This is a genomic window from Glycomyces albidus (assembly GCF_009451885.1).
Lineage (GTDB): Bacteria > Actinomycetota > Actinomycetes > Mycobacteriales > Micromonosporaceae > Glycomyces > Glycomyces albidus.
Genome location: NZ_WIAO01000032.1, coordinates 1 through 53,708, shown reverse-complemented (window position 1 = coordinate 53,708; position 53,708 = coordinate 1). Strand labels below are relative to the sequence as shown.

The window sequence follows — 53,708 nt, the reverse complement described above, 5'->3', positions numbered from 1 at the left end:
CCCCGCCGGGCCGCGGCCTCGCATTCGCAAGGGGGTGCCGCCCCGGCCCGAGGCCGGGGCGGCACCCCTTGCGTCGTCTCGGGCTACTTGAAGCCGCGGTGCATGGCGACGGCGCCGCCGGTGAGGTTCCTCCAGGCGACCTTGCGGAAGCCGGCCTTGACGATGCGGTCGGCGAAGGCGGCCTGGTCGGGCCATTCGAGGGTGGACTCGGAGAGGTAGCGGTAGGCGTCGGGGTCGGAGCCGACGCGGCCGGCGACCTTCGGGAGGACGTGCTTGACGAAGACGCCGTGGGCCTTGCGGTAGGGCTTCCAGACGGGCGTGGAGACCTCGCAGAGGACCATGCGGCCGCCGGGGGCGAGGACGCGGCGGATCTCGGTCAGGCAGGCGTCGAGGTCGGCGACGTTCCGGATGAAGAAGGACCCGGTGACGGCGTTGAACGCGTTGTCGGCGAACGGCAGGTGCAGCGCGTCGGCGTTCACGAGCGGGACCTGGCGGTCCTTGTGCGCCTTGAGCATCCCGAGGGAGAAGTCCACGCCGATGACGTCGGCGCCGGACTTGGCGAGCTCGACGGTGGAGACGCCGGTGCCCGCGCCGAGGTCCAGGCAGCGCTCGCCCGGCTGCAGGCTCAGGGCCTCGCGCACCGCGCGGCGCCAGCGCTTGTCCTGGCCGGCGACCATGACGGTGTTGGCCCGGTCGTAGCCCGGCGCGACGCGGTCGAACATCGCCGCGATCCGGCCGGGTTCTTTACGCGGGGTATTCGCTTCGTTCGCCTCGATCACCTCGACAGCCTCGCACACCGCGCAGAGAAAATCCGCCGGAGCCCTGTCGGTGTGGGCCCCGGCGGATCAAGGGGTTATATCGGGCGCGCGCGGGGTTCACACGTCGCGGGCGGCCATGAGGGAGCAGGGAGTGGCCGCTCGCTCGCCCGGAGAGGGAGCTTCGCTGGGGTCCGTCGGAACCGCTTGCGGCGCAAGGAGGGGCGGAGCGGTCGGTGATCCGTTCACTGCGCCTCCCTCGTGCCGTCGGACCCTGCGCAGGGGTTCGCGGCTCATTCTGGGATGACGCTGAGAGATCCCCCGAGTGCGGTCTGCGCTACAGCATTACCTTGACGCATGGAAGCTGTGATGTCGATCTATGAAACCGAACCGTTATCGCGCGTAACCCATCCGATAACTAGGAGGTGTGCGCCGTCACAGAAGGCGGCCGAGTCGTCACGATGGGACCGAATCCCGAGGTTGGAGCCGGTTTAGGCTTACAAGTCCGGCATCGTCAGGCCGGGAGGAAGCGGCGGCGGGGCGCGCGGTGCGCGCCCCGCCTTCTCCAGGGGATACACAGAGAGGCGGGCCTCTCCGATGAATCAGGACTGACGGCCGGGTGAACACCGCGGGCCGCATCCAGCATTGCGGACGCACTGGCCGCTCGGCAAGTGTCGAGATCGAAGCGTTATGGACCGCCGCCCGGCGAAGCGGTGCTACCGCTCGGTGAGGCGGCCCTTCAGCACGGTGGCGGTGCAGTTGCCGGCGGCGCCGGTGACGAGGGCGGCGTAGGGGTCGCCGTCGGTGTCGACGTCGAAGACCGCGAGGTCGGCGCGGGCGCCTTCCTTGAGGACGCCGATGTCGTCGCGCCCGAGGGCCTTGGCCCCGCCTTCGGTGGCGGCGCGGACGAGCCATTCGTTGAGGCCCTCGCCGCCGTCGCCCTGGGCGAGGGCGAGCCTGCGGAGGACGGGCCATTCGGCGGCGACGTCGAGGTCGGGGGCCGAAGCGCGGGAGTCGGTGCCGACGGCGACGGTGTTGCCTTCGGCGCGCAGGGCCGCGACCGGGGGCTCGCCGGCTTCGAGGCGGGCGTTCGAGCGGGCGCAGACGGCCACGGCGGTGCCCTTGGCGCGCAGGAGTTCCCGGTCGGTCTTGTCGAGGTGGACGCCGTGGGCGACGTGGGAGTCGGGGCCGAGCCAGCCGACCTTGTCCATCTGGGCGGCCGGGGAGTGCCCGGCGCCGCCGTCGGCGAGTTCGAGGTCGAGGCCGGCGCGGCGGTTCATGAACGCGAACGGGCCGGAGCCGCGGCGCACGAACATGTCCTCGTGCATGGTCTCGGCGAGGTGGGGGTGGAGGCGGATGTCGAGGGTCCGGGCGAGTTCGGCGAGGCCCTTGGCGACGTTGGTGCCGAGCGTGTAGAGCGTGTGGGGGCTGATGCCGACGGCGACGTCGGAGTTGTTGACCGCGCGGGTGTCGGTGACGACTTCGCGCCAGGCGCTGCGGCGGACCTCCCAGGCGGCGTCGTCGATGAAGCACGCCTCCCAGTAGGCGACGCCGGCGAGGTCGGAGGCGAGGAGCGGCGCGAAGCCGGCCGCGGGGGTGACGATGTCGGCGACGGCGGTGACGCCGTTGCGGAGGGACTCGTCGATGCCTTCCTGGACGGAGGCCTTCCAGGCTTCGTCGGCGGTCTCGGGGTTGCGCCGGGCGAACTCCTGGATCCACTCGAAGAACTCTTTTTCGTTGCCGTACATGTCGGCGAACGCGGTGTAGCAGAGGTGGGTGTGGGCGTTGACCAGGCCCGGGGTCATGACGCCGGTGAAGGCGGTGGTCTCGTCGGCTTCCGGGGCGCCGTCGGCGGGGCCGACGTAGGCGATCCGCCCGCCGTCGACCCCGACCGCGCCCTCCCGGATCGGATCGCCCGCGAGCGGGACGACGACAGGGGCGGTGTAAACGTGCATGGTCCCGAGCTTACTCAGGTCCTATGCGGATGCCTCTAGCGCCGCGTACGCCGGTCGGACGACCTCTTCGAGGATCCGGCGGCGCTCGGGGTGGTGGAGGAAGGACGCCTTGACCGCGTTCTCGGTGCAGCGCTTGACCTCCGCCCAGCCCCAGCCGAAGGTCTCGGAGAGGAGCTGGAACTCGCGGGAGGTGTGGGTGCGGCTCATGAGGCGGTTGTCGTTGTTGACGGTGACGCGGAAGCCGAGGTCGTACAGCTCCTTGATCGGGTGGGTCTCGATGGACTCGGCGCCCTCGGTCTGGAGGTTCGAGGACGGGCAGACCTCGAGGGCGATGCGGCGGTCGCGGATGTAGTGCGCGAGGTTCGAGAGCTTCGCGCCGTCGCCGGTGAGGTCGATGTCCTTGATGAGCTGGACGCCGTGGCCGATGCGGTTCGCGCCGCAGACCGCGACCGCGCCCCAGATCGACTCGGGGCCGGACGACTCGCCCGCGTGGATGGTGAACGGCATGTTCTCGCGGCGCAGGTGCTCGAAGGCCGCGACGTGGGCCTCGGCCGGGTTGCCGATCTCGCCGCCGGCGATGTCGAAGCCGACGACGCCCTTGTCGCGGTAGGCGACCGCGAGCTTCGCGATCTCGAGGGTGCGGTCGGCGTGGCGCATCCCGCAGAGGATGGTGCGGGCCTGGATCGGGTTCCCGGCCTGCGCGGCCAGGCGCTCGCCCTCCTCGAAGCCGGCGAGGGTGGCCTCGACGACCTCCTCGAGGCTGAGGCCGCCGCGGAGCTGCTGCTCGGGGGCGTACCGGAGCTCGGCGTAGACGACGCCGTCGGCGGCGAGGTCCTGCGCGGCCTCGGAGGCGACGCGGAAGCAGTCCTCGGCGCGCTGGAGCACCGCGATGGTGTGGTCGAAGGTCTCGAGGTAGCGGGCGAGGGTGCCCGAGTCGGCGGACTCGAAGAACCAGTCGGCGAGCGCGCCGGGCTCGGTGGCGGGCAGCTCGTGGCCGATCTCGTCGGCGATCTCGATGAGCGTCTGCGGGCGCAGGCCGCCGTCGAGGTGCTCGTGGAGCACCACTTTGGGGGCCGCGCGCAGTTGATCGTGGGTGAGAGCCTTGGGATTCATCCCATGAATATAGTCAGGAGGTTTCGCGGGCGGCCCTCACAGGCGGACTTCGTCCCAGTGGACGGGTCGCTCGTTGTCGAAGACCACGGCCCACTCGAGGGCCCAGCGGCGGTGCCACACCAGGTTGTCGTCCAGGCCGCGCGGCAGGGGCTGCCCGGTGCGGCGCGACTGGTCGCAGACCCAGTCGAGGCAGTAGTAGAGGTCGAGCATCTCGGCCACGACCGCGGGATCCCTTGTCGGCGTGAGCTGGCGGTCGCGCCAGGCGCCGAAGGACTCCGGGCGGCGCAGGTCCGGGAGGAGCTCGGGGAGCTCTTCGGAGCACGGCACGGCCGGGTCGAGGTGGTCGACCAGGCCGAGCAGCCACGCGACCGTGTAGAGGCTCTCGAGCTGGTCGGCGTACCGGGCGCGGTCGCCGCGCCCGCACGCGATGAACCCCCACTCGTCGGGGGCGAGGTGGTCGAGGACGTGCGCGTCGAGGAGCCAGCGCATCGCGAGCTCTTCGGGCATGTCGAACACGCGGGCCTGGACGACGTTGAGGATCGCGGCGCGGGCCTCCACGTGGCCGCGGGGGCGGAGCCGGGGCAGCCGGCCCTCCGGGAACGGGAGGGGGAACTGCGCGGGGGGCGCCGGTATGCCGAGCGCGCTGAGGCCGTCCACAGTGCGCATACGAAGGGTTCGGGGATCTGAGGTCACCGTCGGCATGGGGCTCCCTACCACTTTTGGGGTTCACCGGTGGGGGTGAGTGCGCGTGCTCGGAGGGGGTGGTTGTGAAGAACTGTAGCGTCCGACACACGGCCGAGTCAACGCGGGCGACAGAAATAGTACGGGTTCCATACCTGGGTTACGCAGGTGTTTCATCGACCGGGTCGCGAGTCGCAAGTGTCCGGAGGGGCGCTTTGACCGCGTTGTGACAGCAGCCATTCGACACCTGTTCGAACGCGGAGCACCGAAACCTACTCGCGGGTACGCAACGAGTGACGGGGATCACTGAGTCGATCGGTCAGAGCCGGCGGGCCCTCCCCGTCATATCGATGCGGCACGGTCCATGTCACACCGACCGGGCCGCGCAGGTGCCGAAACCACGATCCAGGGGGACCGCTCGGCGCCACCGCACCGCCGCCGCCCCCAGGCATCCTTGACACGTGAGCAGTCTCCAAGTCGTCGCGGGCCGGTACCAGCTCGTCCGCCCGATCGGCGCGGGCGGCATGGGCCGCGTCTGGCAGGCCGTCGACCAGCAACTCGACCGCGAGATCGCCGTCAAGCTCGTCAAACCCGACCTCCTCGACGGCCCCCAGCGGTACGAGGCCGCCGCCCGGTTCCGCCGCGAAGCCCGCGTCACCGCCCAGATCGGACACCCCGGCGTCCCCGCCATCTTCGACGCCGGACTCGACGAGGACTCCGGCGAGCTGTTCCTCGCCATGGCCTACCTGCCCGGACTCAACCTCCGCGACCTCCTCGACGAAGCCGGACCGCTCCCCGCCGACTGGACCCTCGCCATCGGCGCCCAGCTCGCCTCCGTCCTCGAAGCCGCCCACGCCAGGCAGGTCATCCACCGCGACCTCAAGCCCGCCAACATCATCGTCGGCCCCGCCGGCCTCGTCCACGTCGTCGACTTCGGCATCGCCGCCGTCCTCGACCTCGACGCCGCCCGCCTCACCGCCACCGGAGACAAACCCGGCACCCTCAACTACATGGCGCCCGAGCAGATCCGCGCCCAGCCCGCCGGACCCGCCGCCGACCTCTACGCCCTCGGCGCGCTCCTCTACGAGATGGCCGCCGGCGAACGCCTCTTCGCCGACCGCGGCTCCGCCTACGAGGTCCAGACCGCGCACCTGAAGGAACTCCCCGAACCCGTGCGCCGCAAACGACCCGACCTCCCCGCCGACCTCGACGGGCTCGTCTCCCGGCTCCTGTCGAAGGAGCCCGCCGACCGCGGATCGGACGCCGCCGCCGTCTACCTGCGCCTCATCGAACTCCTCGCCGCCGCACCCCCCGGAAAGGCCCCCGTGCGCGACTGCGGCGACCCCACCTGGCCCTTCCGCGCCCCGCTCGCACCCGCCAGGGTCGCCGCCGAAGCCGCCGAACTCCGCGCGGTGCCCGCCACCGACCGCGCCGCCGAGCGCATCGCCGAAGCCGACCGCGCCTACGCCGCCGGCGACTACGGCACCGCCCTCTCCGCGTTCCGTTCGCTCGCAAAGGACTTCGAGACCCCCGACCCCGCCCTCGCCCTCCACTGCCAGGTCAGGGCCGCGCAATGCCTGGCCGCCATGGGGAACGCCGCGAGCGCGCTGGCCGGGCTCTCCAGCGTCATCGAACGCCAGCGGCGCCTCATGGGCGAACGCGCCCGCCCGGTCCTGCGGTCCCGCCGGATCGAGGTCGACATGCTCGTGGCCGTCGGCAGCGGCCCCGAGGCGCACCGGCGCCTCGCCGGCCTCGTCCCCGAGATGGCCGCCGCGCTCGGCCCGGCCGATGCCGATACCATCGAAGCCGAACGGCTGCTGCGGGCCTGGTCCGCGCCGCCCCAGGCGAATCCCGGGTGGCCGACGCCGCCCTCCGCCTCGCCTGGGAGTCCTCCTCGATGACCGCCCCCGGTCCCTATGCTCCGCCCGTCGACCACAGGAAACAGCAGAACCGGTACCGCCTCGGGCGGGTCGGCACCTACGCGTGGGCGTTCGCCCCGCTGCTCACCTGCGGATTCGCGGCACCCGTGTCGTTCGGCATCGCGATGGGCCGCCGCCGCGACAACCTGACCGTGGCCGCCCTGGTCCTCCACTCCGCGCTGATCATCGCCGGGTGCGGATCGATCGGCGCGTACGAGTACCCGCCGCCGGAGTGGGCGAACATCCTGTTCACCGTGTCGGTCTGCATCACCTCGGTCGGCGGCACCGCCCACCTGCTGGTGATCCGGTCGAAGGTGTGGGCCGCGCCCGCCCGGCTGCAGGTCCCGGTCGCGCACCTGTCGAACGCCGAAGTGCTCGACCGGGCCCGGAAACTCCGCGACCAGGCCCGCCGCACCGCCCAGGCCGACCCGATGCTCGCCAAGCGCCTCGCGATCGGCCGCCCCGACCTGCCGCGCCAGTTCGACGACGGCGGCCTCGTCGACGTCAACCACGCGCCCCTGCACGTCCTCACCTCGCTGCCGGGGGTGACCGAGCGCAGCGCCCGCCAGATCCAGGAGTGGGTGGAGCGGTCCGGCCCGTTCGCGAGCCTCGGCGAGGTCATGCTCGTGATCGAGATCAGCCCGACCTTCGAGCACCACCTGCGCGAGTACTGCGTCTTCATCCCCTGAGTTCGGCGAGCACGGCGACCGCGGCCCGGGACGCGTCGTCGCCGTAGGTCGAGGGAAACGCGTCGACCAGCCGCCACCCGGCCCGGCGCAGCGCCCGCTGGCGTTCGATGTGGGCGCGGACGCCGTCGGGGTGGACGCCGCAGACGACTCCGAACGCGGCGTCGCCTTCGCCGACGACGAGGTCGATCTTCCAGTGCCCCACCGGGTATCCGTGCCTGACGGCGGCGTCGGCGCCGGAGAGGGCGCCGGCGAGCTTCACGGCCCAGTCGCCTTCGGCGCCGTCGCCGGGGATCGGGCCCGGCGCACGGTCGGCGTAGTCGAGGAACTCCCCCACGAGCCCGCCGGGCGCGTCCAGCGCCGTGACGACGTGGAGGTGCTCGCGGGCGCGGGTGACCATGACGTTGAACAGGTTCGCGCCGGAGAGGAACCGCTTGCGCCCGGCCGGGTCGCCGGGGGCGACGCCGAGTGAGGCGATGACGGTCTCGGATTCGCTGCCCTGGAAGGCGTGCACGGTCCCGGTGCGGATGCGGTGGGCGCGGATGGCCTCGAGGTCGAAGCGCTTCATGACGGCCGCTTCGACGGCCTCGGCCTGGGCGCGGAAGGGCGAGAGGACGGCGAGGCCGCGGTCGCCGCGGGCGGCGAGTTCGGCGAGGAGTTCCACGGCGCGTTCGGCTTCGGCGGCGACGACGCCCTGGGCGTCGGCGGCCGGCGCGGTGACGCGGTGGAGGGTGATCGCGTCGGTCTGCTGGACCCGAGGGTGCGCGGTGATGGGCCGGACCCGGCCGCCGTAGAACTTCGCGGCGGAGAACCCGATGAGGTGCGGGACGCTGCGGTGGTGCTCGGTGAGCTCGACGACCGGCCCGGCGCCGCAGGCGAGGTCGTAGAGGCTGACGCGGCCGGTGTCGAGGCGCGCGCCGAGGCCGCGCAGGCCGTGCCGGTCGAGGACCTCGGTGAGCCGCGCGTCCGACGCGAAGGACACGAACTTGAGCTGGCGCGGGTCCCCGGCGACGACGGCGCGGCGGGCGCGGGCGAGGACGGGCGCGGCGCGGAGCTGGTTGACGTGGCTGGCCTCGTCGACGATGACGAGGTCGAACATGCCGGCCTTCGGCGGGAGCACGGACTCGGCGTCGGCGACGGTGCCGATCCACAGCGGGACGGCGCGCAGGAGCGCTGCGATGTCGACGTGCTCGAGGACGGCGCGCCGCTGCGCCTGGTCGCCGCGGAACTGGGCGGCGAGGAACTCGCCGAGGGCCCGGACGGCCTTCGAGGAGCGGCGCTCGGCGGACGCGGCCTCGGCGCGCAGAGAGGCGCCGAGCGCCTGGGCGGCGTCGCGGTCCGCCTGCTCGGCACTGCGCCACAGGGGTTCGAGGCGGGGGCCGCCTTCGGCGGCGAGGCGGGTCATGGCCTGGACGTCGCGGGCGATCCCGATGCAGCGCTGGAGGGCCGCGGAGTCGGCGGCGGTGCCGGCGAGGCGCTGGAGCTCCCGGCGGGCCCTGCGGCGGCGCCATCGGGTCCAGGGCCAGCCGCCTTCGCCGCGGGTCCGTGCCGCGGCGGCTTCGACGGCGTCGAGGTCGGCGTCGCGCAGGCCCGGGAAGTCGTCGAGGAGGAACACGGGCGCGTCGAGGGCGCGCAGGCGCCGGCGCTCCATGTCGAGCCGGGTCCCGATGGCGTGCTCGACGCGGTGGAGGAGGTCGAGGGCGTCGGCGGCGCCGCGGCGGGCGAGTTCGACGTCCTTCTTGGGGACTTCGTTGCGGGCGAGGGCATTGCGCCGTTCGGTGTCGCCGAACATCATCGGCTCGGGCCCGGGTTGGCGGTCGAGGAGCCCGGCGAGGACGTCGGCGGCGTACACGGACTGGGTGGCGATGAGCACCGACCGCCCGGAGGCGACGGCGTCGAGGGCGATCGCGGCGAGCGTGTGGCTCTTGCCGCATCCGGGCGCGCCCGCGACGACGGTGACCGGGGCGGTGCGGGCGCTGCGGACCGCGGCGGCCTGCTCGCGGTTGAGCGGCAGCGGGGAGCGGATCCCGGGGTCGGAGGGAGCACTGTCGGCGGAAGCGCTGTCGGTGGCGGTGCCGCCGTCGGAGGCGAGGTCGCCGGGGGCGGGTGCGTCGGCGGTGCCGTAGGCGGCGGCGAGGGCGGTGCGCTCGAGGCCGGGGCGGCCGGACCATTCGAGGAGGCTCTGGCCGATGGGGCCGGATTCGATGCGGGGCCCGGCGATGTAGACGACGGATCGGGCCAGGACGACCGGGGCCGCGGCGTCCGGGTCGTGGCGGTGGGCGACGGCGGTGACGGGGAACCCGGCGGCGACGGCGGCGTCCTTGAGCCAGGCGGGGTCGCGGAACTCGTCGCCGGTCCGGTCGGGCGAGAGGACCCGGGCGAGGCGCTCCGCGTAGGCGGTGCCGGCGAGCTTCGGGTGGAAGACGAGGTCGCCGGCGGGGATGATCTTGTGGTCGTGGGGCGCTGCCAGCGCGACTTCGAGGCGCACGGGCCGGGTGACGAGCGGGACCGCGACCCGGCGGCGCCTGCCGCCGGAATCGAGGACCCCGGTGACGACGCCCCAGCCCTGCCGCAGGAGCCGCTCGTCGCGGTGGAGCTCGTCGTGCGCGGCGAGCTCGGCGGCGCCGGGGACCGTGGTGAGGCTGCCGTCCCAGACGGCCTTCTGGCCGACCTCTTCGGACTCGGCGGCCGGGGCCTTGTTCACGGGCGCGAGGTCGGCGAGGGCGGCCAGGATGCGGGCAGGGCTCATGGCGGCAGTGTACGGCCGGGAGTCCGGCCGGGCGCATGCGAAATCGGCGCGGCCCGGCGGATCGCGCCCCGGGCGCGGTCCCCGGACATGCGGAAGGCCCCGGGGCGGGAGGTGCCCCGGGGCCTGTCCGGTTCGCGCAGGGGACGGGTTCCCCTGCGGGAGCGGCGGTCCCGACCCGGGTCACGCGGCGGGCGATCGCCTCGCGGGGGTCCGGGTGCTGCTACTCGACGGTGTCGCTATACGACTGTGTCGCTATACGACGGTGTCGTTGAACGGCAGTGCTGCTATCCGACAGTCCTGCGATCCGACAGTGCCGCTACTCGGCAGCGCTGCTGATCGGCAGTGCTGTTACTCGACGCAGAGGACGCCGCTGGTGCGGCCGAACTGGTCGGTCAGCTCGTAGTAGGAGCCGGCGCAGGCGGCGGTGGCGCCTTCGATGTCGGGGGCGGCCCACTCGGCGACGTCGAAGGTGATCGCCTCGGTGACGGTGGTGTCGGCGGCGGCGTCGGCGCAGTCGACCTGGTACCACTCGGTGTCGCTGCTGGACATGCAGTCGCCGGTGTCGGGGGTGACGGGGGTCTTGCCTTCGGCGTTCGGCTGGTCGAGCGCCTCGATGCAGAACAGGTAGTCGACGTTGCCGGTGGTCACGTCGTAGATCATGTTCCAGTCGGTCCACGCCTTGCCGGGCAGGTAGGCGCCGACCTCTTCACCGCAGGTGTCGTAGACGGCCTGGGGGTCGGCGATGTCGCCGCCTTCGGCGGTGATGCCCGGGTCCGCGACGATGTTCGTGATGGACCAGAACGCGTCGGCGCCGGAGCAGTCGACCTCGAAGACCGCCGGGTCGTCGCTGAGGACCTCGTAGGGCAGGCAGTCGCCGGCGGCGGCTTCGGCGACGGCGTCGACCTGCTCGCCGCTGACCTCGGTGCTGCCGTCGTCGGCCGAGTCTTCGAGGAGGCCGCAGCCGGTCAGGGCGACGGTGCCGGCGAGGGCGATGCCGCCGACGGCGAGAACGCGGCGGATGGGTCCGAATGTCGTGTTCATTGGCTGCTTTCTGTGCGGCACCGCTTCTCGGGTCGGACGGTGCTCTTGAGTTCGACGTGAAGATATGCGGGGCCGTCGACTACCGACGCGGCAGACGTCGTCACCCTCGGGTCCGGCGCACTCCGTGAGCTGCGGTTCTGTGAACCGTCGGCGAGCGCGAGCCGGTGCTCATGATCAGGATCACGATGGTTGCAATTCGGTCAAGGCGGAAGGATCTCCGGTGGGGCGTCCTGCGGGATCGGTTGCGCCCGTTCGGTTCGCGACCGGCCGCCGCGGCGGTGCCGAAGGAGGGCGCGGGTTCCGCCCAATGGTCTCCGCGCCCTCCGTCTCGGGCCCCGGCCCGGCGGGCCGGGGGATTCGGCACTAGCCGATCTCGATGAAGTACTTGGTGCCGTCCAGGGACCAGATGTCCTCGACGTAGACGAGGGTGCTCTCGGCGTCGGCCGGGATCTCGGCGCAGGTGGCGCCGGACGAGGTCGCGCCGGCGGTGACCTCGGCGGTGTTGATGATGTCGTTGGGCACGACGTTGGTGCAGCTCTCGGAGAAGGTGCCGTCGGCCCAGATGCCGACGGTCGCGTCGAGCCACAGCGTCCCGGTCTCGGCGCCGTTGTAGGTGCCGTCGACGGTGAACATCGCGAACGTGTTGCCTTCGGCCGGAGGCGTGTTGAACTCGTTCTCGGCCATGACCGCGTCGGTGGCGTCGAGCTGGACGTCGCTGACGGAGATGGTCCAGTCGCCGATCTGCACTTCCGAGCCGGCGGGGAGCGGGGACTCGGGGCTGGTGCCGTCGCCGGTGGCCGCTTCCTCTTCCGCGCCCGCTTCGGCCGCCTCTTCGACGGTGGACTCGTCCGAGCCGGTGTCCCCGCCGTCGGCGGTGTCTTCCCCGGCGCTGCAGGCCGACAGGGCCGCGAGCGCGATGAGGGCGGCACCGCCGGCGGCGAGGAGGCGCTTCGAGATCTCGGGGAATTCGATGTTCATGGGAAACCTTTCGTGGGGTATCGTTCAGTCACGATGTCTTGTGAAGTTACTTCACGAGAATAGTAGACTGTGTCGAGCCTCCGCAACGCGGGGTGGGTTACGATTCGATAAATCCAGACAGGAGCCCGCATGACCACCCGTGACGCCGGCCCAGGCGAGACCATCACGCTGACCGACCTCGCCCGCCTCGCCGCGGTCGGACGCAACGCCGTCAGCAACTGGCGCCGCCGAGAGCCCGACTTCCCCGCCCCCGTCGACGATTCCGCCCGCCGCCCGCGCTTCTCCTTGGCCGAGTTGGAGACCTGGGCCGAGACCCACGGCCGCTCGCTGCACGTCACCGCCGCCGACCGGCTCTGGTTCCGCCTCTCCGGCGCCCACCCGACCGCCGAGGCCGCCCTCGAAGCCGTCGCCGCCGCCTTCGACGGCCGCGGCGATGCCGACCTGGCCGCCGCGGTCGAGGACCTCGCGTCCGAGACCCCGGCTTCGGACCTGTTCGAGTTCTTCATCGAACGCGCACGTGAAGCGGCGGGAACCGGCGTGCCGCCGGGGATCGCGCCGCTCGCCGACATCGCCGCCGCGGTCAGCGGCGAGCACGCCGAGGACCGCACCGGGAAGACCGTGCACGATCCCGCCTGCGACGAAGGCGACCTCCTCGCCGCGGTCGCCGCCAGGCTCGGCCCGTGCAAGGCCCTCAGCGGGCAGGACCTCTCCGCGACCCGCGCCGCGATCGCGGAGCGGCGCCTGCGGCTCCTCGACGGCAAGCTCCGCGGCGAGCGGCCCGCCGCGCCGGCCGCACCGGGCGAACGCGCCGACGTCGCGACCCGCGTCGGCGACTCCCTCCTGGCCTCGCTCCCGGCCGAACGCTACGACCTCGTCGTCTGCGACCCGCCGTTCAACGTCAAGGACTGGGGCTACGACCGCCTCCCCGACGGCGACGACCCCCGCCTCGCCTACGGCACCCCGCCCCGGACCGAACCCGAACTCGCGTGGGCCCTCCACTGCGTCGCACTCCTCGCCCCCGGCGGGCACGCGGTCGTGCGGATGCCCGCGCAGGTCGCGCACCGCCGCTCCGGCAGGCGCATCCGGTCCGAACTCCTGCGCTGGGGCGCGCTCCGCGCCGTCGTCGACCACCCGGAGGCCAAGGCGCACATCTGGATCCTCGCGCCTCGGGGCGAGACCAGCCAGCTCCTCGTCTCCAACGGCCGCGACTTCGACCAGTCCTGGCAGAACTTCACCGCCGTCCCCGACGCGCCGATCGCGACCCCCGACTCGGTCACCGTGCCGCTCATGCGCCTGTGGGACGAGGACGTCGACATCTCCCCCGCCGTCTACCTGGCGAGCGCCGCCGGAGGCGCCGAAGACCTCGCCGAAGCGGTCGCCCACCTGAGCGTCCGCATCGAGGAGATCGCCGGACGGGCCCTGCCCCGCTTCGGCGGCGGCGCCGAGCAGTCGGCCCCCGAGACGAGCCTCGGCGACCTCGAACGCGACGGCCACCTCGTGGTCGCGCCCGGCGGCGGGGCCGGGGACGCCAGGTGCGTCATCGTCGACCCCGTCGGCGAACCGCCCGTGCGCATCGGCACCAGGGGCGAGGCCGCCGAGACCCAGTGGACGGTGACGTGCGAGCCGGCCGTGGACCTCGGCTGGATCGCCGCGGCCCTCGCCGCCCGGCTCCCGGCCGCGTCCAAGCGCACCGCCACGGGCGCGAAGCGCCGCATCCTGGCGGTGAAGATCCCGCGCCTCCCCCTCGCCGAGCAGCAGCGCCGCGGCGAGGCGTTCGCACGGCTCGAAGCGCTCCGGTCCGACCTCGCCCTCGCCGGCCGCCAGGCCGAGGCGCTCGCAGCGGAGGCGGCCGCCGGACTGGTCTCGGGCGCGGTGACGGTGGAGGACTGACCGCCGAGGCGGCGAGCGAACGGCCGGGCGCGAGCCCGGTCGTTCGCATGGCGACGCCGGTGGCCGCCGGAGACGGCGAAGCGGTACCGGCATGTGCCTGACAAGGCGCTGGTGGCTGCGGCGGACCGGCTCGGGATGCCGCGTTCGGGTCGTTTGCTCCGGGCCGTGCCACCGGCGGTTGACCGAAGCCTTCGGGGAAGCAGGTGGGGGGCGGCATTCAACCGCCCCCGCCTGGTGTCTTGGAGCCGCTGACAGGATTCGAACCCGCAACCTACTGTTTACAAGACAGTTGCTCTACCGTTAAAGCTACAGCGGCCGGTCAGCGCCGTTCTCGCAGCGAGACGGATCGATTCTAGCCGACCCCCGAAGCGGTCGCCGACGCCCGATCCGGGCCGCCGGAGACGCTGATGGGCGGCCGGCCCCCGAGGGACCGGCCGCCCACACCACCGTCACCAGATGCGCGAGGAACCTGGCTGCGGTGTTAGCCCAGCAGACCGTTCGAGTCGTCGATCTGGGTCACGTCGTCCAGGTTGCACTTCGCCGAGTTGCCGAAGAGGCCGTTGGCGTAGCCGGCGATGATGCCGCCCGCGGCATCGACGCAACGGGCGTCGATGTGGACGAGCGGGGCGCCGTAGGAGGCGATGAGCGCGGACTGCTTGTCGTAGAAGACCGCGTCGCCGTAGGCGCTGCCGAAGTCGTCGGCGTCGTTGCCGCCGTCGCCGTCCTCCATGTCCTTGTTGCCTTCGGTGCCCACGCCCCACTTGAGGCCGGCCTCCGAGGTCACCGCGTTCAGGACCGAACCGGCGTCCTGCGTGACGGGGCCGAGCGCGTCCTGCGCGTCGGTGATGTCCGCGGCGAGCGACGGCGTGGCGATGGCGGCAGACGCCGCGGCACCGGCCAGGACGGCTGCGACAGTGCGCGAAACCTTCATGCTTTGTCCCTTTCAAGTAGGTAAGGACCTTTCGCCCCTTTAACGACGGTCAGTCTGCCATGGATACGGAGTTCGTCCACATTATTTCGGAAACCTTTTCCCGGCTCACGCTCGAAAACCCTCAGGACCGCCGCGCGGGGTCCTCGACGCCCCGGACGCCGCCGCGGCGCGGGCGCTTGCCCCGGTCCGTCCGCCCGCGTTCTCGCGGCGTTCGCCCGGATCCCATAGGCTCGAAGGGGAATCGACCCGCACGGAGGCCGCGACATGGACAGCTCCGCGACGCCCGCAGCGCCGCCCGTGAAGCCGCGCGCGCCCGTGCCGGTCGTCGGCGCGGTCGTCCTGCTCTGGCTGACGGCCGCGGCCCTGGGCTGGCTGGCCGCGGTGTCGACGCTCCTCACCGCGTTCCGCGTCTCGACGCTCCCACCCGATCCGGTGAACGCGTTGGCGTTCCTCGAACCGCTGCTGTTCGCCGCCGTCGCGGCCGCCGTCGGCCTGCTCGCGGTGAAGGTCTGGACCGGCCGCGACTGGGCCCGCCGGGTCGTGCTCCTGCTGTGCGCCGTCGTCCTCGTGACCGCGCTGCTGACCCGGGCCGCGTTGGACTTCGGGAGCGGGCTCGCCGGCGCGCTCGCGTTCGCGCTCCTGCTCGTCCTCGTCGCCGTGCCCTCGACCCAGCACTGGTGCGACCGCGACTCGCCGCGGCACAGCCCGCGGATCGGCGAGCGGGAGGAGCCGCCGTTCCTCGTGGTGGCCGAACTGGTGCTGCTGTGGGCGGCCGTGGCGGCCGCCGCGTACTTCAGCGCGCAGGCGCTGCGGCTGAACGAGGCCGGCGAGACCTCGACGCGGGCCGCGCTCGCACTCGCGGCTGCGGTGGTCGTCCACGGCGCGTTGAACCTCGCCCTGACCCGGCGGCGCGAGTGGGCGCGGATCGCGACCGCCGGGCTCTCGGTGGCCTACGCGCTCGCGCTCGTCGTCGCGGCCGTCACGGCCCTGGCGGGCGGGGAGGCGTGGGCGGCGCCGGCGGCACTCGCGGTGGTGCCGGCGGCGTTCGCGTGGGCGCTGCTGAACGCCGAGTCGAAGTCGTGGTGCCGCCGCGGGGGCGGTTCGGCCGGCACCGACACCGACACCGGTTGAACGTGGACGGGCGGCCCGCCGGCCGATCGGCGGGCCGCCCTCCGCTCCCGCAGGCCGCCGCTTCGTCTGCGGCCCTTCAGGAGGCCTACTTCAGGCCGAAGGCCCGGATGGTGGTGTGGGCGACCTCGGTGCCGCGGTCGTCGAGGGCGGTCATGCGGACCGAGACCCATCTGGCGCCGCGGGGGTGGTTGAGTTCGGCGGTCGCGGTGTCGCCGTCGCGGTCGAGTTCCATGGCCTTCCAGGTCCGGCCGTCGTCGTAGGAGACCTCGAAGGTCATGTCGACGGCGTGGACGACCGGCCCGTACTCGTATGAGCGCAGGTCGAGGGTGATCTCCTGGCAGCCGCGGCGCGGCGCGTAGCCGCCCTCCACGGCGTCCGAGGTCAACTGCACGACCGGGAGCGCGATGTCGGTGAACTCGCCGTCGGCGGCCGGCGCGGAGTCGAAGGACCAGGACGCGGTGGCGCCGGTGCCGAACCGGTTCGTCGCCGACGGCTCGGTGACCTCGGCGGTGAGGGTGTAGCGGCCGGTGTCGCCCGCGGGCAGCTCGGTGAACAGGGAGTCCCAGTAGAAGTCCATGCCCTCGGCGGCCGCGATGGTCTCGCCGTCGCGGCTCAGCGTCGCCGTGCCGGTGGCGCCCACGAGGATCAGCGACTCGCCGTTGCCGCCGCCGACCAGGTCGAGGCCCGCGCCGAAGTACTCGGTGCCGCCGTCGTTCACGCGGTAGGCGTCGCCGACGCCGGTGGAGAGGCCGCCGCGGGGCATGACACGCTCGGTCGGGCCGGGTTCGAAGACGGCGTCGTACGAGGCGACGAAGCCGTCGGCGAGGTCGCCGGCCTCGTCGACCTCACCGGCGACGAGGCCGTTCTCCCAGCGGATCTCGGGGTCGGCCGTGTAGTACATGGTCCGCTGCGAGGGCACCGCGGTGGCGACCAGGCGGCAGAGGCCCATGCCGATCTGGCGGCCGGTGTAGTCGCCGTAGTCGCAGGTGTCCGACGTGTCGGCGCCGAAGGGGGTGCCGAGGTCGCGGTAGTCGGTCTCGACCGCGGCGAGGTCGCCGTCGCCGACGGCGAACGCGGTGTCGTCGGGGTAGCCGGCGCCGTCGTGGAAGGCGAGGTTGTAGACGTACGGGTCGTCCGAGCCGTCGGGGCTCGCGAGCACCGGCTGGAAGAGGAACCCGAGCTCGTACTCGGCGAGGTCGGGTTCGGGGAGCAGGAACGCGTCGTCCTCGGGTCCGAGGTAGGTGCCGTAGCCGAGGTTGTTCTCGCCGGCGCGGGCGTCGATGGTGATGGCGGCGTTGAGGAACTGCGCGTCCTCCTGCTCGACGTCGACGCTGACCGGATCGGCTGCGGCGCCGTCGATGACGAGTCCGGTCGGCCCCTCGCCGACGGTCACCGGGGTCATGCCGAGGATCTGCTGGCCGCGCGCCGAGTCGGTGGCGTCGGACCAGAAGCCGGAGACGACGACGTACTCGCCCGGCGGGAGCGCGGCGGCGCCGGTGCCGTACGCGTCGATCTCGATGGAGCCGAAGTCGGAGCCGTCGCGCGCGGCCCAGAGGATCCAGGCGCCGTCGGGCGCCTTGCCGTGGCGGTTGAGGAGCGTGACGTCGAGCGTCTGGAGGTCCGCCTCGGCGGCGGTCGCGTCCGCCGACGTGTCGGGGACGAGCCCCGCATACGGGCGGTCGTCCAGATCGGACTCGGCTGCGGCGGCGGCGTCGGCCTCGCCGGCGCGGAGGAGTTCGGAGACGTTGTAGCGGCGCGGGTCCTCGTCGCCGGCGGTGACGGCCCCGACCCGGTCGGTCGGGACGACCACGAGGTCGCCGCTCGGCGAGGGCGGGGTGATGAAGGAGGCGCCCTCGCGGCCCGCGGCCGGTTCGATCGCGGCGGAGCCGTTGGGAAGGACGGTGACGCGGTCGCCGGTCGGGAGGGTCACCGTGCTCGGGCCGGCGGTGCCGTCGGCGGCGGGGGCGGGAAGCTCGGCGTACGCGGTGGTGCCGCCCGCGAACACGGAGCCGGCCAGGACCGCCGCGGCCGCGGAAGCGGCCGCCGATCCGATCAACTTGGGTCGTCGCATAAGGAGGTCCCTCTGGAAGACTCGGGCGGGCCGGTCGACCCGTCCGAACCGAAGGCGCACCGGGCGTCCGAAATGGTTGCATACGCGGGATGGCTTGGCCGCTTGGCGGAAAGCGAGAAAAAATACCTGCCGAATCGGGCGTTCGCGGCCACCGGATTGTGGGAACGCCACAAAGACGGGGCCGAACCGGTGCCCGGGCGGTTGCGAAGCGTCGCGACACTGCGGACATGGACACTGCAACGCCATCGCCTCCGCGCCGCATCGGCGGCCGCATCGCGTACGCCACCGGACCGCTCGCGGTCCTCGCGATCCCGACCGGGATCGTCCTCGACGACCGCTACTACACCGAGCCCGTCGTCGGGCTCACCGCCTGGGCCGCGGGCCTGATCCTCATGCAGGCCACCGGGTTCCTCGCCCGGCAGGCATGGATCCGGTGGACCGCCTGGCTCCTCGTGCCCGCCTGCTGGCTCGGCACCGCCTCCGCCGCGATCGGCTACATGTGGGCCGGCACATGGTGGCCGCGGGCCGAACCCGTGGGCGAGGCCGCGCCCTGGCTGCTCCTCGTCGCCGCCATGACCTGGTTCGCGTGGTCGGTCGCCCTGCTCAAACCGGCCGTGCTCCGGATCTACTCGTCGCGGAAGGAGTAGACCTGCGAGCCGGCCGGGGTGAGGCACACCAGGCGCGTGTCCGTCGCGTCGCACGCCAGCACTTCGAGCTCGGTGCGCAGCTCCGCGCGCGTGCCGTCGCGGCCGAGCCCGATCACGTTGCCGACCGCGGTCCCGAACGTCGACCGGCCCGGCCAGGCGAGGGCGCTGCCGCCGTCGATCGGGTCGAACGTCTCCTCGAGGCTGTTGTTGACCGACTTGAAGCTCTTGGAGTAGATCTGCGTGCGCACGTCGTCGCCGGCGTAGTACTCGGCCATGATGCGGTCGCCGAGCGGCTCGATCCAGCCGTACTCGCGGTCGTCGAACTCGTGGACGATCTCCTCGGCGTCGGCGTCGTACACCCGCCAGTGGTAGACGCCCGTCTGGTCCTCGACGAGCTCGCCGACGCACACCAGGGTCTCGCCGCAGACGGTGATCGCCGCGGGCGCCACCTCGCCCGACTCGATCCCGCGGACGCTGTCGACCTCCGACAGGTCCTCGACGCTGTAGACGTTCAGGTCGTAGCCGGTCTCCTTGTCGACCGCGACGTAGAGCAGGCCGTTCCACGCGTAGTACATGTCGTCGACCGTCTCGATCTCCTCCGAGGCCACCGTCTCGCCCGACTCGACGTCGAAGACGTAGGCGACGCCGATGCTCGACACCGCCAGGAGCCGGCCGTCGCCGTTGGCCGGCGCCGACGGGTTCGCGATGTCGTCCGGAGTGCCCACGAGGTTCCACTGGGCGACGGTCTCCTCGCCCTCGAGCTCCCACGACGACACCTGCTCGCCGTCGGCGTCGTAGACCTCGAACGCGTTGCCGCCCACCGGGCCGACCACCAGCAGCTCACCGGAGCGGGCCGCGTCCCGGGCCCAGCTCGGGATCGTGTTGCGCACCTCGCCGGTCTCCCAGTCCAGGAAGATGAAGCTGTACTCCTCCCCGGACTGGACCTCCTGGGAGAACGCGATGAGCTCCTCCGACACGAAGTACGTGCCGTTCCAGCCGTCGCCCGGGAGGACCTGCTCGGCGTCCCACAGCAGCTCCCCCGAGCGGTTGTCGACCGCGCGGACGTGCAGCTCCTGGCCCGACTCGTCCGTCGAGGACGTCGTGTAGAACAGCACGGAGCGGTCGCCGACCGAGCGGACCTCGTAGATCCCGTCGTCGACCTCCCCCGAGAGCGGCTCGGCGGCGCCCACCTCGCGGAGCTCCTCCGCGAACGGCCGCTGCTTGTACGGGTTCAGCGCCCACCAGATGCCCACGGTGGCCGCGGCGACCAGCACGACCGCCGCCACCCCGATCGCGATCCACTTCGGAGGGATCCGGCGGGCCTTGTACTCGGTGCCGCGGCGCGGCGGCACCGGCGGCGACTGGTCGTCCCCGCCGCGGCGCAGCGGAATCGTCTGATCCGAGCCCGGCGTCACCGGCGGCAGGCCCCGCGACTGGCCCGTCAGCTGCGGCGCCGTCAGATGGGCCGGCGGCGACGGCACCGGCGCCGGCGGCGTCACCGGCGCGGCCGACGTCAGCGCGAGCGCGGCGCCCTCGGAGACCGGCAGCTCGGGCTGCTCGAGCACCGTCGGCGCGATCCCCAGCCCCTCGTGGAGCATCTTGGCCACCATCGGCATCCGGCTCGACCCGCCGACCAGGAACAGCCCCGCGAGCTGCTCGGGGCGCCGCCCCGTCAGACCGAGCACCCGCTGCGTCTCGCCGACCGCGCGCGCCAGCAGCGGCCGCGAGATCTGGTCGAGCTCCCCGCGCGTCAGATGCAGCGACTGCGCCATGTCCGGGACGGTGACCGGCGCGACCGAGGAGCGCGACAGCATCTCCTTCGCCGCCCGCACCTCCTCCCACAGCTCCCGGCGGTTGCGCAGTTCGCTTGCGCCGGTCGGGTTCTCGAGCCGCTTCCAGATCTCCGGCTCGCGCTGCCGCACCGTCTCGCCGATGTGCGCCACCAGCGCCGCGTCGAAGTCGAGGCCGCCCAGATCGGGCAGGCCGCCGTCCGCGAGGACCCCGAACGAGCCGTCCGGGCGCCGCTCCAGCACCGCGATGTCGAGCGTCCCGCCGCCGAAGTCGAACACCGCGAGCGGCTGCCCCGGCCCGACCTGGTGCGACAGGCGCGACGTGTAGTAGTGGGCGGCCGCCACCGGCTCCGTGATGATCTTGACCGGCCGGTAGCCCGCCTGAGCGGCCGCGTCGTGCAGCGCCGCGCGACGCTGCTCCGACCACGCCGCCGGGCACGTCAGGACCGCGTTCGGCAGGTGCCCCACCGACTCGATCGCCGCGCGCGCCACCCGCGACAGGATCGCCGCGAACGCCGCCGTCACCGGGACCTCCCGGTCCCCCAAGAGGATCGTCCGGTCCGAGATGCGCTGCTTCGGGTTCGGCTCGAACCGCTCGGGCGCGGTGAGCGCCAGCCGCTCGGCGTCCTTCCCGGTGTGGAGCGTCCCGGCCGGGTCCAGGAACACCGCCGACGGCATCACCGGCGACCCGTCGAACAGGAGCGGGCGCGTGCGGCCGTCCGGCCACACCACCACGGCCACGGTGTGGGAGGTACCGAGGTCGACGCTGAGCAGGTAATCGGCCGGCATGCGGGTGCAGCTCCTGGGGCTAGGGCGTGCGGGATCGTTTCAGATTAGTGCGACCGGGCGAGTCCGGTCGGCACGGGATCACCCATTGTGGGCCCGGCGGCGCGGCCGCCGGGTACCGCTCCCGGCCTCGGCCCGGCGCTAGCGGCGCTGGCGCTGGACCTCGGCGAGCGCGATGGAGGCCGCGACGGAGGCGTTCAGCGACTCGACCTCGCCGGAGATCGGGATGCCGGCGCGGATGTCGCAGGTCTCGGCGACGAGCCGGGAGACGCCCTTGCCCTCGTCGCCGACGACGATGAGGAGCGGGTCGGTCGCGACCGGGAGGTCGAACACGTCGGCGTCGCCGCCGCCGTCGAGGGCGACGGTCATGAACCCGGCCTGCTGGCACGCCTGGATGGTCCGGGTGAGATTGACGACCTTCGCGACCGGGAGGCGCGCGGCGGCGCCCGCGGAGGTGCGCCAGGCGACGGCCGTCACGGACGCGGCGCGCTTGGACGGGATGATGAGGCCGTGGCCGCCGAACGCGGCGGCGGAGCGGATGATCGCGCCGAGGTTGCGCGGGTCGGTGACGCCGTCGAGGGCGACCAGGAGCGGCGCGGTCCCCGACGTCTGCGCGATCTCGAGGAGCTCCTCGAACTCGTGGTACTCGTACGGCTCGATCTGGAGGCCGATGCCCTGGTGGAGGGCGTTGTTGGTGCGGCGGTCGAGGTCGCGGCGGGCGAGTTCCTTGACGGGGAGGTCGCGGTTGCCGGCGAGGCGCACGGACTCGGCGACGCGGTCGTCGAGGTCGGTGCCGAACGCCACGTACAGGGCGGTCGCGGGGACCTTCGCGCGCAGCGCCTCGAGGACCGGGTTACGGCCGAGGATGAGCTCGGGCTCGTCGGCGTGGCGGCGCGCCGAGCCGCGCTGCGGCCGGGCCTTGCCGATGTTGGTGGTGCGGCCCTCGGCGGCGGCCTTGGCACGCTCGGCGGCCTGCTTGCGCTGGGTCTTCTGGGGCTTGTCGTCGCCGGTGTACTGCTTGTGCCAAGGGCGGTCGGCGGCCTTGAGGGTGCGGCCCTTGCCGGCGAGGCCCTTCTTCTGGCCGCCGGAGCCCTTGGCCGGGCCGGCCTTGCTGGTCTTGCGGCGGTTCGGGTGTCCGCCCTTGGTGCTCATCGGTTCAAGTTCCCCAGTGGTGTCGGTCGTCGTCTGCGGACAGGCGATCGCCTAGTCCACGGTCCACACGGGACCGCGAGGGGTGTCCTTGACGGTGATGCCGGCGTGCGCGAGGTCGTCGCGGATGCGGTCGGCAGCCGCGTAGTCCTTGCGGGCCCTGGCTTCGGCGCGCTGTTCGAGTGCGAGCTTCACGAGCGCGTCGACCGCGCCGGTGAGCTTCGCGTCCCCCGGGTCGTCCCAGTGCGGGTCGAGCGGGTCGAGGCCGAGCTGATCGAGCATAGCTCGGACTCCGGCCCCGGCGCGGGCCGCCGCGGCGTCGTCGCCCGCGTCGAGCGCGGCGTTCCCCTCGCGGGCGGTCTCGTGGAGGACCGCGACGGCGGCGGGCGTGTTCAGGTCGTCGTCCATCGCGGCGGTGAATTCGGGCGCGAGGGCGCCGCCGATGGTCGCCTCCGTCCCCAGCGCTTCGGCCGTACGGTGTACGAAGTTGGAGAGGCGCTCCCAGGCGGACTGGGCCTCGGCGAGCGCCTCCTCGGAGAAGTCGACGGCGGACCGGTACTGGACGCTGGTCAGGTAGTAGCGGACCGCGGCGGCGCTGAAGCCCTTCTCGCCGAGGGCCGCAACGGAGAGCGTGTTGCCGAGGGACTTGCTCATCTTGGTGCCCGAGAGGTTGAGCATCCCGTTGTGGACCCAGTACTTCGCGAAGTCGAGGCCGGCCGCGCGCGACTGCGCGAGCTCGTTCTCGTGGTGCGGGAACATGATGTCGGTGCCGCCGCCGTGGATGTCGAACGCGTCGCCGAGGTAGCGGCGGGCCATCGCGGAGCACTCGATGTGCCAGCCGGGGCGGCCCGGGCCCCACGGGGAGGTCCAGGCGGCGTCCTCGGGCTCGCCGGGCTTGTGGGCCTTCCACAGCCCGAAGTCGCGCGAGTCGCGCTTGGCGCCGGTCTCGGCGCTGGAGAGCATGTCCTCGGGGCGGCGGTGCGAGAGCTCCCCGTAGTCGGCCCAGGACGACACGGAGAACCAGACGTCGCCGGACTCGGTGGCGTAGGCGTGGCCGCGCTCGACCAGCGACGCGATGAGGTCGGTCATCTGGGTGATGTGCCCGGTCGCGCGGGGCTCGTACGTGGGGGGCGCGACGTTCAGGGCCGCGTAGTCGCGGGCGAGCTTGCGCTCGTTCTCGTACGCGATGGCCCACCAGGGGCGGCCCTGCTCCTCGCCCCGGACGAGGATCTTGTCGTCGATGTCGGTGACGTTGCGCACGTATGTGACGTCGTAGCCGGAGCGGCGCAGCCAGCGGATGAGGACGTCGTAGGAGACGCCCGAGCGGAGGTGGCCGATGTGCGGTGGGCCTTGGACGGTGAGGCCGCACAAGTAGACGCCCGCGTGGCCGGGCTTCCGGGGCTGGAAGTCGCGGATCGAACGGGTGCCGGTGTCGTACAGTCGCAGGCTCACCCGTCAAGTCTAGACAACCCGGGCCCGCCCCTAGCGCCCCGAGGGCCGCGTGTCAAGGCGGCCGGGACCACGCCGCTCGGCGCTCCCTTCTCCGCGGACGCGGACGGCCCCCGGCGCTGCCGGGGGCCGTCGCGCGGAGGGCGCTAAGCGGCGCGTCGGCGCATCGCGGCGAGGACACCGCCGCCGACCGCCAGGAGCGCGGCGAGCCCCACCAGAAGGCCCGTGGCGCCCGTGCCGGTCTTCGGGAGGACCCCGGAGCCGCTCGGGGTCGCGCTCGGGTCGCCGCCGGGCTCACCGCCGGGGACGCCGTCGCCGGTGACGCCCCACAGGGTCGTGGTGCCGGAGACCTCGTTGCCGACCGCGAGCATCGGGCTCCCGGTCGGGGAGTCGGCGGCCGCGATGAACGCGATCGACTCGGGGCCTAGGTCGCCGCCGGCGCCCGCGGCCGGTTCGGCCGCGAAGTCGCGGTTGCTCACGTAGTCGACGAACACGGCGTCCGCCGGGTCGGTGACGTCGTACACCATGATCCCGCCCTGGCGCTCCAGGCCGATGAACGCGTACATGCGGTCGCCGACCTGCCCGACCGCGACGGCCTCGGGCTCGGGGCCCTTGTCGTCGGAGCGGTCGTCGGCGTCGTTCGCCTCGTTGTCGGCGTTGAAGTGCTCGCCCTCGACCGCGGCGAGGGTCGCCTCGAACGCGTCGCCGGAGTCGAACACGAGCTCGCCGTCGGCCGACCAGATCGAGAACGACCGGCCGCCGAACGAGTACAGGGCGTCGTGGCAGCCGGCCTCGGTCGCACCGAGCGTCGTGGTGACCTTCAAGCGGCCCAACGCTTCCGGGGCCTGGAGCGCGGCCAGGTCGGCGCCGCCGAAGGCGCCCTCGCACAGCTCGAGGTCCTCGACCCGGGCCTCCTCGGAGTAGTCGCCCCACTCGCGGACATCACCCTCGTTCGCGGTGACCAAGTACGTCTCCCCGCCCGAGGCGTACGCGTCGACGCCGTCGGGCAGGTACATGCCCCGCACCGGCCACGCCTCGATCCGCGGCCCGCCGTCCTCGTCGGAGGCGTCGAGACCGGCGCCGCCGGCCGAGTGGTCCTTCGTGCCGAGCGGGAGGATCTCGCTGATCGCGCCCGCGTCCAGGTCGACGACGGCGATCGCGTTGTTCTCCTGGAGCGTGACGTACGCGGTCGCGTCGTCGGCGACGGTCACGTACTCCGGTTCGATCGACCGCTGCACGGCGTCGGCCGCGGACAGGTCGGGCCCGAACACGCGGACGCCCTCGGGGAGCGTGTCCGCGGTCCACGCGGTGAAGTCGGCGGTCGCGACGGCGAACGTCGCCGCGTCGACGACCGAGACCGTCCCGGCCGGGTCGACGGTGTAGTCGTCGTTCGGCTCGCCCTCGTCGGCGGTGACGGCCTTCGACCCGTCAGGGGTGAACGCGACCGAGTCGGGCTGGGCGCCGACCCGCGCGGAGCCGGTGAAGGCGCCGTCGGTGTCGAAGAACGCGACCCAGCCCGGGTCGGTCTTCTCGGGCGCCTCGACGGCGGCCGCGACCTTCCCGCCGCTCACGGCGACGGAGTTGACCGTGGCGCCGTCCTGGCCGAGCGCGGCCGCGGCGTCGATCGAGGCGCGCTTGACGGGGGCCGCGGGATCGGACACGTCGATCACGTCGATGACGCCGGCCTCGGCGTTCACGGCGAACACCCGCTCGGTCGCGGCGTCGTAGGCCACGATCTCGGCGGCGCCCTCGGCGAACACGCCGGTCGCGTACGTGCCCAGGACCGACAGGTCGAGGGCCGGGTCGTCCTGCGCGACGGCGGGCACGGCGGGCACGGCGAGCGCCGCCAGCCCGACCGCGAGCGCGGATACGAGCAGTCGCTTCTGCACAGCGGTTTCCTGACTTCTCGGGGAACGGGGGTGACGGCCCCAGTCCACCGAGGAAAGAGGACCCGCCGCGGATGCGCAGGCGAACGGGGAGTGAACACCGGGTCGCGAATCGACGCGCGAGTAGTACCGGGGTACCGGTCGCGGGACCGGCCTCCTCCTCGGGAACGACCCGGAAATCGGTCCGCGCGCCCATGTGCGGCGGGGCCGTCCCTCATAGACTGAGGCGGTCCCCGACCCGCGATCCCCGATGGGAGCCCCATGATCACCGCGAAGGGCCTGTACAAGCGGTACCGGAAGACGGTCGCCGTAGACCACCTCTCGTTCGACGTCCGCCCCGGAGTCGTCACCGGATTCCTCGGCCCCAACGGGTCCGGGAAGTCCACCACCATGCGACTCATGCTCGGCCTCGACCACGGCGAAGGCGAGACCCTGTTCGACGGCAAGCGGTTCGGCACGATCCGCCGCCCCATGAACGAGGTCGGCGCGCTCCTGGAGGCGAAGCCGTTCCACCCCACCCGGTCCGCCCGCAACCACCTGCGGATGCTCGCCGCCGGCAACCGGATCCCCGACTCCCGGGTCGACGAGGTCATGGAGTTCGTCGGCCTCGGCGACGTCAAGCGCAAGAAGCCGAAGGGCTACTCGCTCGGCATGGCCCAGCGCCTCGGCCTCGCCCAGGCGCTCCTGGGCGACCCGCAGACGCTCCTGCTCGACGAGCCCACCAACGGCCTCGACCCGCACGGCATCCACTGGATGCGCGACGTGCTCAAGACCCTCGCGTCCGAAGGCCGCACCATCTTCGTCTCCAGCCACCTGCTGTCCGAGATGCAGCTCATGGCCGACGAACTCGTCGTCATCGGCCGCGGCACCATGATCTTCAACGGCGACGTCGACACGTTCGTCCGCGAGTTCACCCAGTCCCAAGTGGTCGTCCGCGGCCCCGACACCGGTAGCCTCGCCGAGACCCTCAAGGCCGAAGGCGCCGACGTCGCCACCGAAGCGGACGCGCTCGTCGTCTCCGGGCTCGAGATCGGCAAGGTCGGGCACCTCGCCTTCACCGCCGGCGTCGAACTCCACGAGCTGTCGACCCGCCGCGCCTCGCTCGAAGAGGCGTTCATGTCCGCCACCGGCGCGTCCGAGCAGTTCGTCGCCAAGGAACCCGTCCGCGCGGCCGACACCGCCGCCCCCGAAGGGAAGGCCCTCTGATGCTTGACGCCCTGCGCTTCGAGTGGACGCGGATCAGCACCCTCCGCTCCACCTACTGGCTCACCGGCATGGGCCTGCTCGTCACCACCGGCGTCGCCGTCCTCCTCGGCGTCGCCGCCCGCAACGAGCCGCTCGACGCCGAGATCCTCACCATGGCCCTCAACGGCGGCGCCTCCTTCGGGCTGCCGTTCCTGGCCGTGTTCATGGCGATCATCGGGATCTTCGCGTGCGGCCACGAGTACCGGCACGGCACCATCCAGCCGACCCTCACGTCGCTGCCGCAGCGGTCGCGGCTCATCCTCGCCAAGCTCATCGTCGTCGTCGCCGCGACCCTCGTCGTCACGTTCGCGTCGATGGCGATCAACACCCTGGTCGTCTACATCGTGTGGGGCGAGGCCCCCGGCCTGTTCGAGGACCCGATCGCGACCGCCCTCATCGGGTACGCGCTGTACACGCTGATCTACGTCCTCGTCGGCTTCGGCCTCGGCCTGCTGTTCCGCGGCGTGCCCTCGGCGCTGGTCGTGATCTTCCTGATGCCGCTCATCATCGAGTCGATCATCTTCGGCCTCGCGTTCGTCCCGGCCCTGGACTGGCTCGTGCCCGTCGTGAAGTTCCTGCCGTTCACCGCCGGCGCCCGCCTCATGGAGCTCAACCCGGCGCCGTTCCCGCCCGGGTCCCCGGACTTCGACCTGTTCTCCCGTTGGACCTCGGGCGGCATCTTCGCCCTCTTCGCCGCGCTGATCCTCACCGCGGCCTGGATCCTCTTCAAGAAGCGCGACGCCTAACACCCCGTCGCGACGGCAGCGGCCCGTGGCATCCGCCACGGGCCGCTCGCCTTCCCCGGAAACGTCGGTGCCCGGGGCCGCCTCCTACAGGGCCGCCTCGAGTTCCCGCCGCACCAGGTCGGCGGTCTCGATCGAGTTCAGGGCCGCGCCCTTCATCAGGTTGTCGGCGACGACGAAGAACTCCAGCGAGTTCGGGAAGTCGATCGACTGGCGGATCCGCCCGACCTGGGTGCCGCTCTTGCCGACCGAGTCGATCGGCATCGGGAACACCATGTTCGCCGGGTCGTCCACCAGGTCCACGCCGTCGGCCGCACCGAGCACGCGGTGCGCGTCGGCCACCGTCACCTCGCGCTCGAACGTCGCGTGCACGACCTGCGAGTGCCCGACCGCGACCGGTACGCGCACGCACGTCGAAGCGACCTTCAGATCCGGCAGCCCCAGGATCTTGCGGGACTCGTTGCGGACCTTCAGCTCCTCGCTCGTCCAGCCGTCGTCCTTCCAGCCGCCGACCTTCGGCACCACGTTCAGCGCCAGCGGCGCCCCGAACGGCGCGTTGAACTCGTCGCCGAGCACCATCCGCAGGTCGCTGCCCATGGTCCCGACGCCCTCGACGCCGGCGATCTTCTGGAGCTGCGCGTACAGCGCCTCCAGGCCCTCCTTGCCCGACCCGGAGGCGGCCTGGTACGACGCCACCGACATCGACACCAGCCCGAACTCCTCGTTCAGGGCCGCGAGCGTCGGGATCAGCGCCAGCGTCGTGCAGTTCGCGTTCGCGATGATGCCCTTCGGCCGGTTCCGGGCCTCCTCGGGGTTCGCCTCCCGGCACACCAGCGGCACGTCCGGGTCCATCCGGAAGTACCCCGACTTGTCGATCACGACGACGCCCTTCGCGGCCGCCACCGGCACCCACTCGGCGCTGACCTCGTCAGGCAGGTCGAAGTGCGCGATGTCGATCCCGTCGAACACGTCCTCGCCGATCGCCTGCACGGTGAGGACCTCGTCGCCGACGTTCAGCTGCTTCCCGGCCGACCGCGCCGAAGCGACCAGCCGCACCTCACCCCAGTTCCCGCGCTCCTCCGCGATGAGCCGGCGCATGATCGACCCGACGACGCCCGTGGCGCCGACGATCGCGACGTTCAGTCTGCGTCCCACGGCTACCGCCCCGTCCCCGCGTAGACGACGGCCTCTTCGGCGCCGCCGAGCTCGAACTTGTCGTGCACCGCCCGCACCGCGGCGTCCAGGTCCGTGTCCCGGCACACCACCGAGATGCGGATCTCCGAGGTCGAGATGATCTCGATGTTCACGCCCGCGTCAGCGAGCGCCTGGCAGAAGTTCGCCGTCACACCCGGGTGCGAGCGCATCCCGGCGCCGATCAGCGACACCTTGCCGATGTTCTCGTCGTAGATCAGCTTCTCGAACCCGATCGCGCCCTGGTGCTTCTTCAGCGCCTCGGTCGCCTTCGGGCCCGACTCCTTCGGGAGCGTGAACGAGATGTCGGTGTGGCCGTTCCCGGCCGTCGACACGTTCTGGACGATCATGTCGATGTCGATCTCGGCGTCGGCGATCACCTGGAAGATCGACGCCGCCGCGCCCGGCTTGTCGGGCACGCGCGTGACGGTGATCTTGGCCTCGGAGCGGTCGTGCGCGACGCCGCTGATGAGTGCTTGCTCCACGGGCAGCTCCTCCATGTAACCCGACACCATCGTGCCGGTCTTGGTCGAGTACGACGAACGGACGTGCAGCGGAAGCCCGTACCGGCGGGCGTACTCCACGGCGCGCAGGTGCAGGATCTTGGCGCCCGAGGCGGCCATCTCCAGCATCTCCTCGAACGTGATCGCGTCGAGCTTCTTCGCGTTCGAGACGATGCGCGGGTCGGCGGAGAACACGCCGTCGACGTCGGAGTAGATCTCGCACACGTCCGCTTCCAGCGCCGCGGCCAGCGCGACGGCGGTCGTGTCCGAGCCGCCCCGGCCGAGCGTCGTGATGTCCTTCGTGTCCTGGCTGACGCCCTGGAACCCGGCGACGATCGTGATGAACCCCTCGTCGAGCGACGAGCGGATCCGGCCGGGCGTGACGTCGATGATCCGGGCCACGCCGTGCGCGGCCGTCGTGATCATGCCCGCCTGCGAACCGGTGAACGACCGGGCCTGGAACCCCAGGTTGTTGATCGCCATCGCCAGCAGCGCCATCGAGATGCGCTCGCCGGCGGTCAGCAGCATGTCGAGCTCGCGGGGCTCGGGGACGGGTGAGACCTGCGCTGCGAGGTCGAGCAGCTCGTCGGTGGTGTCACCCATGGCGGAGACGACGACGACCACGTCGTCGCCCCGCTTTCGCGTGGCCACTACTCGCTCAGCGACGCGCTTGACGCGCTCGGCATTCTCGACCGATGATCCGCCGTACTTCTGCACGACTAGCGCCACGGGTTTCACCTCACTCGCTCATGTCTCGCGTGACATTTAGGGCGCCCTCACAGGGCGCCATGTCACCTTAGCTGCGTGTACCGGTGTGTCGCCAGGTCGTTCCGGGTGACGGGACAGAGAATCGGCCCGTGGCATCGAGATGGACGAAGCGGACGGTGGCGGCGCTCACGGCCGCGGCACTGGTCGCGGTGGCGGCGGGGTGCGGGACGGCGACGGCCGGGGTCGAACCGGAGGAGGCGCCGCGGCGGCACAGCCCGCAGGCGACCCTCATCGGGCGCGTCGCCCAGGCGCTCGACGCGGCCTTCACCGCCGAGTACGCCTGGTCGGAGGGCGGCACGGTGACGGTGTGGGCCGCGAAGGACGGCACCTGGCGGGTCGACGTGCCCGGCTGGGCGCACGGCGGCGCCGTCGACGTGTCGGTCGCATGGACGACCGGCGGGTTCTTCCAGTGCGCGGCCGACCGGTGCGTGAAGCTCGCGGGCATCACCGGGGAGATCCCGCGCGAGTACGACCCGCAGGTGCAGCGGCCGTTCACCGAGTGGCTGCCGCAGCTCCTCGACCGGCACCTGCCGTTCTCGGTCGCGCAGGACGGCGACTGCTTCACGCTGACCCCGAACACCGTCGTGGTCGACCCGCCGATCCCGCCCGGCGAATGGTGCCTCGACCAGGCCGGGCGGATCCTCTCGGTCGAGAGCGGCGCGTTCGGCTCCCTCGAACTCGCCGGCGAACCCGCCGAGGCCGCCGACACCGTGGACCTCCCCGGTGAGATCGTCGAAGCGGACCCGTTGAGCGCCAAGGCACCCGAGCCGCCCGCCCCGACTCCGGGCGCCACCGCGCCCGCGTCGCCGGCCCCCTCGGGGGCGCCCTCGGCCGCTCCGTCCGAGACCGTCGGCCCGTCCCCCGAGCAGGCGACAGGAGAGTAAGGAAAGCGACAGGAAGTGCCGTTTCGGCAGCTACGCGTGGCACCATGAACGATGGCGACGACGCTGACCGGCCCGGACCGGCGGCCCCGGCCAGGGGCCCCGCGGCGGGCTCCGCTGCCACCGAAGGAGCGCGCATGAACGCACCCATCGACCGCCACGCCACGACCGCGGTCCCCATCCACCCCCTGCTGGCCTCCCGCCACTCCACCCGGGCCTTCACCCCCGGCGTCGACCTCGGCGACGACCAGATCGCCGCGCTCCTCGAAGCCGCCCGCTGGGCGCCCAGCGCCGGCAACACGCAGCCGTGGCGGTTCCTCGTCGCCCGGCGCGACACCGGCGAGTTCAAACGCGTCCTCGACTGCCTCGATCCCGGCAACCGCGACTGGGCGTCCCACGCCTCGGCGCTGCTCGTCGCCGCCCGCACCGACGCGAACGCGAAGGGCCCGCTGCCGCACGCCGCATACGACCTCGGGCAGGCCATGGCGCACCTGACGTTCCAGGCCGCCGCCGAGGGGCTCACCGTCCGCCAGATGGGCGGGTTCGACGCCGCGGCGCTCGCGGCCGAGTTCGGTCTCGAGGCGCCGCTGGTCCCCATGACCGTGGCCGCGATCGGCGTCGCGGGCGACCCGGCCGGCCTGCCCGAGCCGGTCGCCGGCCCGGACCGGCGGGCCCGCGTCCGCCTCGGCATCGACGACCTGCTCATCCGCCCGTAGGGGCCCGTCCGGCATGGCGGTCCCGGGCGGCGGCGCGGTTCTCGGGCGCTGCGGGCAGGCGCCCGCGGGCGGTCCTCCCGAGCGGTGTCTTCGGGACGCGCCGTCCCACGATCCGGGCATCGGGATCGACCGTGTCCGGTTCCGCGGTGTAGGCTCGCGGGGTCATGCGGTATTCGATGCTCCTTATCTGCCGCGGCGGGGCCAACTAGGTCGGCTCCCTCGCCGCGGGTTTTCGCATGCCGGCTGGATCAGTCCCACAGGCTCAGACAACCAGCGACATTCTCAGGAGCATCCGTGACTTCCACGTCTTCTTCCAGCAGCACGGCCACGCCGTTCGCCGAGCGCGCGAAGCGCTACCGGCCGTACCACTCGCAGTTCAAGGTGGACCTGCCCGACCGCACCTGGCCCGACCGGGTGATCGAGCGGGCCCCGGTCTGGTGCGCGGTGGACCTGCGCGACGGCAACCAGGCCCTCATCGACCCGATGACCCCCGACCGCAAGAAGAAGATGTTCCAGCTCCTGGTATCCATGGGGTACAAGGAGATCGAGGTCGGCTTCCCGTCCGCTTCGCAGACCGACTTCGACTTCGTGCGGATGCTGATCGAGCAGGACCTCATCCCCGACGACGTCACCATCCAGGTCCTGACCCAGTGCCGCGAGCACCTGATCGACCGGACCTTCGAGAGCCTGCGCGGCGCGAAGCAGGCCATCGTCCACTTCTACAACTCGACGTCGACCCTCCAGCGCCGCGTCGTGTTCGGCCTGGACAAGGACGGCATCACCGACATCGCCACCCAGGGCGCGCGGCTGTGCCTGAAGTACCAGGAGATCCACACCCCCGACACGGCGATCCGGTACGAGTACTCCCCCGAGTCGTACACCGGGACCGAGCTGGACTATGCGGTCGAGGTGTGCGCGAAGGTCGCCGAGGTCATCCAGCCGACCCCCGACTGGCCGCTGATCGTGAACCTGCCCGCCACCGTTGAGATGGCCACCCCCAACGTCTTCGCCGACTCGATCGAGTGGATGCACCGCAACCTCCCGAACCGCGAGTCCCTGATCCTGTCGGTCCACCCCCACAACGACCGCGGCACCGGCGTCGCCGCGGCGGAACTGGCCGTCCAGGCCGGCGCCGACCGCGTCGAGGGCTGCCTGTTCGGCAACGGGGAGCGCACCGGCAACGTGTGCCTGGTGACGCTGGGCATGAACCTGTTCAGCCAGGGCGTCGACCCCGAGATCGACTTCTCCAACATCGACGAGGTCAAGCGCGCCGTCGAGTACTGCAACCAGCTGCCGGTCCACGAGCGGCACCCGTACGCGGGCGACCTGGTGTACACCGCGTTCTCCGGCTCCCACCAGGACGCCATCAAGAAGGGCTTCACCCACCTGGAGGCCGACGCCGCGGCCGCGGGCGTCCCGGTCGACGACTTCACGTGGGGCGTCCCGTACCTGCCGATCGACCCGAAGGACGTCGGCCGCACCTACGAGGCGGTCATCCGCGTCAACTCGCAGTCCGGCAAGGGCGGCGTCGCGTACGTCATGCAGAGCGAGTACGGCTTCGACCTGCCGCGGCGCATGCAGATCGAGTTCAGCCAGGCGATCCAGCGGCACACCGACGCGTCCGGCAAGGAGATCTCGACCGAGGAGATCCACGAGGTCTTCCGCCGCGAGTACCACCCGGAGTACCAGCCGCGCACGCGACTGGTGGTCGAGGACCACAACACGACCTACGCCGACGAGAAGCTGACTCTGGACGCCACGATCGTCCTGGACGGCGTGGAGCAGAAGGTCACCGGCACCGGCAACGGCCCGCTGTCGGCCTTCACCGACGCCCTGGCGACGGTCGGCATCGACGTGGAGGTCCTCGACTACGCCGAGCACGCCCTGTCGGCCGGGCAGCACGCCCAGGCGGCCTCCTATGTGGAGTGCGTCGTGAACGGCCGGACCGTGTGGGGCGCGGGCGTCCACCCGAACATCGTCCTCGCGACGATGCGCGCCGTGGCCAGCGCCTACAACCGCGCCTGACCCCCGAACCGGATCACCGCCGGGGCCAGAGGCCCCCGGCGTGGTCGCCCGGGCGCGTCGAAGAACCGACCGCCGAGCCGCGACCGGCGCCGCCCACAAGGCCGCGCACACGGGCCCGAACGCCACGAACCACCGGGCACCCGAACGCCGGCAGCGACCGAACAGAGCAAGAACCCGCTGGGGCGGGCCGCGATGCGGCCCGCCCCAGCGGCGTCCCCAAGTCATCCACCACTACGCCGACCAGCCGGAACACCGGATACACACAGCGTTATCCACAAGTAGGTTCTTCGCGTTCGACACTGACTGCCCCTGCCTGTTGTAGTGGATAGCAAAAACGTCATCAGCCGGACCGGCGGGATGGCGGCGACAGATGGGGATTCGCGAACGTCGCCATACCGAGACCGCGCGCGGGAAGCCGCCCGCGCGGCGGTCCCCGCCGGTCCGAACGCTCCGCGCGGAGCATGCGCGGGCGGCCGACCTGACGAGGCCGGCCGCCCGCAAGAACCACACCGGCCCGCACGCCGATGCGCTCAGACCTCGACCGACAGCCTGACGGTCACGGTGTCGCCCTCATCGACCCCGCCGGCCCGCTTCCGGACGGCCGCCTTCAGCGGGACGATGTAACGGCCGTCCTTGGGCCACAAGGAGGTCTCCCACGAGACCTCGCCGATCCACGCGGTCACGGGGATCATGCCCCAGCCGTAGCTGACGACCACTGACGCGGCCGCCAGGTCGCGGCAGCCGGCCTCCGGGACGGTCACGAAGTACCAGGGCGCCGGACCGCGCCAGTGCCAGACCTCGCCGCTGAACTCCAGTTCCATGCCCCGAGCATACGAACCCGGCCCGACACGGACCCCCGGTCGGCGGCCCGGGCGCGGCGGGGCATGTCGGTCCCGGTTCAGGGCCCGAAGGGCGGAGCCTTGGCCGCATTCGCAGTTGCGGCGCCGAACCGGAGACCCCGCGGGCCGGTCAGTCGGGGACGCTGACGCCGACGAGCCGGGCCCCAGTGGCGGTGCGGGGCCGGAAGGGGTCGTCGGGGTTGACGACGATGTAGCTGCCGGGGCCGAGTTGGCGGTCGCCGGTGGTGATCTCGCCGAAGAGGAGGTAGTAGCAGCGGCCCTGGCCCACGTGGAGGTCGGATTCAGGCCACTCGACGCCCGGGACGAGGTCGTAGAGCCACCCGGTGGAGCGGCCGGCACCCGGCAGGTGGCGGCGGATCACTCCCGGGGCGACCTCGACGGGTTTGACCGCGTCGACTTGGACGGCCTGGATGTCGTTGCGCGCCTGGTGCATGGTCCCGTTCATGGCTCGATCCTCCCCGGGAGGGCCCCGCCGCGCCAGTGACAGGATCGTCATCTTGGGGTACTTTCATGCCATGGGAGACGCCAAGGGACGGCATCAGGTGGTCGCGCTCGTACAGCCGCCGCAGGCCGAGTTCGAGCTCGCCAGCGCCGCCGAAGTGTTCGGGCTGGACCGGCCCGGGCTGCCGAGCCGGTACGGGTTCACGGTGTGCACCGAGCGGCCCGGGATCGTGCCGACCAAGACCGGGTGCGCGCTGTCGGTGAACGAAGGGCTCGAGGCGATGGCCGAGGCGGACACCGTGCTGGTCCCCGCTTGGGCGCCGAAGGATTCGCCGGCGAGTCCGGCGGTGCTCGCGGCGGTGCGGGCCGCGCATGATCGCGGGGCGCGGATGGTCGCGATCTGCACCGGGGCGTTCCTGCTCGCGGAGGCCGGGCTGCTCGACGGGCGGCGGGCCACGACGCATTGGCGGTACGCGGCGGAGTTCGCGTCGCGGTATCCGGCGGTGGAAGTGGACGCCGATGCGCTCTACGTCGACCTGGGCGACATCGCGACGAGCGCCGGGACGGCCGCCGGGATCGACCTGTGTCTTCATCTGGTGCGTTCGGATCACGGTGCGGCGCTGGCGTCGCGGATCGCCAGGCACATGGTCATGCCGCCGCATCGGGAGGGCGGGCAGCGGCAGTACGCGGTCGAGCCGGTGGAGGAGCCGTCGGAATCGCTTGGGGCGGTGCTGGAGTGGGCCTCCGAGCACTTGCACGAGCCGTTGACCGTCGAGGATTTGGCGGCGCAGGGGCGCATGTCGGCGCGGACGCTCGCGCGGCGGTTCGACGAGCAGCTCGGGACGAGCCCGGGGAAGTGGCTGCTGTCGCAGCGGATCTCGGCGGCGCAGGCGCTGCTCGAGGACACCGACCTGCCGATCGAGTCGATCGCGGGGAGGGTCGGCCTGTCGTCGGCGCTGAACCTGCGCCGGCGGTTCCGGGACCGCCTCGGGACGACGCCCGCCGCGTACCGGAGGGCCTTCGGCCGGGAGGCCGTCAGGGCGGGCTGACACCGAGGGCCGGCTCCCGCGGGGGCGCGGAGTGTCGCATCGCTCTGGTACAACCGAACGGTGTCGAGCCCTCGTGAACCCTTGAGCGCCTTCCGCACCGTGCTGAAGCGCGGCGGCGGTGAGCGGCCCACCTTCCCGCTGTCCGTGCACGTGCTGCTGATGGTCGTGTTCGCGGCCCTGGTGCTGTCGGGCCTGCTGTGGCTGCTCACCAGCGACCAGACGTCGCCGCTCAGCCCGGACCCGAACGACCGCACCACGCTCGAGGTCATCCGCTTGTCGCTGTATGCGATCGCGGGCATCGGCGGGGTCATCGCCCTCACGGTCGCCTACCGCCGGCAGCGGATCATCGAGGCCACCGAGATCCGGGAGGCCACGAAGCTGTTCAACGAGCGCTTCGCGTCGGCGGCCGAGCAGCTCTCGTCGCAGCGGGCCGCGAACCGGCTCGCCGGGGTGTACGCGATGGCGGCGCTCGCCGACGACTGGGACGCGGGCCGCCAGACCTGCATCAACGTCCTGTGCGCGTATGTGCGCCTGCCGTACGAGACGCCGCCGTTCCGCCACGAGCGCGAAGCGGTCGGCGACCCGGAGCGGTTCCGGCCGGTCCTGGAGGAGCGGCTGGTCCGGCATTCGGTCCTGAACGTGATCGGCGGCCGGCTGCGCCGCGCGCCGATCCCCGGGCGGACCTGGCACCAGCACGACTTCGACTTCACCGGCACGAACCTCGACGGCGGGAACCTCAACGACGCCTTGTTCCTCGGCCGGGTCTCGTTCGCGTTCGGGCGGTTCACGGCCGGCACGATCGACTTCTCGCGGGTCCGGTTCGAAGGCCCGGTGGACTTCAACCGGGCGCGGTTCCTCGGGGCGCGGCTGCGGTTCGCGGAGGCGCGGTTCGCCGGGCCGGTGCTGCTGTCGGAGACGACCGTGGCGGGCGGCGCGCTCGATTTCAGCTCGGCGCATTTCACCCGCGACGTGTCGTTCGAAGGGACGGCGTTCACGGGCGGCCAGGTGCATTTCGCGAAGACGGTCTGCTCCTCGCCGGTCCTGGGCGCCCGCCCGGTCCTGGACTTCAGCGGCGCCAGCTTCACCGGGACCGCGGTCGTCTTCGACCGGCCCGACATCGCCGCCGCGACCCTGGACTTCTCGCGGGTCGCCGACTGGTCGCATCCGCCCGTGCTCAACCTGGCCGAGGAGCAGGACGCCGTGAGACTCCCTGAGCGCGAGGCGGACCGGTGACCAGGACGACGCCGCCGCGGCCCTACGACCTGCTCGACCTGTTCCCCGGACTGGCCGGGTACGGGCGGCCGGCGGTCCGCCTGCACCCGCGGCGCGGCGAACCGGCCGCCGAGGACGGCTCGATCGGCGGGCCGCTGCTGTGGCCGGCCGAAGAGCCTTGGCCCGTATGCGGACTGGAGCACGAGGACTGCGCCGACGAGCCGTTCGCGTACACGCTCGCGTGGCGCGCCTACCTCGAGGACCGCGACCGGCGGGAGCGGGAGGGCGACCTCGACTGGGACGTCGAGCGGCGCCGCGCCGACGAACTCGAGGCCCGGTTCGACTCCGAAGAGGACGGTGAGGGCGACGCCACGGCACCGCCGCTGATCCCGCTGGCGCAGTTGTACTACCGCGACGTGCCGGGCCTGCCCTGGCCGGAGCGGTACGACCTGCTCCAGCTCCTCTGGTGCCCGCGCGACCACCCCGACGCCGAGACGCCGTACAACCCGGTGTTCCAGGTGCGCTGGCGCTCAAGCCGATCCGTCGGGGCGGTGCTCGACGACCCTCCCCGGCCGCTGGTCTGCAACGGCGACTACGTGCCGAGCCCGTGCGTGCTCCACCCGGAGGTCGTCACCGAGTATCCGCCCAATGAGGACCTTCCGGGCGCGCTCGCGGACGCGATCGGCGAGTGGACCGAGCGGATCGGCGACCCCGCCGCGTACGACTGCGCGATCTCGGCGGCGCCCGGCTGGAAGGCGGTCGGGTACGGCGGCATCTGGGGCGTCGTCGACCCGTACCCGGTCGAGTGCGACTGCGGCGAGCGGCAACTGCCGCTCTTCACGGCGGCCTCGGGCGAGTTCGACGGCGGCACCGGGACTTGGAGGCCGGTCGAGGACGCCGAGGCGGGCCGGGAGGCCGCCGACCCGGTCAAGGTCGTCATCGGCCGGGGTTACACGCTGCAGCTCTACTACTGCCCCGCGTCCGAGGACCACCCCAACCGGACCGCGATGTTCTGAACCCGCGCGCAGCGCTCCACGGCCCGGCGCGGCAACGATCGGGCCGCCGGGGTCACTCGGCCTGCTGCGCGGACGGTTCCGCGCGCCGCCGCCTTGCCATGGCCGGGATAACCGGGGGCAGCCCTCGGCAGGCGGCACGGCGCGGTAGCTCCGCCATGGCGGTGATGAGGCCGACCGTCCGGTACAGGGCGATGATCGCCGCGGGCCAGGCGACCGCCATGCCGCCGAGCGCGGCGGATCCGCAGAGCAGGGCGGTGATCAGGTAGCCGAGGAGGCTCAGGGTGAACACGGCGGCGGAAGGGCGGTGGAGCCGCTTCGACCGTCTGCTGATCTCGCGCAGTCCCACGAAGTTGAGCGGCAGGAGCAGGACCGCGAAGGCCGCCGTGTTGTAGATCGCGTCCTCCATAGTGAACAATTCGGCGGTCGCGCCGTACACGTCGACGAGGAATGCGCCGATCCCGGCGAAGTAGACGAAGGTGAGCACGGGATCGAGCGCCGAGGTGGCGCGGTAGCGGGTCCGTAGGTCCGCGAACGGCACGAAGTGAGGGCAGTCTTCGCGGCGATAGGGAAGCTGCGGCGCCGGTGCCACCCAAGCCGACTGGGCAGGCGGTGCCGCCCAGCCCGGATGGGCGGGCCCGGCTGCCGGCGCCGCCGGGACCGGGTACGGGTGCGCGAGCAGTTCGGCGAACCGGGGCGGGAAACCCGGATGGCTGCGGCAGGTGCTCCGGTCGTACAGCAGGCCGTAGAGGACCAGGAGGAGCCAGAGGACGGGAAGCGCGACGACCACGAGCAGGACCGCCCAGTACTGGGCGGTCTGGTAACCGAGGAGCACGGAGCCGACTGCCCAGCAGAGGATGCCGATCCCATCGGTCCACAGGGCGGTGAGCGTCGGCCGGTGCAGTCGGGCCCAGGTCCGGCGCAGCGCCCTGGTGCCGACCGCGGTAAAGATCGATCCGCTGACGAGGAGCGAGAAGATCACGGGCCCCGTCTCGCCGGAAGTGGCGGAGAGCAGGTGCGTCAAAGCGATCATCACCGCCGTGCCCTGCGCCAGGCTGTTCACGGCGAATGCGGCCAGGCTGCTCGCGTACAGGAACCGCCCCGCGGGCCGGAGGTCGCGGAAGCGGACCCGGTGCGGGCACGGGAGATCGAGCTGCGGCACCGGCACGGGCGCCGTCGACCGGATGTGGCCGTCGGCGGCCGGGCCGCCGGGCTCGACCGTGATGACCGGGTCGACGAGCCGGGGCGAACCGGATTCGTCATCCATAAAGGGGCTTTCAGTTGTGTAAAGGGCAAGGTCCCGGCCTCAGGGGCGGGCGGGGCGTTGCGAATTCTAAGGTCGCGGGTTCGCGGGCGTCAAGGGGCGAGCCAGGCGAGGGCGCGGGCCGGGAGGGCGGGGTCATCGTCGCAGGTTTCCCGGGGGGCGAGGACGGCGCGGAGGTAGACGAGGATGGCCGCGACGGCGCCGGAAGGGAGCGCGGCGAGGGCGGCGACGGGCATGTCGACCCACAGCCCGGTCAGGAGCAGCGCGGTGGCGGTCAGGAGCGTTCCGGCGATGGCGAGCCACGCGACGGGGGCCTCGGGTCGGTGGAGGCGCCGCCAGGTGCCGACGAGCGCGAAGACGCCGATCATGCCGAACATCGCGCCGAGGACGAGCAGGGCGCCGTTGACGACGGGGACGGTGCCGCTGATCTCGGCGCCGATCGAAAGCAGGAAGCCGCCGATGAAGAGCGCGAGGAGCTGGACGGCGCCGGCGGCGGCGACCGCGAGGAGGCCGGCCGCGTAGAGCAGGCGGCCGCCGGTGGTGAGGTCGCGGACGCGGACGCGGTGGCGGCAGTCCTCGGAGGACTCTTCCAGGGCCGCTTCACCGGCAGGGTCCGTACGAGGGCCGGCGGGGTGGGGGCCGACCGGGCGCGGGATGCCCGGTTCGACGGTGATTCGGAGGTCGTTTCGGGACCCCTCGTCCTCCTCGGCCGTCGGCTCCGCAGTCCGCCCGGTGGTCCGCCCGGCAGTCCACTCATCGGTGGGCTCGGCGGCGCGGTCGTCTTCGCGACCGGTGGCGCCCTCCGCGACGCGGTCGCCTTCGGGACCGGCGCTCCCTTCGGCGGTGTGGTCGTTCTCCGGGACACCGGCATGGGCGTCTTCGCGGCCGGCGGCGCGCTCCGCAGCGCGGTCCTCCACGCGGTCGGCACTCCGGTCGACGGTCTGGTCGTCCGCGCGGACATCTGCGCGGTCCTCCTCGCGACCGGCGTTCCGGTCGGCGGCACGGTCGTCCGCGTGGACACCGGTGCGTTCGTCTGCGCGAGTGTCGGCGCGGCCGGCGCCGTCGCCGCCGGTGGGCTCGCCCGTGCGATCGCCGGCGTGTTCGCCGCCGGGCTCGCCCGCGTGTTCGCCGGCCTCGCCGGAGTGTGCATCCGCGGGTGTCGCGCGTTCGTCCGTGGCTTCGTGATCCATTGGGGCGCTTCCGGTTTCGGAGGGGTGCAGAAGGTCCCGGCCCGTGGGGGCCGGGACCTTGCGCATTCTATGGAGGCGTCCGGGGCGGTTCCTCAGCGGTAGGCGGAGGACTGGAGGGTGTACAGCTCGGCGTAGGCGCCGTCACGGGCCATGAGCTCGTCGTGGGTGCCGGCCTCGGCGATGCGGCCGCCTTCGAGGACGACGATCAGGTCGGCCATGGAGACGGTGGAGAACCGGTGGGAGACCAGGACGGTGACGGTGCCGCGGGCGCGGCCCGCATGGACCTCTTCGGCGAAGCGCTCGAACAGGGCGTGCTCGGTCTGCGGGTCGAGTGCCGCGGTGGGTTCGTCGAAGACGACCAGGAGCGGGTCGGTGCGCATGCGACCCCGGCCGATGGCGAGTTTCTGCCATTGGCCGCCGGAGAGGTCGGTGCCGTCGTCCCAGCGCGAGCCCAGGCGGGTGTCGAGGCCGGAGGGGAGGTCGTCGATGACGTCCTCGGCGCCGGCGCGGGTCATGGCGGCGCGCACGGTCGCGTCGTCGTAGCCGCTTCGCAGGTCGCCGATGCCGACGGTGTCGCGGGCGGTGAATTCGAAGCGGGTGAAGTCCTGGTAGGTCGCGCCGATGCGCTCGCGCCATTCGTGGACGTCGAAGCGGGCCAGGTCGGTGCCGTCGACGGTGATCGCGCCGGCGGTCGGCTGGTAGAAACCGGACAGGAGTTTGACGAGGGTGGTCTTGCCGGCGCCGTTCTCGCCGACGAGGGCGACCACTTTCCCGGCGGGGAGGTCGAGGGTGACGTCGCCGAGGGAGGCGCGTTCGGATTCGGGGTAGGCGAAGGAGACGCCCTCGATGCGGATGCCGTCGGTGATGCGGTCGGGGACGGCGGCGGGGTCGGCGGGGTCGTTCGACTGGGTCGCGTACGCGCGCAGCCACATCAGGCGGGCGCCGAGTTTGCCGGTGCGGACGAGGAGCGCCGACTGGACGGCGATGCCGCCCGCGGCGCCGGCGACCATGCCGATGAGGGAGACGAGGAGGACCACGTCGCCGGCGGTGGCCTGGCCGCGGATGGCGAGGTAGAGGACGATGCCGATGCCGGCGGCCATGCCGATCGCGGAGAGGAGGCCCTCGCCGGTGGCGAGGCCGGCGGCCTTCCACTGGCCGCGGTTGCGTTCGGCGACGACGGCGGCGCCGGCTTCGTGGTGGCGGCGGCCGATCTCGGCGGCGGATCCGAAGACGCGCAGTTCCTTGCCGGATTCGGCGAGGGTGGCGACCTCGAAGAGGTGGCGGCGGCGCCGCTCGGGTTCGCTGGTGGCCTCCTGGACCTTGATCTCGATGTCGCCGGCGCGCTTGGCGATCGCCATCGCGCCGAGGGCGACGAGGGGGAAGACGAGGAGGAGCGGGTGGACGGCGGCGAGGAGGGCGCCGCCGACGCAGATGGTCACGAAGGCGCGCAGGCACTGGGCGAACCAGTTGACGGCGCCGGAGAGGAGCCAGCGGTCCTCGCGGATGCGCTGCACCTGGTCGAGGTGGTCGGGGCGCTCGTGGTGGTCGAGGCCGGGCGGGGTGCCCATGAGCTCCATGACCTCGCGGTCGGAGGCGCGGGCGGTGTGGTCGAGGACGAGGAACACGAGCTTGACGTAGACGAAGACGACGGCCCAGATGAGGGCGACGCCGAGTCCGAGTCCGGCGCCGGCGAGCCAGGCCTCGCGAGTCTGTCCTTGTTGGACGGAGTCGATGAGGACCTTGGTGAGGTAGACGGTGGTCGGCATCAGGACGGCCTGAGCGACACCGAGGACGATCTGGGCGGTGGTGGCCTTCGGGTGGGCGCGGAAGCCGACGGCGAGTGCGTACTTGAGGCCGCGCAGGCCCTTGAGGATGCGGTGGGTCACGGCTGCTCCTGGGTGGGGAGGGTACGGGCGAGGCGGTTGGCCTGCAGCGTGAACGCTTCGGCGTAGCGGCCGCCGAGGGCCATGAGGCCATCGTGGGGGCCGTCTTCGACGACGCGGCCGCCGTCGAGGACGACGATGCGGTCGGCGCGGCGGACGGTGGAGAACCGGTGCGAGATGACGATGGTGGTCAGGCCCGCGGTGATGTCGAGGAACTGCTCGTACAGTTCGGCTTCGGCGCGGACGTCGAGGGCCGCGGCCGGCTCGTCGAGGATGAGGACCTTCGCGCCGGCCTGGACGGCGAAGAGGGCGCGGGCCAGCGCGATGCGCTGCCATTGGCCGCCGGAGAGGTCGGTGCCGCCGTCGTATTCGCTCGACAGGACGGTGTCGAGTCCGTCGGGGAGCGATTCGATGAGGGCGCGGATGCCCATGGGTTCGCAGGCCTTCCAGATGCGGTCGGTGTCGCCGGCGAGGTGGGGAGCGCCGAACGCGATGTTGTCGCGGACGGTGAGCTGGTAGCGGGTGTAGTCCTGGAAGAGGGCGGAGAGCCGGGTGCGCCAGGCGGCGGGGTCGACGCCGGCGAGGTCGGTGCCGTCGACGGTGATGCGTCCTGCGGTGGGTTCGTAGAGGCCGGCGAGGAGTTTCACGAGGCTGGTCTTGCCGGCGCCGTTGTGGCCGACGATGGCGAGGGAGGTGCCGGCTTCGATCTCGAGGTCGAGGCCGGCGATGACGGGCCGGTCGGAGCCGGGGTAGGCGAAGTCGACGGCTTCGAAGCGGATGGCGTGTTCGGGTGCGGCGGCGGGGAGTTCGGCGGTGACGGTGCGTTCGCCTTCGGTGAGGCGGTCTTCGAGGGCGAGGACCTTGGGGACGGGGAGGGCGCCGAGGCTGAGGAAGGCGGCGGTGTCGTCGAAGGCGGAGAAGCTGAACATGGTGGTGAGGGCGACGAGGTAGACGGCGAGGGCGGCGAAGCCGACGGTGCCGGTGAGGCCGGCGTCGGCGAGGGCGAGTGCGGTTGCGGCGGTGAGCACGAGGAGGGTGCCGATGACGCCGACCGCGGTGGCGGGCCGGAGGCGCTGGTGGCGGCCGGCGTAGGCCATGCGTTCGTTCCACTGGCGGTCGTAGCGGTCGAGGAGCCAGCCCATGAGGCCCCAGACGCGGATCTCTTTGGCGGGGGCGGCGGTGATGGCGAGGTCGCGGAGGTATTCGGTCTCGCGCATCTCGGTGGAGCGCATGTAGGAGGTGCGGCCGACGCGGGTGTAGTCGGCCTGCATGGCGATGAAGATGGCGGGCCAGGCGGCGAGCCAGGCGAGGCCGATCCAGGGGTTGAAGAGGCACAGGACGATGGAGGCGCCTGTGGCGGAGAGGAATTCGGGGGCGATGGCGGCGAGGCCGCGGATGGCGCGTTCGGGGCGGATGAAGTCGGCGCCGAGCTGGCGGGCGATGCGCAGGAGGGCGAGGACTTCGTCGTCTTCGAGGTGGGCGATGCCGACGGGGCGGGCGACGGCGGCGAGGAGGCGGTCTTGGAGGAGGAGTTCGAGGTCGCGGCCGAGGTTGTAGGCGACGGCGTTGTGGAGGTTGGCGACGAGGCGTCCGGCGAGGAGTGCGGCGACGCCGGCGGCGAGGAGGAGGTAGGCGTCGCGGGCTTCGGGGGAGCCGGGTCCGGCGTCGGCGGCGGCGGGGACGGCGCCGATGAGGAGGCCGGTGGCGATGGTCATGGCGAGCGGGAGTGCGGCGGTGAGGACGGTGGTGGCGGCGAAGAGCGCGGTGCGGGGGCGGCTGATGCGGGGCAGGAGTCGGACGACGGCGAGTACGGCGCGGCCGGACTCGAAGCGGCGCTGCCCGCTGTTCTCGGGGGATGCCATATGAATCCATTCATGATGTCATGATGACGGTGCGATGACACCATATCAGAGTCGTGGCGAAAGCGCATGCCGGTTCAGTGCGCGCGCCCGGACGCGCCGCGGAGCGGCGGGTAGGCTTGGCCCTCGTGTCAGCGCCCAATCTCGTCAACCTCGAAACCGTCTCCAAGGCCTACCCCGACCAGGTCGTCCTCGACGCGGTCTCCCTCGGCATCGCCGCGTCCCAGCGGATCGGCGTGGTCGGCCGCAACGGCGACGGGAAGTCGACGCTGCTGAAGCTCATCGCGCGCTCCGACGGGAACGGCCCGGTCGAGCCCGACTCGGGCCGCGTCGTGCACACCGGCGGCACCCGCGTGGCCGTGCTCGGCCAGACCGACTCCCTCGACGGCGCCGCGACGGTGCGCGAGGCGCTGTTCGGCGACGCCGACGCCCACGAGTGGGCGTCCTCCCCGCGGGTCCGCGAGATCCTCACCGGCCTGTTCGGCGGCCTCGACGCGCCCGCGCTCCCCGACGGCCTCGACTCCCGGATCGGCGTCCTGTCCGGCGGCGAGCGGCGCCGCACCGACCTCGCGCGGGTCCTCACCGCCGACGCCGACCTGCTCCTCCTCGACGAGCCCACGAACCACCTCGACATCGAGGGCATCGCCTGGCTCGCCGGGCACCTGAACGCCACCCGCGCCGCCGTCGTCGTGGTCACCCACGACCGGTGGTTCCTCGACGAGATCTGCGACCGCATCTGGGACGTCCAGCGCGGCAGCGTCTTCGAGTACGACGGCGGCTACTCCGCCTACGTGCTCGCCCGCGCCGAGCGCGAGCGGCAGGCGAACGTCGCCGAGGAGAAGCGCCAGAACCTCATGCGCAAGGAGCTCGCGTGGCTGCGCCGCGGCCCGAAGGCGCGCACCTCGAAGTCGAAGTTCCGCATCGACGCCGCGAACGAGCTCATCGCGAACGAGCCGCCGCCGCGCGACACCGCCGAGCTCGTCAGCTTCGCGACCGGGCGCCTCGGCAAGACCGTGTTCGAGGCCCAGGACGTGACCGTCAAGGCCGGCGACCAGACGCTCCTGGAGCACCTCGACTGGATCCTGGGGCCGGGCAAGCGGATCGGGCTGCTCGGCGTGAACGGCGCCGGGAAGACCTCGCTGCTGCGCACCCTCGCCGAGGCCGCCGGCTGGGGCGGCGCCGGCGAGCGGCAGCCGGCTGCCGGGCGGATCAAGGTGGGCCGGACCGTGAAGCTCGCGTGGCTGACGCAGCACATGGAGGACCTCGACGGGTCCTGGCGGGTCCTCGAGGCGGTCGAGGCGGTCGCCAAGCGGGTCCAGTTCGGGAAGAAGGAGATGACCGCCGGCCAGCTCGCCGAGCGGCTCGGGTTCGTCGGCGGCCGCCAGCGCACCTTCGTGCGCGACCTCTCCGGCGGCCAGCGGCGGCGGCTGCAGCTCGCGCGGCTGCTCATGGCCGAGCCGAACGTGCTGTTCCTCGACGAGCCGACGAACGACCTCGACATCGAGACGCTGACGCAGCTCGAGGACCTGCTCGACGACTGGGCGGGGACGATGGTGGTGGTGAGCCACGACCGGTACTTCACCGAGCGGGTCGCCGACGAGACGTGGGCGCTGCTGGGCGACCGGCGGCTGCGGATGCTGCCGCGGGGCGTCGACGAGTACCTGGAGCGGCGCGGCGCGGTCAAGCGCGCCGACAAGGGCCCGGGCGCGGAGAAGCCCGCGGCCGCGCAGGCCGCGGCGGCGCCGTCGGGCGCGGCGGACCGGGCGGTCCAGAAGGAGCTGTCCAAGTTGGAGCGGCGCCTGGAGCGGACCGAGGAGAAGATCGCGGGCGTGCACGCCGAGATGGCCGAGTTCGCGACGGACCCGGCGAAGCTCGCGGAGCTGCAGGGGCGGCTGTCGGCGCTCGAGGCGGAGCGCGGCGAGATCGAGGACCGGTGGATGGAGCTTGCCGAATAGGCGGGAGCCGTTGCCGCCCTTCGGGGTTCTCGACCGGTCGCGGGAATCCGGAGGCGGCCGCGGCGGGTCATGGCCGTGTGACGGAACGAAACATCCTACCAGTCTCCAACGCTCCCATACCGGTTGGTAACCGACTCTTCATTCAGTGATTTATGGGGGTCTTCCAGGGTCTTCACTTTATGTTGTGACTTCCCTAACCTCGGTTTGAAAGCCCGAAAGGGCCGGTTCCACCGAACTGTGTCTTCCGCGCCTTGCGTCCCATCGCTTCGCTTCGCGCGGTGAACAACTGAACCGAGAGGGAGTACCCCCCTATGACCGTCTCGCCCCGTTCCGTCCGCCGAATATCCGCCGCAGCGCTCGCAGGCGCGGCCGCGGCCGGCTCCATCACCTTCGGCGGCCTCGCCGCCCACGCCGACCCGGCCGCCGAGATCCTCGGCGCCGCCTCCCCCGACGCGATCGCGGGCGAGTACATCGTCGTCATGGACGACGCCGCCGCCTACCGCGAGGCCGACGAGATCGCAAGCGACGCAGGCGCATCGGTCGTCGACGGCTACGAGCACGTCGAAGCCGTCCTCGTCGAGGCCAGCGAATCGGAGGCCCTCGAACTCGCCGGCGCCGACGGCGTCGCGTTCGTCGAGCAGAACGCGGTCGTCACGGTCGCCGACGTGCAGCCGAACGCCACCTGGGGCATCGACCGCATCGACCAGCTCGACCTCCCGCTCGACGGGAGCTACGAGTACCTCGGCGACGGCACCGGCGTCCACGCGTACATCGTGGACACCGGCATCAACGCCTCGCACTCCGAGTTCACCGGCCGCGTCGGCAACGGCTACGACTTCATCCAGAACGACTCGACCCCGCAGGACGGCAACGGGCACGGCACCCACGTCGCCGGGACCGTCGGCGGCACCACGTACGGGGTCGCGAAGAACGTGACCCTCCACGGGGTCCGCGTCCTCGACAACGCCGGCTCGGGCACCACCGCGGGCGTCGTCAACGGCATCAACTGGGTGGCGGCCAACGCGATCAAGCCGGCCGTCGCGAACATGAGCCTCGGCGGCGGCTACTCCGCGTCGCTGAACAACGCGGTCACCCAGGCGGTCGCCTCCGGCGTCACCTTCGCGGTCGCCGCCGGGAACGAGGACCAGAACGCCTGCAACGTCTCCCCGGCCTCCGCGCCGGCGGCGATCACCGTCGCCGCCAGCGACCGGACCGACACCCGCGCCTACTTCTCCAACTTCGGCTCGTGCGTCGACGTGTTCGCGCCCGGCGTGGGCATCACCTCCGCGTGGCACACCTCCGCGTCCGCCACGAACACGATCTCCGGCACCTCGATGGCCTCCCCGCACGTCGCGGGCGCCGTCGCGGTCTACCTGGACCTCAACCCGGGCGCGACCACCGGCGACGTGGCCGCGTGGGTGACCGGCAACGCCGGCGCCGACCGCGTCTCCGACGTCCAGGGCAGCCCGAACCTCCTGCTGTACACCGGCACCGGCGACGGCGGCCCCGACCCGAGCGACTGCGTCAGGACCAACTCGACCTCCACGGCGCTCCCCGACCGCGCCACCGTCACCTCGACGCTCGCGGTCGACTGCACGGGCACCGGCCGGACCACCTCCAAGGTGTCGGTGAACATCACCCACACCTGGCGCGGCGACCTCGCGATCTCCCTGATCGCCCCCGACGGCACCAGCTACACGCTCAAGACCGCCTCGAGCGGCGACTCGGCCGACAACGTCATCGCGACCTACCCGGTGAACCTGTCGAGCGAGAACGCCGCCGGAACGTGGACCCTGCGCATCGCCGACGCCTACGCCGGCGACTCCGGCCGGCTCAACAGCTGGACCCTCGAGATCTGATCCGCCCCCGACAACTGAATAGCGGGTGACCGGGGCGGGCCCCTCCCCGTCGGTCGCAGCGGTCGCACCGGCGACCTGGAGCCGTCGCACCGGCGGCCGCCCGACCGGGCCCCGCCCGGCACCCGCCCCGGCAGACTCGGCGCCGCAGTCCGGAACGGACTGTCCGCCGACCGCGGTCCCCGCACCTCCTCCCACACTCCCGTCCCGGCACCGGACGCGCCGGGACCACCCGAAGGGATCGAATGTCCATGTCACCCATGAGAAAGAGGATGAGCGCCGCTGCGGCGCTCACCGCCGCGGCGCTGACGGCGCTCGCGTTCACCGCCACCGCGGCCGAGGCCGAACCGAAGTACGGCTCGATCCTCGGCACCGACGCCGCCGGGGCCATCCCCGGCGAGTACATCGTCGTCCTCGAAGACGACGCGTCGTTCTCCGCCGAAGTCCGCAGCGCCGAAAGCGACGGCGCCGACGTCGTCGAGACCTACCGGGGCGTCGACGCGTTCCTGGTCGAATCGACCGAGCTCGAAGCCCGCGAGATCGCCGCGCAGGACGGCATCGCGTTCGTCGAGCAGAACGCCGCGTTCACCACCCAGGCCACGCAGACCGGCGCGACCTGGGGCATCGACCGCATCGACCAGCGCAACCGGCCCCTGTCGGGCACCTACACCTACAACTACACCGGCGCGGGCGTCCACGCGTACATCGTGGACACCGGCATCAACGCCACCCACACCCAGTTCACCGGGCGGATCGGGAACGGCTACGACTTCATCCAGAACGACTCGACCCCGCAGGACGGCAACGGCCACGGCACCCACGTCGCCGGAACCGTCGGCGGCACCATCCACGGCGTCGCGAAGAACGTGACGCTGCACGGCGTCCGGGTCCTCGACAACGCCGGCTCGGGCACCACCGCCGGCGTCATCAACGGCATCAACTGGGTCCGCAACAACGCGATCAAGCCCGCCGTGGCCAACATGAGCCTCGGCGGCGGCTACTCCGCGTCGCTGAACAACGCGGTCACCCAGGCGGTCTCGTCCGGCGTCACCTTCGTGGTGGCGGCCGGCAACGAGTCCACCAACGCCTGCAACCGCTCCCCCGCCTCGACCCCGACGGCCATCACCGTCGGCGCCACCACCTCCACCGACGCCCGCGCCAGCTACTCGAACTACGGCACCTGCGTCGACGTCTTCGCGCCCGGCTCGTCCATCACCTCCACCTGGCGCACCAGCAACACCTCCACCAACACCATCTCGGGCACCTCGATGGCCTCCCCGCACGTCGCGGGCGTCGCCGCCCTGTACCTGCAGGCCAACCCGAGTGCGTCCCCGTCCGCGGTGTCGAGCTGGATCACGAGCAACGCCACCACCGGCGTCGTGACCAGCCCCGGCACCGGCAGCCCCAACCGGCTGCTCTACTCCTACCTCTGATCCGCCGAGCGGCCCCGCCGCTCACGGAACGGGTTGCGGCCCTGCGAGCTCCGGCACGCAGGGCCGCAACCCGTTCGTCTGTTTCGGACCGTTGACGGGAGTTGCACATTCACTGATACATAAATCCGATACAGACCCTTTACACGATTTGTTCTCTCGTTTAGGCTCACTGCCAGGGTCTGACGGCCCGTCGCACGGCCGCAGCGCCCGGACGGGTGACGCGGGCCGGGCCGAGGGGGCCCGGTCCGCTGCTCCCGCCCCCGCGCCCGGCCTCCGGCCCGCCGCGGACCCGGGGCCCCTCCCCCGCTCCCCCCGGAGCACCGGGCCCCACCGGACCACCCTCCCCCCGGGGGCCGCGGCCCAAGCACCGCGACCGCCGGAGACAACCGAAGGAGTTCCTCTTGTCAACGGCAGGAACCAGAAAGCCCCAGCGCCGACACGTGCGCGCCGCTGCCGCCATCGCGGCCGCAGCGGTCGCCGCGGGCGGCTCCGCCATCGCCGCCACCTCGTTCGCGAACGCCGGGGAACCGGCCGGCGCGACCATCATCGGCGCCGACTCCCCCGACGCCATCGACGGCTCCTACATCGTCGTCCTCGAGCACGACGCCGCCGGGCTCGGCGCCCTCGCCGACGACCTCGGCGTCGACGTCGAGATCGAGCACACCCTCGACACCGTCAACGGGTACGTCGCCGAGCTCACCGAGTCCGAAGCGCTCGAACTCGCCGCGGACGACGACGTCGCCTACGTCGAGCAGGACCAGGTCGCCCACATCACCGAAGTGCAGGCCGACCCGCCGTCCTGGGGCCTCGACCGCGTCGACCAGGCCGCGCCGCCGCTCGACTCCGCGTACTCGTACACGCAGACCGGCGCCGGCGTCGAAGCGTTCGTGCTCGACACCGGCCTCAACGCGACCCACACCGAATTCGAAGGGCGCGTCGGCGAAGGCTACGACTTCATCGACGACGACGCCGACCCCGCCGACGGCCACGGCCACGGCACCCACGTCGCCGGCACCATCGGCGGCACCACGTACGGCCTCGCCAAGGACGTCACCATCCGCCCGATCCGCGTCCTCGACGACAACGGCTCGGGCTCCTACTCCGCCATCATCGCCGGCATCGACTGGGCCGCCGAGAACGCCACCGGCCCGGCCGTCGCCAACATGAGCCTCGGCGGGTCCTTCAGCCAGGCCCTCAACGACGCCATCGCCGCCGCCGTCGACTCCGGCGTCACCTTCGCGATCGCCGCCGGCAACGACGGCCGGGACGCCTGCGACGCCTCCCCGGCCTCCGAGCCGAGCGCGATCACCGTGGGCGCCACCGACGAGAACGACGCCCAGACGAGCTGGTCGAACTACGGCGAATGCGTCGACATCCTCGCCCCCGGCGCCGGCATCACCTCGGCCTGGATCGGCGCCGACGACGCCGAGAGCACCATCTCCGGCACCTCCATGGCCACCCCGCACGTCGCCGGCGTCGCGGCCCTCTTCCTCGAGGCCGACCCGGACGCCACCCCGGACGAGGTCGCCACCGCCCTCACCGGCGGCGCCGTCCCCGACGCCGTCACCGGCACCAACGGCAGCCCCAACCTGCTGCTCAACACCGCGTTCCTGGGATAGCAGGCTAGGAACGGCACGGCCCGGGACGGACAGCCCGGGACGGTGACGGTCCGGCCTGACCGAACCCGGATCGACAGGGCCCGCGCCTTCCGGCGCGGGCCCTGTCGCGTTGCGCCGCAGCCGAGCTCGTCGGAACCGCCCGCGCACCGGACGGCGTGCGGCGGCCGGACGCGGTCACCGCGGCCGGTCGCGAAGCGGCCGAAGCGGCACGGCGCACCGCCGCCCGAACCCCGACGCTCCGAGGGGCACCGCCCAAGTCGGTCCGCTCGCCGACCGCTCATGAGCGCGCCGGCGGGCGTTCAGGCCCCGTTGTCCTCGCACCACTGCGCCCACGTGATCGCGCCCTCGCCGAGCTGCTCGGCCCAGAAGGAACTCCAAGACGTCCGGCTCGGGCCCGGCTCGTCCGGGGCCGCGGTGTAGAGCGGGTAGTCGGCGCGGACCGCGTCCTTGATCCACAGCTCAAGCTCCTCGAACCCGCCGAGCGTCCACGACCGCGCGTGGTAGACCGCGCCCGCGCCGTGCGTCGCCGCCTCCGACAGGCCCGTGAACGGCGGCCACGGGCCGACCCGGGTCCACGAGTTCACCACCGGCATCGCCCCCTCCGGGACCCGCCGGCCGCGGCAGCCGTCGACGACGTCCTCATCGACCATGAAGTCGAACAGCTCCCAGGTCGTGTAGACCCCGCCCGGCAGGCCGAAGTCGTCGCCGAGCGTCGCCGCCAGGTCGGTGCGCGGCGGGATGTCCAGCGTCCACACGAACTGCCCGTGCGCCGCGCGCGCCGGCGGGCCCGTGAACGCGGCCGTGATCGGGAACGGCCCCTGGTTCACGGCGTCGTTGTGGACCGGCACCACCGGGTACGTGCGGCCGTCGACCGGGTTCGCCCACTCGGTGAGCACCATCGCCGGATCGGCGGGGTCGGTGTAGAACACCAGCTCGCGGGTGAGCAGGTGCAGTCGGTCCGTGCCCGGTTCGCGGTACAGGCGGCGGATGTTGAAGCCCTCGAAGCCGAACAGCTTCGCGCCGTGCCGCAGCGCGGGGGCGAGCGCGTCGCCCGGGACGTCCGCGTACACGGCCCCGGAGATCCGGTAGACCATATCGCCGCCGTCGGGCCGCCCCAGCAGCCGCAGGTAGGCGCGGCCGAAGACCGACTCCACCAGCTCGTACAGGGGCGCGGGGTGCGTCGGGTCCTGGTGCGGCATGGGGACTCCTTCGGTGACGCGGACGGATCCTCCAGTGTGGTTGATTCCAAACTGGGCGTCAACGCCGGAGCGCGCGCTTGGTCCCTGTCGATCCAGTCGACCGAGTAGGGTTCGGGCAGGGCGGTCCGAGTGCAAGTCTGCGGCGGATGGTTGGTCGTCGTTGAGGCGGCAGAGGGTCGTAACGCGTCCGCCCGCTCTTGACACGCCGTACTCCGCAAGAGACTCTGCGGCCGACCGGTTCGCAATGGCCACCGAGCAATTTGCGGGGTGCGTCGGGCTCGATGCCGCACTTGGTTTCGGCTTCGCTTCAGGACGGGCCGTCGAGGCGGCGACGACAAGGCCGCGCTCGGATGGGGCGGGTTCGCAGCCGACCGGTTCGCGATGGCCACCGACCATGCAGGGCGCACCGAACTCTCTGCCGCACTGCCGGTTTCGGCTTTGTGCGCCGTGTGGGACCGGGCCGCCGGGTCGGTTGCGGTGGCCGGGACGGCGGTGTTCCGGGTTCGGGCGGCGGCGACGGAGAGGGCATCACCGATCTGGGGCGGACGGCGGCAGTTCCGGTCCATTGTGGCAGCGGTCCGGGCGCGATCTGGTCACAGTTCCTGTTGCACCGCAAGCATCTTGGCTCGCACCGATGAAACTCCCTCATCAAAGTTCACTCCACCGGGTGTTGCCACCACCAGCCACATCGAGTCACTATTGACTCACACGATTCGCACACGCTGACGGAAAACCGCACCGCATTCGAGAACAGCAGGAGGGAGGCGAACCCCATGGCGACCACCACGACCCGCACCGCTCCCCGCACCGTCCCTGTCGCCACGGTCCCGCCTCCCGCCCGGGCGCTCGCTTCGGCCTCCTCGGCCCTGGCCTCCCGGACCGAGGCACCCGCGCAGGCGGCAGCGGTCCGGGCAGTGCTCGACGAGGCCGCGGCGGCGATCAACGCCCACCACGCCACCGTGCTCGGTGCGGTGATCGCAGCCAAGCGGGCGAACCTGCACCGCACCTGCTTCGGGTTCTCGGCCCTGCGGGACTGGCTGGTGTCGGCCTTCGACTTCCACCGCCAGACTGAGGTGTAACAAGGATGTTGGACACGGATCCTGATTTGAGAGGATCGTGTCCATGCCCGCGAAGCGCCGGAAGTTCAGCCCGCAGTTCAAGGCGGAGGCTGTGCAGATGGTCGTCCAGACCGGTCG

40 protein-coding genes and 1 tRNA gene are annotated in these 53,708 nt (G+C 72.3%); 18 read left to right on the top strand and 23 right to left on the bottom strand.

Annotated features, from left to right (window positions below; genetic code table 11):
* Positions 1-83: 83 nt before the first annotated feature.
* The 4 genes from GFD30_RS20815 to GFD30_RS20800 all read right to left on the bottom strand — a co-directional run bounded on the left by GFD30_RS20815 (position 84) and on the right by GFD30_RS20800 (position 4,489).
* Complete coding sequence (locus tag GFD30_RS20815; protein ID WP_153027098.1) at positions 84-722, bottom strand: class I SAM-dependent methyltransferase; 639 nt, start codon at positions 720-722, stop codon at positions 84-86.
* A gap of 749 nt (positions 723-1,471) precedes the next feature.
* On the bottom strand, positions 1,472-2,710 hold the full coding sequence (locus tag GFD30_RS20810) for an amidohydrolase family protein (protein WP_153027097.1): 1,239 nt from the start codon (positions 2,708-2,710) through the stop codon (positions 1,472-1,474).
* Between the two features lie 21 nt (positions 2,711-2,731).
* Complete coding sequence (locus GFD30_RS20805) at positions 2,732-3,823, bottom strand: adenosine deaminase (protein WP_153027096.1); 1,092 nt, start codon at positions 3,821-3,823, stop codon at positions 2,732-2,734.
* Positions 3,824-3,859: 36 nt separating this feature from the next.
* Positions 3,860-4,489: a DUF4272 domain-containing protein gene (locus GFD30_RS20800; protein WP_194202044.1), complete on the bottom strand. Its 630-nt coding sequence runs from the start codon at positions 4,487-4,489 to the stop codon at positions 3,860-3,862.
* A 476-nt stretch (positions 4,490-4,965) separates the two neighbouring features.
* On the opposite strand from GFD30_RS20800, the gene GFD30_RS20795 reads away from it, so the two are divergent.
* Entirely contained in the window at positions 4,966-6,405 is a 1,440-nt protein-coding gene (locus GFD30_RS20795) for a protein kinase domain-containing protein (protein WP_153027094.1), read from the top strand.
* Complete coding sequence (locus GFD30_RS28075) at positions 6,360-7,112, top strand: ComEA family DNA-binding protein (RefSeq protein ID WP_153027093.1); 753 nt, start codon at positions 6,360-6,362, stop codon at positions 7,110-7,112. Before GFD30_RS20795 ends, GFD30_RS28075 begins: the two co-directional genes overlap by 46 nt.
* On the opposite strand, the gene GFD30_RS20785 is transcribed toward GFD30_RS28075, so the two are convergent.
* The 3 genes from GFD30_RS20785 to GFD30_RS20775 all read right to left on the bottom strand — a co-directional run bounded on the left by GFD30_RS20785 (position 7,102) and on the right by GFD30_RS20775 (position 11,877).
* Positions 7,102-9,858, bottom strand: a complete 2,757-nt coding sequence (locus GFD30_RS20785) for an AAA domain-containing protein (RefSeq protein WP_153027092.1) — start codon at positions 9,856-9,858, stop codon at positions 7,102-7,104. The two genes, GFD30_RS28075 and GFD30_RS20785, sit on opposite strands and share 11 nt — an antisense overlap.
* Before the next feature lie 348 nt (positions 9,859-10,206).
* Positions 10,207-10,899, bottom strand: a complete 693-nt coding sequence (locus GFD30_RS20780; RefSeq protein ID WP_153027091.1) for a hypothetical protein — start codon at positions 10,897-10,899, stop codon at positions 10,207-10,209.
* 363 nt (positions 10,900-11,262) lie between these two features.
* Entirely contained in the window at positions 11,263-11,877 is a 615-nt protein-coding gene (locus GFD30_RS20775) for a hypothetical protein (protein ID WP_153027090.1), read from the bottom strand.
* 129 nt (positions 11,878-12,006) lie between these two features.
* On the opposite strand from GFD30_RS20775, the gene GFD30_RS20770 reads away from it, so the two are divergent.
* Positions 12,007-13,767 (top strand): N-6 DNA methylase, encoded by a 1,761-nt coding sequence (locus GFD30_RS20770; RefSeq protein WP_153027089.1) that lies wholly within the window; start codon positions 12,007-12,009, stop codon positions 13,765-13,767.
* Between the two features lie 240 nt (positions 13,768-14,007).
* Here GFD30_RS20770 and GFD30_RS20765 read toward each other — a convergent pair.
* Together GFD30_RS20765 and GFD30_RS20760 are read right to left on the bottom strand one after the other, a co-directional pair.
* Positions 14,008-14,083: transfer RNA gene (locus tag GFD30_RS20765), tRNA-Thr, on the bottom strand.
* 165 nt (positions 14,084-14,248) lie between these two features.
* A complete protein-coding gene (locus GFD30_RS20760) occupies positions 14,249-14,698 on the bottom strand; it encodes a hypothetical protein (protein ID WP_153027088.1) in 450 nt (149 codons plus the stop codon).
* A 264-nt stretch (positions 14,699-14,962) separates the two neighbouring features.
* Between GFD30_RS20760 and GFD30_RS20755 the strand changes: the two genes are divergently transcribed.
* Positions 14,963-15,829, top strand: coding sequence for a hypothetical protein (locus GFD30_RS20755; RefSeq protein WP_153027087.1), 867 nt, complete (start codon positions 14,963-14,965; stop codon positions 15,827-15,829).
* Between the two features lie 85 nt (positions 15,830-15,914).
* Here the strand turns inward: GFD30_RS20755 and GFD30_RS20750 are convergent, their stop codons facing one another.
* Positions 15,915-17,900 (bottom strand): hypothetical protein, encoded by a 1,986-nt coding sequence (locus GFD30_RS20750; RefSeq protein ID WP_153027086.1) that lies wholly within the window; start codon positions 17,898-17,900, stop codon positions 15,915-15,917.
* Between the two features lie 227 nt (positions 17,901-18,127).
* On the opposite strand from GFD30_RS20750, the gene GFD30_RS20745 reads away from it, so the two are divergent.
* A complete protein-coding gene (locus GFD30_RS20745; protein WP_153027085.1) occupies positions 18,128-18,547 on the top strand; it encodes a hypothetical protein in 420 nt (139 codons plus the stop codon).
* On the opposite strand, the gene GFD30_RS20740 is transcribed toward GFD30_RS20745, so the two are convergent.
* The 4 genes from GFD30_RS20740 to GFD30_RS20725 form a co-directional block, all read right to left on the bottom strand.
* Entirely contained in the window at positions 18,526-21,126 is a 2,601-nt protein-coding gene (locus tag GFD30_RS20740) for an Hsp70 family protein (protein WP_153027084.1), read from the bottom strand. The genes GFD30_RS20745 and GFD30_RS20740 overlap by 22 nt on opposite strands.
* A 138-nt stretch (positions 21,127-21,264) precedes the next feature.
* The gene (gene rlmB / locus GFD30_RS20735; RefSeq protein WP_153027083.1) at positions 21,265-22,275 is read right to left on the bottom strand and encodes a 23S rRNA (guanosine(2251)-2'-O)-methyltransferase RlmB; all 1,011 of its coding nucleotides are present in this window, start codon (positions 22,273-22,275) and stop codon (positions 21,265-21,267) included.
* Positions 22,276-22,326: 51 nt separating this feature from the next.
* The gene (gene cysS / locus GFD30_RS20730; protein WP_322633463.1) at positions 22,327-23,724 is read right to left on the bottom strand and encodes a cysteine--tRNA ligase; all 1,398 of its coding nucleotides are present in this window, start codon (positions 23,722-23,724) and stop codon (positions 22,327-22,329) included.
* A 143-nt stretch (positions 23,725-23,867) separates the two neighbouring features.
* Positions 23,868-25,610 (bottom strand): choice-of-anchor I family protein, encoded by a 1,743-nt coding sequence (locus tag GFD30_RS20725; protein ID WP_322633462.1) that lies wholly within the window; start codon positions 25,608-25,610, stop codon positions 23,868-23,870.
* A gap of 258 nt (positions 25,611-25,868) precedes the next feature.
* Between GFD30_RS20725 and GFD30_RS20720 the strand changes: the two genes are divergently transcribed.
* Positions 25,869-26,813, top strand: a complete 945-nt coding sequence (locus tag GFD30_RS20720) for an ATP-binding cassette domain-containing protein (RefSeq protein WP_153027082.1) — start codon at positions 25,869-25,871, stop codon at positions 26,811-26,813.
* Complete coding sequence (locus tag GFD30_RS20715) at positions 26,813-27,598, top strand: ABC transporter permease subunit (RefSeq protein ID WP_153027081.1); 786 nt, start codon at positions 26,813-26,815, stop codon at positions 27,596-27,598. Before GFD30_RS20720 ends, GFD30_RS20715 begins: the two co-directional genes overlap by 1 nt.
* An 84-nt stretch (positions 27,599-27,682) precedes the next feature.
* Here GFD30_RS20715 and GFD30_RS20710 read toward each other — a convergent pair whose 3' ends face one another.
* Together GFD30_RS20710 and GFD30_RS20705 are read right to left on the bottom strand one after the other, a co-directional pair.
* Positions 27,683-28,750, bottom strand: coding sequence for an aspartate-semialdehyde dehydrogenase (locus GFD30_RS20710; protein WP_322633461.1), 1,068 nt, complete (start codon positions 28,748-28,750; stop codon positions 27,683-27,685).
* A 2-nt stretch (positions 28,751-28,752) separates the two neighbouring features.
* Positions 28,753-30,018 (bottom strand): aspartate kinase, encoded by a 1,266-nt coding sequence (locus GFD30_RS20705; RefSeq protein WP_322633460.1) that lies wholly within the window; start codon positions 30,016-30,018, stop codon positions 28,753-28,755.
* Between the two features lie 128 nt (positions 30,019-30,146).
* Here GFD30_RS20705 and GFD30_RS20700 point away from each other — a divergent pair, with 128 nt between their 5' ends.
* The 3 genes from GFD30_RS20700 (at position 30,147) to leuA (ending at position 33,679) form a co-directional block, all read left to right on the top strand.
* Positions 30,147-30,941 (top strand): hypothetical protein, encoded by a 795-nt coding sequence (locus GFD30_RS20700; RefSeq protein WP_153027080.1) that lies wholly within the window; start codon positions 30,147-30,149, stop codon positions 30,939-30,941.
* A 134-nt stretch (positions 30,942-31,075) separates the two neighbouring features.
* Positions 31,076-31,654, top strand: coding sequence for a nitroreductase family protein (locus tag GFD30_RS20695; protein ID WP_194202043.1), 579 nt, complete (start codon positions 31,076-31,078; stop codon positions 31,652-31,654).
* Between the two features lie 294 nt (positions 31,655-31,948).
* Positions 31,949-33,679, top strand: coding sequence for a 2-isopropylmalate synthase (gene leuA / locus GFD30_RS20690; protein ID WP_322633459.1), 1,731 nt, complete (start codon positions 31,949-31,951; stop codon positions 33,677-33,679).
* Positions 33,680-34,209: 530 nt separating this feature from the next.
* Here leuA and GFD30_RS20685 read toward each other — a convergent pair.
* Positions 34,210-34,500, bottom strand: coding sequence for a DUF1905 domain-containing protein (locus tag GFD30_RS20685; protein WP_153027078.1), 291 nt, complete (start codon positions 34,498-34,500; stop codon positions 34,210-34,212).
* Positions 34,501-34,648: 148 nt separating this feature from the next.
* Positions 34,649-34,984: a hypothetical protein gene (locus tag GFD30_RS20680; protein ID WP_227996757.1), complete on the bottom strand. Its 336-nt coding sequence runs from the start codon at positions 34,982-34,984 to the stop codon at positions 34,649-34,651.
* Between the two features lie 70 nt (positions 34,985-35,054).
* Between GFD30_RS20680 and GFD30_RS20675 the strand changes: the two genes are divergently transcribed.
* From GFD30_RS20675 to GFD30_RS20665, 3 genes are read left to right on the top strand one after another with little or no spacing between them, the layout of a single operon-like run.
* Positions 35,055-36,029 carry a GlxA family transcriptional regulator gene (locus tag GFD30_RS20675; RefSeq protein WP_153027077.1) on the top strand — a complete coding sequence of 325 codons (975 nt, stop codon included), beginning with the start codon at positions 35,055-35,057 and terminating at the stop codon, positions 36,027-36,029.
* 60 nt (positions 36,030-36,089) lie between these two features.
* The gene (locus GFD30_RS20670; RefSeq protein WP_194202042.1) at positions 36,090-37,262 is read left to right on the top strand and encodes a pentapeptide repeat-containing protein; all 1,173 of its coding nucleotides are present in this window, start codon (positions 36,090-36,092) and stop codon (positions 37,260-37,262) included.
* Positions 37,259-38,257, top strand: coding sequence for a hypothetical protein (locus GFD30_RS20665; RefSeq protein WP_153027075.1), 999 nt, complete (start codon positions 37,259-37,261; stop codon positions 38,255-38,257). Before GFD30_RS20670 ends, GFD30_RS20665 begins: the two co-directional genes overlap by 4 nt.
* Positions 38,258-38,309: 52 nt before the next feature.
* On the opposite strand, the gene GFD30_RS20660 is transcribed toward GFD30_RS20665, so the two are convergent.
* The 4 genes from GFD30_RS20660 to GFD30_RS20645 all read right to left on the bottom strand — a co-directional run bounded on the left by GFD30_RS20660 (position 38,310) and on the right by GFD30_RS20645 (position 44,453).
* The gene (locus GFD30_RS20660; protein WP_153027074.1) at positions 38,310-39,521 is read right to left on the bottom strand and encodes a hypothetical protein; all 1,212 of its coding nucleotides are present in this window, start codon (positions 39,519-39,521) and stop codon (positions 38,310-38,312) included.
* Positions 39,522-39,610: 89 nt separating this feature from the next.
* Entirely contained in the window at positions 39,611-40,708 is a 1,098-nt protein-coding gene (locus GFD30_RS20655) for a hypothetical protein (RefSeq protein WP_153027073.1), read from the bottom strand.
* 92 nt (positions 40,709-40,800) lie between these two features.
* Entirely contained in the window at positions 40,801-42,594 is a 1,794-nt protein-coding gene (locus tag GFD30_RS28070) for an ABC transporter ATP-binding protein (protein WP_153027072.1), read from the bottom strand.
* Positions 42,591-44,453, bottom strand: coding sequence for an ABC transporter ATP-binding protein (locus tag GFD30_RS20645; RefSeq protein WP_153027071.1), 1,863 nt, complete (start codon positions 44,451-44,453; stop codon positions 42,591-42,593). The genes GFD30_RS28070 and GFD30_RS20645 overlap by 4 nt, the downstream gene beginning before the upstream one ends.
* A 125-nt stretch (positions 44,454-44,578) precedes the next feature.
* Between GFD30_RS20645 and GFD30_RS20640 the strand changes: the two genes are divergently transcribed.
* The 4 genes from GFD30_RS20640 to GFD30_RS20625 all read left to right on the top strand — a co-directional run bounded on the left by GFD30_RS20640 (position 44,579) and on the right by GFD30_RS20625 (position 51,313).
* Entirely contained in the window at positions 44,579-46,405 is a 1,827-nt protein-coding gene (locus GFD30_RS20640) for an ABC-F family ATP-binding cassette domain-containing protein (protein WP_322633458.1), read from the top strand.
* A 311-nt stretch (positions 46,406-46,716) separates the two neighbouring features.
* Positions 46,717-48,264: a S8 family serine peptidase gene (locus tag GFD30_RS20635; protein WP_153027069.1), complete on the top strand. Its 1,548-nt coding sequence runs from the start codon at positions 46,717-46,719 to the stop codon at positions 48,262-48,264.
* Positions 48,265-48,533: 269 nt separating this feature from the next.
* Positions 48,534-49,694 carry a S8 family peptidase gene (locus GFD30_RS20630; RefSeq protein WP_227996755.1) on the top strand — a complete coding sequence of 387 codons (1,161 nt, stop codon included), beginning with the start codon at positions 48,534-48,536 and terminating at the stop codon, positions 49,692-49,694.
* Positions 49,695-50,095: 401 nt separating this feature from the next.
* Positions 50,096-51,313, top strand: a complete 1,218-nt coding sequence (locus tag GFD30_RS20625; RefSeq protein WP_153027067.1) for a S8 family peptidase — start codon at positions 50,096-50,098, stop codon at positions 51,311-51,313.
* A 299-nt stretch (positions 51,314-51,612) separates the two neighbouring features.
* Here GFD30_RS20625 and GFD30_RS20620 read toward each other — a convergent pair whose 3' ends face one another.
* Positions 51,613-52,512 (bottom strand): DUF1838 family protein, encoded by a 900-nt coding sequence (locus GFD30_RS20620; RefSeq protein ID WP_153027066.1) that lies wholly within the window; start codon positions 52,510-52,512, stop codon positions 51,613-51,615.
* Positions 52,513-53,285: 773 nt separating this feature from the next.
* Here GFD30_RS20620 and GFD30_RS20615 point away from each other — a divergent pair.
* The gene (locus GFD30_RS20615) at positions 53,286-53,591 is read left to right on the top strand and encodes a hypothetical protein (protein WP_153027065.1); all 306 of its coding nucleotides are present in this window, start codon (positions 53,286-53,288) and stop codon (positions 53,589-53,591) included.
* Positions 53,592-53,708 lie beyond the last annotated feature (117 nt).

Coding starts and splice junctions, on each gene's coding strand:
- GFD30_RS20655 (WP_153027073.1), bottom strand. CDS start 40,708: ATGGATCACGAAGCCACGGACGAACGCGCGACACCCGCGGATGCACAC.
- GFD30_RS20715 (WP_153027081.1), top strand. CDS start 26,813: ATGCTTGACGCCCTGCGCTTCGAGTGGACGCGGATCAGCACCCTCCGC.
- GFD30_RS20770 (WP_153027089.1), top strand. CDS start 12,007: ATGACCACCCGTGACGCCGGCCCAGGCGAGACCATCACGCTGACCGAC.
- GFD30_RS20785 (WP_153027092.1), bottom strand. CDS start 9,858: ATGAGCCCTGCCCGCATCCTGGCCGCCCTCGCCGACCTCGCGCCCGTG.
- GFD30_RS20815 (WP_153027098.1), bottom strand. CDS start 722: ATGTTCGACCGCGTCGCGCCGGGCTACGACCGGGCCAACACCGTCATG.
- GFD30_RS20760 (WP_153027088.1), bottom strand. CDS start 14,698: ATGAAGGTTTCGCGCACTGTCGCAGCCGTCCTGGCCGGTGCCGCGGCG.
- GFD30_RS20775 (WP_153027090.1), bottom strand. CDS start 11,877: ATGAACATCGAATTCCCCGAGATCTCGAAGCGCCTCCTCGCCGCCGGC.
- GFD30_RS20780 (WP_153027091.1), bottom strand. CDS start 10,899: ATGAACACGACATTCGGACCCATCCGCCGCGTTCTCGCCGTCGGCGGC.
- GFD30_RS20660 (WP_153027074.1), bottom strand. CDS start 39,521: ATGGATGACGAATCCGGTTCGCCCCGGCTCGTCGACCCGGTCATCACG.
- GFD30_RS20680 (WP_227996757.1), bottom strand. CDS start 34,984: ATGAACGGGACCATGCACCAGGCGCGCAACGACATCCAGGCCGTCCAA.
- GFD30_RS20635 (WP_153027069.1), top strand. CDS start 46,717: ATGACCGTCTCGCCCCGTTCCGTCCGCCGAATATCCGCCGCAGCGCTC.
- GFD30_RS20740 (WP_153027084.1), bottom strand. CDS start 21,126: ATGCCGGCCGATTACCTGCTCAGCGTCGACCTCGGTACCTCCCACACC.
- GFD30_RS20720 (WP_153027082.1), top strand. CDS start 25,869: ATGATCACCGCGAAGGGCCTGTACAAGCGGTACCGGAAGACGGTCGCC.
- GFD30_RS20620 (WP_153027066.1), bottom strand. CDS start 52,512: ATGCCGCACCAGGACCCGACGCACCCCGCGCCCCTGTACGAGCTGGTG.
- GFD30_RS20615 (WP_153027065.1), top strand. CDS start 53,286: ATGGCGACCACCACGACCCGCACCGCTCCCCGCACCGTCCCTGTCGCC.
- GFD30_RS20685 (WP_153027078.1), bottom strand. CDS start 34,500: ATGGAACTGGAGTTCAGCGGCGAGGTCTGGCACTGGCGCGGTCCGGCG.
- rlmB (WP_153027083.1), bottom strand. CDS start 22,275: ATGAGCACCAAGGGCGGACACCCGAACCGCCGCAAGACCAGCAAGGCC.
- GFD30_RS20800 (WP_194202044.1), bottom strand. CDS start 4,489: ATGCGCACTGTGGACGGCCTCAGCGCGCTCGGCATACCGGCGCCCCCC.
- GFD30_RS20745 (WP_153027085.1), top strand. CDS start 18,128: ATGGACACTGCAACGCCATCGCCTCCGCGCCGCATCGGCGGCCGCATC.
- GFD30_RS20810 (WP_153027097.1), bottom strand. CDS start 2,710: ATGCACGTTTACACCGCCCCTGTCGTCGTCCCGCTCGCGGGCGATCCG.
- GFD30_RS20630 (WP_227996755.1), top strand. CDS start 48,534: ATGAGCGCCGCTGCGGCGCTCACCGCCGCGGCGCTGACGGCGCTCGCG.
- GFD30_RS20675 (WP_153027077.1), top strand. CDS start 35,055: ATGGGAGACGCCAAGGGACGGCATCAGGTGGTCGCGCTCGTACAGCCG.
- GFD30_RS20750 (WP_153027086.1), bottom strand. CDS start 17,900: ATGCGACGACCCAAGTTGATCGGATCGGCGGCCGCTTCCGCGGCCGCG.
- GFD30_RS20805 (WP_153027096.1), bottom strand. CDS start 3,823: ATGAATCCCAAGGCTCTCACCCACGATCAACTGCGCGCGGCCCCCAAA.
- GFD30_RS20645 (WP_153027071.1), bottom strand. CDS start 44,453: ATGGCATCCCCCGAGAACAGCGGGCAGCGCCGCTTCGAGTCCGGCCGC.
- GFD30_RS20695 (WP_194202043.1), top strand. CDS start 31,076: ATGAACGCACCCATCGACCGCCACGCCACGACCGCGGTCCCCATCCAC.
- GFD30_RS20755 (WP_153027087.1), top strand. CDS start 14,963: ATGGACAGCTCCGCGACGCCCGCAGCGCCGCCCGTGAAGCCGCGCGCG.